The organism is Bradyrhizobium sp. CB82 (assembly GCF_029714405.1).
In the GTDB taxonomy this organism is placed as follows: Bacteria; Pseudomonadota; Alphaproteobacteria; order Rhizobiales; family Xanthobacteraceae; genus Bradyrhizobium.
This window is the reverse complement of record NZ_CP121650.1, coordinates 5,858,125-5,914,167: the sequence shown is the minus strand read 5'-3', so window position 1 is coordinate 5,914,167 and position 56,043 is coordinate 5,858,125. Positions and strand designations below refer to the sequence as shown.

General features: G+C 63.3%; 57 protein-coding genes and 2 pseudogenes (2 of these 59 cut by a window edge). 29 read left to right on the top strand and 30 right to left on the bottom strand.

What is annotated here, in order from left to right; all coding sequences use genetic code 11:
* Both QA640_RS28860 and QA640_RS28855 read right to left on the bottom strand, forming a co-directional pair.
* Positions 1–679: the 5' portion of an NADH-quinone oxidoreductase subunit NuoF gene (locus QA640_RS28860; protein ID WP_283036262.1), read on the bottom strand. Its footprint begins 878 nt before the window's first position; the window shows 679 of its 1,557 coding nt (coding positions 1–679); the start codon lies at positions 677–679; its stop codon lies beyond the left edge, outside the window.
* Positions 676–1,152, bottom strand: a complete 477-nt coding sequence (locus QA640_RS28855) for a formate dehydrogenase subunit gamma (RefSeq protein WP_283036261.1) — start codon at positions 1,150–1,152, stop codon at positions 676–678. Before QA640_RS28855 ends, QA640_RS28860 begins: the two co-directional genes overlap by 4 nt.
* Positions 1,153–1,375: 223 nt before the next feature.
* On the opposite strand from QA640_RS28855, the gene QA640_RS28850 reads away from it, so the two are divergent.
* Complete coding sequence (locus tag QA640_RS28850; RefSeq protein WP_283036260.1) at positions 1,376–2,269, top strand: LysR family transcriptional regulator; 894 nt, start codon at positions 1,376–1,378, stop codon at positions 2,267–2,269.
* Positions 2,270–2,275: 6 nt separating this feature from the next.
* On the opposite strand, the gene QA640_RS28845 is transcribed toward QA640_RS28850, so the two are convergent.
* The 12 genes from QA640_RS28845 to QA640_RS28790 form a co-directional block, all read right to left on the bottom strand.
* The gene (locus QA640_RS28845) at positions 2,276–4,603 is read right to left on the bottom strand and encodes an ATP-binding protein (protein ID WP_283036259.1); all 2,328 of its coding nucleotides are present in this window, start codon (positions 4,601–4,603) and stop codon (positions 2,276–2,278) included.
* Between the two features lie 222 nt (positions 4,604–4,825).
* Positions 4,826–6,199: a cation-efflux pump gene (locus QA640_RS28840; protein ID WP_283036258.1), complete on the bottom strand. Its 1,374-nt coding sequence runs from the start codon at positions 6,197–6,199 to the stop codon at positions 4,826–4,828.
* 100 nt (positions 6,200–6,299) lie between these two features.
* A complete protein-coding gene (locus QA640_RS28835; RefSeq protein ID WP_283036257.1) occupies positions 6,300–7,268 on the bottom strand; it encodes a zinc-binding dehydrogenase in 969 nt (322 codons plus the stop codon).
* A gap of 124 nt (positions 7,269–7,392) precedes the next feature.
* Positions 7,393–8,388 carry a nitronate monooxygenase family protein gene (locus QA640_RS28830; protein ID WP_283036256.1) on the bottom strand — a complete coding sequence of 332 codons (996 nt, stop codon included), beginning with the start codon at positions 8,386–8,388 and terminating at the stop codon, positions 7,393–7,395.
* A gap of 324 nt (positions 8,389–8,712) precedes the next feature.
* Positions 8,713–9,309: a hypothetical protein gene (locus tag QA640_RS28825; RefSeq protein WP_283036255.1), complete on the bottom strand. Its 597-nt coding sequence runs from the start codon at positions 9,307–9,309 to the stop codon at positions 8,713–8,715.
* A gap of 77 nt (positions 9,310–9,386) precedes the next feature.
* Positions 9,387–9,584: a hypothetical protein gene (locus tag QA640_RS28820; protein ID WP_283036254.1), complete on the bottom strand. Its 198-nt coding sequence runs from the start codon at positions 9,582–9,584 to the stop codon at positions 9,387–9,389.
* A 245-nt stretch (positions 9,585–9,829) separates the two neighbouring features.
* Positions 9,830–10,621, bottom strand: a complete 792-nt coding sequence (locus QA640_RS28815) for a fumarylacetoacetate hydrolase family protein (protein ID WP_283036253.1) — start codon at positions 10,619–10,621, stop codon at positions 9,830–9,832.
* Positions 10,618–11,631 carry a 2-dehydropantoate 2-reductase gene (locus QA640_RS28810; RefSeq protein ID WP_283036252.1) on the bottom strand — a complete coding sequence of 338 codons (1,014 nt, stop codon included), beginning with the start codon at positions 11,629–11,631 and terminating at the stop codon, positions 10,618–10,620. The genes QA640_RS28815 and QA640_RS28810 overlap by 4 nt, the downstream gene beginning before the upstream one ends.
* Positions 11,632–11,732: 101 nt before the next feature.
* A complete protein-coding gene (locus QA640_RS28805; RefSeq protein ID WP_283036251.1) occupies positions 11,733–12,158 on the bottom strand; it encodes a CBS domain-containing protein in 426 nt (141 codons plus the stop codon).
* A 178-nt stretch (positions 12,159–12,336) separates the two neighbouring features.
* Positions 12,337–13,653, bottom strand: a complete 1,317-nt coding sequence (gene oxlT, locus QA640_RS28800) for an oxalate/formate MFS antiporter (protein ID WP_283036250.1) — start codon at positions 13,651–13,653, stop codon at positions 12,337–12,339.
* A gap of 258 nt (positions 13,654–13,911) precedes the next feature.
* Positions 13,912–15,198: an oxalate/formate MFS antiporter gene (gene oxlT, locus QA640_RS28795; protein WP_283036249.1), complete on the bottom strand. Its 1,287-nt coding sequence runs from the start codon at positions 15,196–15,198 to the stop codon at positions 13,912–13,914.
* A gap of 238 nt (positions 15,199–15,436) precedes the next feature.
* Positions 15,437–15,574, bottom strand: a complete 138-nt coding sequence (locus QA640_RS28790) for a hypothetical protein (protein ID WP_283036248.1) — start codon at positions 15,572–15,574, stop codon at positions 15,437–15,439.
* Positions 15,575–16,056: 482 nt separating this feature from the next.
* Between QA640_RS28790 and QA640_RS28785 the strand changes: the two genes are divergently transcribed.
* The 11 genes from QA640_RS28785 (at position 16,057) to QA640_RS28735 (ending at position 22,880) form a co-directional block, all read left to right on the top strand.
* Positions 16,057–16,947, top strand: coding sequence for a DUF1259 domain-containing protein (locus QA640_RS28785; RefSeq protein WP_283036247.1), 891 nt, complete (start codon positions 16,057–16,059; stop codon positions 16,945–16,947).
* A 47-nt stretch (positions 16,948–16,994) separates the two neighbouring features.
* Positions 16,995–17,591 carry a Fe-Mn family superoxide dismutase gene (locus tag QA640_RS28780; protein WP_283036246.1) on the top strand — a complete coding sequence of 199 codons (597 nt, stop codon included), beginning with the start codon at positions 16,995–16,997 and terminating at the stop codon, positions 17,589–17,591.
* Between the two features lie 10 nt (positions 17,592–17,601).
* The gene (locus QA640_RS28775; RefSeq protein WP_283036245.1) at positions 17,602–17,838 is read left to right on the top strand and encodes a hypothetical protein; all 237 of its coding nucleotides are present in this window, start codon (positions 17,602–17,604) and stop codon (positions 17,836–17,838) included.
* A 14-nt stretch (positions 17,839–17,852) separates the two neighbouring features.
* Positions 17,853–18,029, top strand: a complete 177-nt coding sequence (locus QA640_RS28770; RefSeq protein ID WP_283036244.1) for a hypothetical protein — start codon at positions 17,853–17,855, stop codon at positions 18,027–18,029.
* A gap of 13 nt (positions 18,030–18,042) precedes the next feature.
* A complete protein-coding gene (locus QA640_RS28765) occupies positions 18,043–18,324 on the top strand; it encodes a chromate transporter (RefSeq protein WP_283036243.1) in 282 nt (93 codons plus the stop codon).
* Positions 18,325–18,341: 17 nt separating this feature from the next.
* Positions 18,342–19,340 (top strand): YncE family protein, encoded by a 999-nt coding sequence (locus tag QA640_RS28760; protein ID WP_283036242.1) that lies wholly within the window; start codon positions 18,342–18,344, stop codon positions 19,338–19,340.
* A 131-nt stretch (positions 19,341–19,471) separates the two neighbouring features.
* On the top strand, positions 19,472–20,185 hold the full coding sequence (locus QA640_RS28755; RefSeq protein WP_283036241.1) for a sulfite exporter TauE/SafE family protein: 714 nt from the start codon (positions 19,472–19,474) through the stop codon (positions 20,183–20,185).
* Positions 20,186–20,371: 186 nt separating this feature from the next.
* A complete protein-coding gene (locus QA640_RS28750; protein ID WP_283036240.1) occupies positions 20,372–21,676 on the top strand; it encodes an Hsp70 family protein in 1,305 nt (434 codons plus the stop codon).
* Between the two features lie 239 nt (positions 21,677–21,915).
* Positions 21,916–22,107, top strand: coding sequence for a hypothetical protein (locus QA640_RS28745; RefSeq protein WP_283036239.1), 192 nt, complete (start codon positions 21,916–21,918; stop codon positions 22,105–22,107).
* Between the two features lie 12 nt (positions 22,108–22,119).
* Positions 22,120–22,254 (top strand): hypothetical protein, encoded by a 135-nt coding sequence (locus tag QA640_RS28740; protein ID WP_283036238.1) that lies wholly within the window; start codon positions 22,120–22,122, stop codon positions 22,252–22,254.
* Positions 22,255–22,478: 224 nt separating this feature from the next.
* On the top strand, positions 22,479–22,880 hold the full coding sequence (locus QA640_RS28735) for an EF-hand domain-containing protein (RefSeq protein WP_283036237.1): 402 nt from the start codon (positions 22,479–22,481) through the stop codon (positions 22,878–22,880).
* A gap of 311 nt (positions 22,881–23,191) precedes the next feature.
* Here the strand turns inward: QA640_RS28735 and QA640_RS28730 are convergent, their stop codons facing one another.
* Complete coding sequence (locus QA640_RS28730) at positions 23,192–23,635, bottom strand: SRPBCC family protein (protein ID WP_283036236.1); 444 nt, start codon at positions 23,633–23,635, stop codon at positions 23,192–23,194.
* Positions 23,636–24,012: 377 nt separating this feature from the next.
* On the opposite strand from QA640_RS28730, the gene QA640_RS28725 reads away from it, so the two are divergent.
* Positions 24,013–25,608 (top strand): 4-hydroxyphenylacetate 3-hydroxylase N-terminal domain-containing protein, encoded by a 1,596-nt coding sequence (locus QA640_RS28725; protein ID WP_283036235.1) that lies wholly within the window; start codon positions 24,013–24,015, stop codon positions 25,606–25,608.
* Here QA640_RS28725 and QA640_RS28720 read toward each other — a convergent pair.
* A complete protein-coding gene (locus tag QA640_RS28720) occupies positions 25,583–26,008 on the bottom strand; it encodes a hypothetical protein (RefSeq protein WP_283036234.1) in 426 nt (141 codons plus the stop codon). The genes QA640_RS28725 and QA640_RS28720 overlap by 26 nt on opposite strands.
* 234 nt (positions 26,009–26,242) lie before the next feature.
* A complete protein-coding gene (locus tag QA640_RS28715) occupies positions 26,243–26,830 on the bottom strand; it encodes a hypothetical protein (RefSeq protein ID WP_283036233.1) in 588 nt (195 codons plus the stop codon).
* Positions 26,831–26,930: 100 nt separating this feature from the next.
* On the opposite strand from QA640_RS28715, the gene QA640_RS28710 reads away from it, so the two are divergent.
* Positions 26,931–27,155 (top strand): hypothetical protein, encoded by a 225-nt coding sequence (locus QA640_RS28710; protein ID WP_283036232.1) that lies wholly within the window; start codon positions 26,931–26,933, stop codon positions 27,153–27,155.
* A gap of 41 nt (positions 27,156–27,196) precedes the next feature.
* Here the strand turns inward: QA640_RS28710 and QA640_RS28705 are convergent, their stop codons facing one another.
* From QA640_RS28705 to QA640_RS28695, 3 genes are read right to left on the bottom strand one after another with little or no spacing between them, the layout of a single operon-like run.
* Complete coding sequence (locus QA640_RS28705) at positions 27,197–27,985, bottom strand: ABC transporter ATP-binding protein (protein ID WP_283036231.1); 789 nt, start codon at positions 27,983–27,985, stop codon at positions 27,197–27,199.
* Positions 27,979–28,998 (bottom strand): ABC transporter permease subunit, encoded by a 1,020-nt coding sequence (locus QA640_RS28700; protein WP_283036230.1) that lies wholly within the window; start codon positions 28,996–28,998, stop codon positions 27,979–27,981. The genes QA640_RS28705 and QA640_RS28700 overlap by 7 nt, the downstream gene beginning before the upstream one ends.
* Before the next feature lie 20 nt (positions 28,999–29,018).
* Positions 29,019–30,026, bottom strand: coding sequence for an ABC transporter substrate-binding protein (locus QA640_RS28695; protein WP_283042917.1), 1,008 nt, complete (start codon positions 30,024–30,026; stop codon positions 29,019–29,021).
* A 400-nt stretch (positions 30,027–30,426) separates the two neighbouring features.
* On the opposite strand from QA640_RS28695, the gene QA640_RS28690 reads away from it, so the two are divergent.
* Both QA640_RS28690 and QA640_RS28685 read left to right on the top strand, forming a co-directional pair.
* Entirely contained in the window at positions 30,427–30,975 is a 549-nt protein-coding gene (locus QA640_RS28690; RefSeq protein WP_283036229.1) for a hypothetical protein, read from the top strand.
* A 125-nt stretch (positions 30,976–31,100) separates the two neighbouring features.
* Positions 31,101–31,538 (top strand): cysteine rich repeat-containing protein, encoded by a 438-nt coding sequence (locus tag QA640_RS28685; protein ID WP_283036228.1) that lies wholly within the window; start codon positions 31,101–31,103, stop codon positions 31,536–31,538.
* 151 nt (positions 31,539–31,689) lie between these two features.
* Here QA640_RS28685 and QA640_RS28680 read toward each other — a convergent pair.
* Positions 31,690–32,378: pseudogene (locus QA640_RS28680) on the bottom strand (L-2-amino-thiazoline-4-carboxylic acid hydrolase).
* 410 nt (positions 32,379–32,788) lie between these two features.
* Between QA640_RS28680 and QA640_RS28675 the strand changes: the two are divergent.
* A complete protein-coding gene (locus tag QA640_RS28675; RefSeq protein WP_283036227.1) occupies positions 32,789–34,060 on the top strand; it encodes an MFS transporter in 1,272 nt (423 codons plus the stop codon).
* A 389-nt stretch (positions 34,061–34,449) separates the two neighbouring features.
* On the opposite strand, the gene frc is transcribed toward QA640_RS28675, so the two are convergent.
* The 3 genes from frc to QA640_RS28660 all read right to left on the bottom strand — a co-directional run bounded on the left by frc (position 34,450) and on the right by QA640_RS28660 (position 38,395).
* Positions 34,450–35,727, bottom strand: a complete 1,278-nt coding sequence (frc, locus tag QA640_RS28670) for a formyl-CoA transferase (RefSeq protein ID WP_283036226.1) — start codon at positions 35,725–35,727, stop codon at positions 34,450–34,452.
* 152 nt (positions 35,728–35,879) lie between these two features.
* Positions 35,880–37,613: an oxalyl-CoA decarboxylase gene (gene oxc / locus QA640_RS28665; RefSeq protein WP_283036225.1), complete on the bottom strand. Its 1,734-nt coding sequence runs from the start codon at positions 37,611–37,613 to the stop codon at positions 35,880–35,882.
* Positions 37,614–37,699: 86 nt separating this feature from the next.
* Entirely contained in the window at positions 37,700–38,395 is a 696-nt protein-coding gene (locus QA640_RS28660) for a GntR family transcriptional regulator (RefSeq protein ID WP_051389613.1), read from the bottom strand.
* Positions 38,396–38,736: 341 nt separating this feature from the next.
* Here QA640_RS28660 and QA640_RS28655 point away from each other — a divergent pair, with 341 nt between their 5' ends.
* From QA640_RS28655 to QA640_RS28625, 7 genes are all read left to right on the top strand, one after another.
* Positions 38,737–40,866: an acetate--CoA ligase family protein gene (locus tag QA640_RS28655; protein WP_283036224.1), complete on the top strand. Its 2,130-nt coding sequence runs from the start codon at positions 38,737–38,739 to the stop codon at positions 40,864–40,866.
* A 245-nt stretch (positions 40,867–41,111) separates the two neighbouring features.
* The gene (locus QA640_RS28650) at positions 41,112–41,963 is read left to right on the top strand and encodes an IclR family transcriptional regulator (RefSeq protein ID WP_283036223.1); all 852 of its coding nucleotides are present in this window, start codon (positions 41,112–41,114) and stop codon (positions 41,961–41,963) included.
* A gap of 117 nt (positions 41,964–42,080) precedes the next feature.
* Entirely contained in the window at positions 42,081–43,883 is a 1,803-nt protein-coding gene (locus QA640_RS28645) for an adenine deaminase C-terminal domain-containing protein (protein ID WP_283036222.1), read from the top strand.
* 152 nt (positions 43,884–44,035) lie between these two features.
* Positions 44,036–45,826, top strand: coding sequence for a glyoxylate carboligase (gcl, locus tag QA640_RS28640; protein WP_283036221.1), 1,791 nt, complete (start codon positions 44,036–44,038; stop codon positions 45,824–45,826).
* Between the two features lie 13 nt (positions 45,827–45,839).
* A complete protein-coding gene (hyi, locus tag QA640_RS28635; RefSeq protein WP_283036220.1) occupies positions 45,840–46,625 on the top strand; it encodes a hydroxypyruvate isomerase in 786 nt (261 codons plus the stop codon).
* Positions 46,626–46,844: 219 nt separating this feature from the next.
* Positions 46,845–47,732 (top strand): 2-hydroxy-3-oxopropionate reductase, encoded by an 888-nt coding sequence (locus tag QA640_RS28630; RefSeq protein WP_283036219.1) that lies wholly within the window; start codon positions 46,845–46,847, stop codon positions 47,730–47,732.
* A 118-nt stretch (positions 47,733–47,850) separates the two neighbouring features.
* The gene (locus QA640_RS28625; RefSeq protein ID WP_283036218.1) at positions 47,851–48,234 is read left to right on the top strand and encodes a DUF1236 domain-containing protein; all 384 of its coding nucleotides are present in this window, start codon (positions 47,851–47,853) and stop codon (positions 48,232–48,234) included.
* 58 nt (positions 48,235–48,292) lie between these two features.
* Here QA640_RS28625 and QA640_RS28620 read toward each other — a convergent pair whose 3' ends face one another.
* Together QA640_RS28620 and QA640_RS28615 are read right to left on the bottom strand one after the other, a co-directional pair.
* Complete coding sequence (locus tag QA640_RS28620; protein WP_283036217.1) at positions 48,293–48,889, bottom strand: thiamine pyrophosphate-dependent enzyme; 597 nt, start codon at positions 48,887–48,889, stop codon at positions 48,293–48,295.
* Between the two features lie 8 nt (positions 48,890–48,897).
* A complete protein-coding gene (locus tag QA640_RS28615) occupies positions 48,898–49,458 on the bottom strand; it encodes a thiamine pyrophosphate-binding protein (RefSeq protein ID WP_283036216.1) in 561 nt (186 codons plus the stop codon).
* 271 nt (positions 49,459–49,729) lie between these two features.
* Between QA640_RS28615 and QA640_RS28610 the strand changes: the two genes are divergently transcribed.
* Both QA640_RS28610 and QA640_RS28605 read left to right on the top strand, forming a co-directional pair.
* A complete protein-coding gene (locus QA640_RS28610; RefSeq protein ID WP_283036215.1) occupies positions 49,730–50,779 on the top strand; it encodes a hydroxyacid dehydrogenase in 1,050 nt (349 codons plus the stop codon).
* Positions 50,780–50,896: 117 nt separating this feature from the next.
* Positions 50,897–51,109 carry a hypothetical protein gene (locus QA640_RS28605; RefSeq protein ID WP_283036214.1) on the top strand — a complete coding sequence of 71 codons (213 nt, stop codon included), beginning with the start codon at positions 50,897–50,899 and terminating at the stop codon, positions 51,107–51,109.
* A 107-nt stretch (positions 51,110–51,216) separates the two neighbouring features.
* Here QA640_RS28605 and QA640_RS28600 read toward each other — a convergent pair.
* Both QA640_RS28600 and QA640_RS28595 read right to left on the bottom strand, forming a co-directional pair.
* Positions 51,217–51,369: pseudogene (locus QA640_RS28600) on the bottom strand (hypothetical protein); the annotation flags it as partial.
* A gap of 87 nt (positions 51,370–51,456) precedes the next feature.
* Positions 51,457–51,936 (bottom strand): Lrp/AsnC family transcriptional regulator, encoded by a 480-nt coding sequence (locus QA640_RS28595; protein ID WP_283036213.1) that lies wholly within the window; start codon positions 51,934–51,936, stop codon positions 51,457–51,459.
* A 144-nt stretch (positions 51,937–52,080) separates the two neighbouring features.
* Here QA640_RS28595 and ald point away from each other — a divergent pair, with 144 nt between their 5' ends.
* Positions 52,081–53,196, top strand: a complete 1,116-nt coding sequence (gene ald / locus QA640_RS28590; protein WP_283036212.1) for an alanine dehydrogenase — start codon at positions 52,081–52,083, stop codon at positions 53,194–53,196.
* A gap of 517 nt (positions 53,197–53,713) precedes the next feature.
* Here ald and QA640_RS28585 read toward each other — a convergent pair.
* Positions 53,714–53,932 carry a hypothetical protein gene (locus QA640_RS28585; RefSeq protein ID WP_283036211.1) on the bottom strand — a complete coding sequence of 73 codons (219 nt, stop codon included), beginning with the start codon at positions 53,930–53,932 and terminating at the stop codon, positions 53,714–53,716.
* A gap of 117 nt (positions 53,933–54,049) precedes the next feature.
* On the opposite strand from QA640_RS28585, the gene QA640_RS28580 reads away from it, so the two are divergent.
* Complete coding sequence (locus QA640_RS28580) at positions 54,050–54,268, top strand: hypothetical protein (protein ID WP_283036210.1); 219 nt, start codon at positions 54,050–54,052, stop codon at positions 54,266–54,268.
* Positions 54,269–54,453: 185 nt separating this feature from the next.
* Positions 54,454–55,512: a putative sulfate exporter family transporter gene (locus tag QA640_RS28575; protein ID WP_283036209.1), complete on the top strand. Its 1,059-nt coding sequence runs from the start codon at positions 54,454–54,456 to the stop codon at positions 55,510–55,512.
* Positions 55,513–55,629: 117 nt separating this feature from the next.
* On the opposite strand, the gene QA640_RS28570 is transcribed toward QA640_RS28575, so the two are convergent.
* Positions 55,630–56,043, bottom strand: partial view of a hypothetical protein gene (locus QA640_RS28570; RefSeq protein ID WP_283036208.1) — the 3' portion only. It continues 48 nt past the right edge of the window; only the last 414 of its 462 coding nucleotides appear in the window; the start codon falls outside the window, past its right edge; the stop codon is at positions 55,630–55,632.

Genomic DNA, 56,043 nt, shown 5'->3' with positions numbered 1-56,043 from the left:
GCGGATATTCGCTGCGGATGTAGATGTAACCTTTGGTGGCGCCGACCGTCATCGCCGCGATGGTCATGCCCTCGATGACCAGGAAGGGATCGCCCTCCATGATCATGCGGTCGGCGAAGGAGCCGCTGTCGCCTTCGTCGGCATTGCAGACGATGAATTTGCGGTCCGCCTTGGCCTGCGCGACCGTCTTCCACTTGATGCCGGTCGGAAAGCCCGCGCCGCCGCGGCCGCGCAGGCCGGACGCTGTGACCTCGGCGAGGATCGCCTCGGAGCCGAGCGATAGCGCGCGCTCCAGGCCCTTGTAGCCGCCATGGGTGCGGTAATCCGCGAGCGAGCGGGGATCGATCACGCCGCAGCGCGCGAAGGTGAGCCGGGTCTGGCGCTTCAGCCAGGAAATCTCGTCTGCGATTCCAAGCCGCAGGGGATGCTGTCCGTTGCTCGCCATCGAGTCGAACATGGAGGAGACATCTTCCGGGCTGACCGGTCCGTACGCGACACGACCCCCGGGGGTTGCCACCTCGACCATCGGCTCCAGCCAACACAGCCCACGTGAGCCGGTCCGGACGATCTCGACTGGAAGGCCGCGCTGCTCGGCGACCTGCTCGAGCGCTGCGGCCACATCATCGGCGCCGACGGCGACGGCGGCCGCATCGCGGGGAACGAAGATCTGCAATTTCATCGCTGCGCCTCCGCAACCAGCGCATCGAGACGCTTGTCATCGAGCCGGCCGACGAGGCGGCCATCGAGCATCGCGGACGGGGCAGTCGCGCAGAGGCCGAGGCAGTAGATCGGCTCCAGCGTGACGCGATCGTCGGCAGTCGTGTTGCCCATCGATACGCCGAGCTTCGCCTCGGCGCGCGCCGCAAGCGCATCGCCGCCGGCAGCCTGGCAGGCTTCCGCGCGGCAGAGTTTCAGGACGTGGCGGCCGGCCGGCTTGTGACGGAAATCGTGGTAGAAGGTGAACACGCCATGCACCTCGGCGCGCGACAGATTGAGCGCCTGCGCGACCATCGGAATCGCCGCCTCCGGCACATAGCCGAACGCCTCCTGGAGCGCGTGGAGGATGACCAGCGTCGCGCCCTCCTGCTGAGCGTGCTCGGCGATGATCTCTGCACCGCGCGTTTCGTCCCATGGTTCGTAGACCGCTGTCATTCTTCGTTCTCAACTCGGTGTCCGACACGCCATGAGTATTTGGAATCATTCGAAAATCAATAAAGCTGTCTCATGCTGCGATCGGGAATCCTGATCGATTGGCGCGTGCAATCGGTCGATACGGAATGGTAATGAAACTTGTATCGGCTGCCGGTTTTTGCGTGTTGGTGCAGGCCGGGCGTGCTAGCTTGCACGCCACGCGCGAACCCAAGGGGACGGACGGTTGCTCGACAAGCTTGAACTTCTGCTGGCGCTGGCCAAGGAGCGGCATTTCGGACGCGCGGCGGAGGCCTGCGGCGTCACCCAGCCGACGATGTCGACCGGGCTCAAGCAGCTCGAGGAGATTCTCGGCGTCATCCTGGTCCAGCGCGGCTCGCGCTTCCAGGGCTTCACGCCCGAAGGTGAGCGGGCGCTCGATTGGGCCCGACGCATCGTCGGCGACGCCCGCGCCATGCGCGATGAGATCAACGGGCTGAAGCACAAGCTGTCCGGCGAGATCCGCATCGCGGCAATTCCGACCGCGCTCGGCATGGTGGCCTCGCTGACGACGCCGTTCCGCGCCAAGCATCCGGAGGTGCGTTTTCGCATCCAGTCGACCACTTCGTCCGAGGTGCTGGGGCTTCTCGAAAATCTGGAGGTCGATGCCGGGCTGACCTATATCGAGAACGAGCCGATCGGCAAGGTCCGCACCATTCCGCTCTACAACGAGAGCTATCGTCTCCTGACCGCGCCGGATGCGATGTTCGGCGACCGCGAGACCGTGACCTGGGCGGAGGTCGGCAAGGTGCCGCTATGCCTGCTGACGCCGGACATGCAGAACCGCCGCATCATCGACCGCGCGCTGCGCTCGGTGAACGCCGAGGCGACGCCGACGCTGACGTCGAACTCGCTGCTGGTGCTGTTCACCCATGTGAAGACCGGACGCTGGGCCAGCGTGATGCCGGCGAAGCTTGCCGAGACGCTCGGTCTTGCCGATACGGTCCGCTCGATCCCGATCATTGATCCCGAGGTCAACTACAGCATTGGCCTCGTGATCCCGCAGCGCGACCCGATGACGCCGCTGATCGCCGCGCTCGTCAACGTCGCGCGCGAGGTGGCGCCGGCGCTGCAATCCTGATCTGGGTCAGGCGGCCGCGGGAATCCTGGCTGAGGCCTTGGCATCGCGCGGCAGCGTGACGCGCACGACGGTGCCGATGTCGATCTTCGAGCGCAACCGCATCGTGCCGCCGTGCAATTGCGCGAGCGAGCGGGCGATCGCAAGCCCCAGTCCCGAGCCGTGATAGGTCTTGGTGAGCTGGCTCTCGACCTGCTCGAAGGGCCGGCCGAGCCGCGCCAGCGAATGCGGGGCGATGCCGATGCCGGTGTCGGCGATCATCAGCACGACCTTGTCCTCGAACTGCCGGCTGCGCACCACGATGCGGCCGCCGTCGGGCGTGAACTTCACGGCGTTGGAGAGCAGGTTGACGATGATCTGCTTGGTGGCGCGGCGGTCGGCCACGACCGAGATGATGTTCTCGATGTCGGCATCGAGCGTCAGGTTCTTGTCTTCGGCACGGCCCGAGACCACCCGTAGCGATTCCGCGAGCGTGCGCGACAGGTCGAGCTCCTCCATGTCGAGCTTCATGCGGCCGGCCTCGATCTTGGACATGTCGAGGATGTCGTTGATGACCTCCAGCAGATAGTGGCCGCTGGTGAGGATGTCCTGACAGTATTCCTGGTACTTCTCGCTGCCGAGCTCGCCGAACATGCCGCTTCCCATGATCTCGGAGAAGCCGATGATCGCGTTCAGGGGGGTGCGCAGCTCGTGGCTCATATTGGCGAGGAATTTCGACTTGGTCTGGTTGGCTTCCTCGGCGCGGGTCTTTTCGCGCTGGTATTTTTCGGCGAGGTCGGCGAGCTCGTTGGTCTGGCGCTCCAGTGCCGCCTGCGAGCGCTTCAGGTCGATGACTGTGGCGCGGAGGCGCAAATCGTTGTCGACGAGCTTCTGCTCGTGCTCCTTGATGCGCGTGATGTCGGTGCCGACCGAGACGTAGCCGCCGTCCTTGGTACGGCGCTCGCTGATGTGCAGCCAGCTGCCGTCGTCGAGCTGCGCCTCGAAGGTGCGGGCGCCCGGTCCTTGATTGGCCGTCTCGTTGTGGCGGGTGCGCACCTCCGGCATGCGGCCGACCTCGAGCACGGTCTCGTACGAGGTGCCGGGGATGACGGCCGAGTCCGGCAGCCTGTGCAGGCGCTGGAAGTGCGAGTTGCAGAGCACCAGGCGGTCGCTGTTGTCCCACAGCACGAAGGCTTCCGGGATCGTCTCGATGGCGTCGCGCAGCCGCAGGTCGGCTTCCACCGTTCTTTCGGCAAGGCTCTTCTGCTCGGTGATGTCGACGGCGATGCCGATCAGATGCATGGCGGAATCGCCCGTGGCGCGCGTGCGCTCGCAGCGCACGCGGAGCCAGATCCAGTGGCCGTCGACATGCTGCATGCGGAAACTCTGGTCGATGTGGTCGATCTGGCCCGAGATCAGCTGGTCGGCGATCGCGAACAGGTCGATGTCGTCCGACTTCACCAGCGCATTGACCTCGCCGAAGGTGAGGAGTTCGTTGCGGCCGTCGAGGCCCAGCATCGAAAACATCGACTGCGACCAGAAGATTTTGCCGCGCGAAAGATCCCAGTCCCAAAGGCCGCAGCGCCCGCGGTTGAGCGCGGTGTCGATCCGGCCACGCACGGCGTCGTTGATCAGGTCGCCCTCGCGGGCGCGGGTCGACTGCCAGTGGAAGGCGAAGCCGAGAATCAGGACGACGAAGCCGGTGGTCGCCGACAGCGTCACCGAGAGCGCGGCATCCGAGCCCCAGATCGGCTCGTTGCGCTCCTGGATCACGGTGACCTGACCGGGCAGCGACTTGATCGGCCGCGAGGTCGCCACCGCGCCGTTGCCGCTGGGTAGCGTGAGATCGGAGACGTCGTTCTGTTGCGGCGGCGTCGCCACCAGCTGCGCGGTGGTGATCGCATCGAGCAGGCGGTCGTTGCCGGCCGCGTCGGTGTCCACGGGAATGCGTGCGAGGATGCGGCGGTCGGTGCCGACGGAGGCGACGATGACGTGGCGGCCCGAGGCCGTGCCCCAGGAGGGAATGAGCTCCGGCAACAGCGTCGGCAGACGCTCGATGTTCTTCTGCCGGTCCATGCGCACCGAGGCGAGGCGATCGATGCGCTCGGCGAGCAGGTCGGCGAGCGCCTGAATGTCGTGCTTGATAACCAGGCGTTTCTGCCGGGACTGGTCGACGACCTGGACGAAGGCGCCGAGACAGATGGTGATGAGGAAGGCGATGATGAGCGTAGGCACAGCGCGCCGGAGCGCCGGCTCGGCGATCAGGAGCCGGTGGTAGGCCGGTTTCGCGATCGATTGCGCCAATCCCTTGATCGAATCGGATTGGACGCACGCGTTCGCGGCGTCTGCGCGCGGCATGCCTTCGGCCCCCAGGAGATATTGCTGCACCACAATTCGGAATGAAGCCCCCGCTCGCTTCCGAATCACAGCGATTTGAATCCAGTTTTCGCGCACTGTCGAGAGTCAACGAATCGTTAACGCGAAATAATTCTTATCCCATGGAGAGTTTGGGCAGCCGGCGTCGGCAATATTACGTGCACGGTGAGTCCGAAACGGGAACGTGTGACTCTTCGCGCTTCGTCACGCGCGCGGTGGCTCGGCGTGACTGATCACGCGCTTCACGCTCGGGAAGGCACGACGCAGCGCGCGCTCGATCTCGTCGACATGCTCATGCACCCTGATCACGCTCATGGACGGCGTGGCGCGGCAGTGGAAGTTGACGATCTCGCCGGCGTCGGTGTTGCGGACGCGCACATTATGGATGTCGTGGATCTCGCCCTCGCCGGCGAACTCCGCCAGCGCGGCGGCGATGGTCTGCACTCGCTCCGGCGCGGCGTCGACGCCGAACGGCAGTTCCGGTTCCAGCGGCTCGATATGGACGTCGACCTCGACGTCCTCGCCGAACTCCTCCTGGATGTTGCGCTCCAGCGTGTTGGCGATGTCATGGGCCGCGTCGAGCCGCATCTCGGCATCGACCTCGAGATCGATGCCGACGATCAGCTTGGCGCCGAGGTCGTGCACGGTGACGTGATGGATGGCGAGGCCCGAATTGCGCGCGATCACCATGATGCGGTCCCGCACGGTCTCGTTGTCGCGCGCCACGGGGACCGCGGTGAAGGTGAGGTCGGCGTCGCCGAACGCCTTGCCGACGGCGACTTGCGCGTTGCGCTTGATCTCCTCGACGCGATCGATCGGATAGGTCCGCGGCACTTTTGCGATGGTGTCGATGAAATGGGTCGCGCCGACCATGCGCACGCGCAGGCGCTCGACGTCGAGCACGCCGGGCACGCTTTTGATCACGGCCGTGGCCTTCTCCAGCGCGCCCTCGGGCGCGCGGTCGACCAGTGTCTGGACCGTGGAGCCTGCCATGCGCAGGCCGAGAGCTGCTATCATCACGGCGACGGCGGCAGCCGCCGCGGCGTCGCCCCACCAGAAGCCGAAGGCCGCGAGAATGAGGCCGGCGATGACGGCGAACGAGCCCATCACGTCGGAGGCAAAATGCAGTGCGTCGGCCGCGAGCGCCTGGCTCCGGGTCTCCCGCGCCGCGCGATGCAGTGCACGCGCCCGCCAGAGATTGACGACGATGTCCATCACCAGCACGACGAAGGGCACGGCCGAAATGGTCGGCGGCGGGGTACCCTCGCGGAGGCGGCTATAGGCCTCGACCAGGATGCCGCCAGCCAACACGTAGAGCAGGGCGGTGACGCCGAGCGCGGAGATGCTCTCGAGCTTGCCGTGGCCGTAGTGATGCTGGTCGTCCGCAGGCTTGTCGGACACCCGCACCACCGCCCAGGTGATGATGGTCGCGACCAGGTCGATCGAGGAATGCAGGGCCTCCGAGATCAGCGCCAGCGAGCCGATTGCGATCCCGACCACGAATTTGGCCGCCGCCATGCCGCCGCTGGCGAAGATCGAAATCGCCGCGACCGATGTCTTGCTGTGCCGTGCTGTCATGGCCGGGGATTTAGCAGGCCAACGCTGAACATCAAGCGACGATCCACAGGTGTAGTCGCAAGTGAGTTGCAAGAGCGGGACGGTTGCGAGCCTGCCGCCCTCACAGCGTCACGACGATCTTGCCGAGATGCTTATTGGCTTCCATATGCGCGAAGGCCTCATCAATGTCGTCGAAGGCAAACACCTTGTCGATTGGCAGTTGCAGCTTTCGGGCTTCAACCGCACTCCAGATGTCCTTGCGAACCTCCTCAAAAATCTCGCGGATCTCCTCGATGGTGCGGGTGCGGAAGGTGACACCGACATAGTTGATGCGGCGCGCCGCGTGCAGGTCGAAATTGAAGTCGGCATGGGTGCCGCCGAGCCGGCCGACATTGACGATGCGGCCCTTGACCTTGGTGGCGGCAAGGTTCTGGCTCGCGACCTTGCCCGAGACCTGGTCGATGATGAGGTCGACGCCTTCGCCGCCGGTTGCCTTCAGCACCAGGTCGACCCAGCCGGGGTCGGAGGAGTCGATCGCGAGATCGGCGCCGTAGTCGGTGAGCCGGCTGCGGCGATGGGCATCCGTCGACGATCCGATCACGAGCTTTGCGCCCTTGAGCTTGGCGATCTGCATCGCCATCAGGCCGACGCCGGAGCTCGCGCCCTGGATCAGGACGGATTGGCCCGGCTGAATCCCTCCGACGGTGACGACGGCGTTGTGCATGGTCGCGAGCGCGACGGGCAGGGTGGCGGCTTCCGCGAAATTCATGTTCGAGGGGGCGCGGAACAGGCGGCCGTGATCGGCGAGTGTGTACTCCGCGAAGGCCGCGGCGCCGGAGCCCATGATGCGGTCGCCGACCTTCACGCCCTTCGCGTCGGGCCCGAGGGCTGCGACTTCACCGGCCCATTCCATGCCGAGCACAGTGCCGACCCCGCCGGCCGCACCATGGGCGTGGCCCTTGCGCATGCCGGTGTCGGCGCGGTTGAGCGCGCAGGCGTGGACGCGAACCAGCACCTGCGTGCCCTTGGGCGTTGGTTGAGCGATGTCGGAAATCGCTGGTCCGTTAGGGCCATAGACGTAGGCCTTCATGCGTTACCTCCCGATCGTGATGAACCTGTTGAACCGAGAGCGGTGCCATGTCGCCTCTCCCCGCGTGCGGGGGGAGGAGCGCACCTTGGGCGTGCCGACAGCCATGTTCAAGTTTTCACAGGTCCTATTCCGCAGCCTGCACCGCCAGTTGAACGATCATGCCTTCGAGCCGGTTCCTGATGATGGCTTCCGCCTCGCGCACGATGCGGGAGATGAGTTCGGCGCAGCTCGGGATGTCCTGGATCAGTCCCTGCACCTGGCCTGCCGACCAGATGCCTTCGTCCGAATTGCCGGTCGCGTAGACCATCTTGCCGCGGGCGCCCGCCACCAGCTCGCGGATGTCCTCGAACTTCGCACCTTCCTTCTCCATGGCGACGACTTTGGTGGAAATCGCGTTCCTGGCGACGCGCGAGGTGTTGCGCATGGTGCGGAAGATCAGCTCGGTCGCGCGCTCGTCATTGGCGACGATCTTTTCCTTGATGAGCTGGTGGATCGGGCTCTCCCTGGTCGCCATGAAACGGGTGCCCATGTTGATGCCGTCGGCGCCGAGCGCCAGCGCCGCCACGAGGCCTCGCGCGTCGGCAAAGCCGCCCGAGGCGATCATCGGGATCTTGACCTTGTTGGCGGCGGCCGGAATCAGGATCAGGCCGGGCGTGTCGTCCTCACCGGGATGGCCGGCGCACTCAAAGCCGTCGATCGATATGGCATCGACGCCCATCCGCTCGGCGGAGAGGGCATGGCGGACGCTGGTGCATTTGTGCACGACCTTGACGCCGTGCTTCCTGAACTCGTCGACATGCTCCTGCGGCTTGTTGCCGGCGGTCTCGACCACCTTGATGCCGGCCTCGATGATCGCAGCGCGATATTCGGCATAGGGCGGCGGCTTGATCGCAGGGAGGATGGTGAGATTGACGCCGAACGGTTTGTCGGTCAGCTCGCGGCAGCGCGCGATCTCCTTGGTGAGGTCCTCGGGCGTCGGCTGGGTCAGCGCCGTGATGAAGCCGAGCGCGCCGGCGTTCGCCACCGCCGCGACGAGCTCGGCACGCCCGACCCACTGCATGCCGCCCTGCACGATCGGATGCTCGACCCCGACGAGCTCGGTGAAACGTGTCTTCAGCATGGGGGCCCTCAGTTTCCTCGGGCGCGTGACGGCCCGTTATCGATTGATTTCGGCGGCAGGATGCCGCCGGGTCCGGCAAAAGTCTAATTCGCAGGACGTGCGGCCAGGGCAGGGCGATCATGCGCGGGGCGGGGATGATTCCGTGGAGCGGATAATTTTTGTCATACGGCAGACGCTACAACCTCCGCTGTGATGCACGCGAAGGCGCGGCATCCGGAGAGCAGGACGAGGATGAAGGACATCAGGGCTGCGACAACGTGCTTGAGGGCTGCGTGTCGTTTGTCGCGCTGTGAACCGTCCGGGTTCGAGCCCTGTGAGCGCGCGCTACTCCGGCGCGAGCTCGACCATCTGGCGGCCGGCGTTCATTTCCTTCAGCTTGTTGACGTACTCCTCGGGGCGCTGCCAGCGCATCGGGACCTTCAGTCCCATGAACTCCGCGATGTTGCCGATGAACCCCGTGCAGTTCATGGTCTCGGCGTTCCAGACCGGCGAAGTCTCCTGCAATTTTTTGATGTAGGCGAACACCCGCTTGGCGTCGGCCTCGTTCAGATAGACGCGGTAGCTCGCCGTCAGATATTCCGGATCGAGGTCGCCATAGCTCGCGCCGGTCTCCGAGGGAACCGGGATGATGTGGCCGAGGGCGTAGGTCAGCGTGTCGCCCGCGGGCGTCAGGCCTGCGACCTCGACGGCGCGCTCGCTGGTCTTGCCGTACCAGACGAAGGCGTGTCCCCAGCTCGCCGCGGTCCTTGCCCTGAAGTCCACGTAGTACGGGCCCTTCACCTGACCCGGCTTCGACCGGGCAGGCGCGTCACGGGACGCAAGCGCATTCGCGTCAGCGCTGCGCTTGCGCGCCTCATGGGCGGTAGCCGACTGGATCGTGCAAACGAGCGAGAGGACTGCGCATCCCGCAAGGAGGCGCAACCCCGATCTCTGACGTGTGATTGCCACGCTTCGCCTTTCAACCGTCGACAACAGCGGATTTGGGGATGCGTGAGGCTTCAGTAGCGCGCGGCGACGGGGCCGGGCGCCTTGCCGATCGGGGCCTTGCCAATTGGCGATTTGCCGATCGGCATCTTGCCGATCGGAGCCGGCCCCTGCGGATAGACCGGCACGGGCTGACGGCGCGGCAGATCCGCGGCGCTCGCGGCCGTCACCAGGGCAAGCGTTGCGCCCATTGCAATCACGATTTTCTTCACTGGTAGTTCCCCTTTGAGATCAGACAAAGCACGGCCGTAGCCTGCCGCGCTCCCCAAGCAAGTCGAAGATGGGTGTCGGAATGCGTCGACAGTGCGGCGAACGCGCGGCTTGTTGAGGGAATATGTTTGCTGCGCGCGTGGTGAGAGTGACGCCTGAACTTGTAGACCGGACGGAGCGCAGCGCAATCCGGGGCCGCGCGCCCCGCATTCCACTGCGCTCCATGCGGGCTACGGGACGGGCGCGGCTACAGCCGAAACTCGTTCGTCAGCTCGCCGATGCCGTCGATCGCGACGGTCACGGTGTTGATGGGCTCCTTCATCACGCCGACACCGACGGAGGTGCCCACTACAATGAGATCGCCCGGAAGCAGGGTCATGTCGTGCGAGATCTTGCTAACCAGCTCCTGCGCGCTGAAGATCATGTCGGAGATCGGATAGTTCTGCCGCTCCGCGCCGTTGAGGATGGTGCGCACGACGAGCTTGGCGGGATCGAGGCCGGTTGCGATCACCGGGCCGAACGGGCCGTAGTCGTCGATGCCCTTGGCGCGGGCCCATTGCGCGAAAGTGGGATCGCGGCTGAGGATGTCGTTGGCGGTGATGTCGTTGACGCAGGTGTAGCCGAAGATGAAGGCGTCGGCCTCGGCTTTCGAGACGCGGCTGCAGGTCTTGCCGATGACGATGCCGAGCTCGCCTTCATACGTGGTCTTGCCGTCATAGGAGGAAGGGCGCCGGATCACGGCGCCGGGCGTTGTGATGCTGGTGGTGGCCTTCAACAGATACAGCGGCTCCGCCGGCTCGGGCTGATTGAGCTTTACGGCGAGCGCGTGAAAGTTGTTCCAGAGCGCGACGATCTTGCTCGGCGCGCACGGCGCGAGCAGCTCGACCTCGCCCAGTAACAGCACCTTGCCGTTCGGCGCGTTGCGGCCGAACATCTCGCCGTCATGCACGGCGATGCCGCCTGGCGTGAGTGTTCCGAACCCCGTCGCGCCGGAATGGCGGAAGCGGAGCCATTTGTTCGGGCCGGTCACGCTCATCATGCCACCGCCTTGGTTTCGGCCGGCATGGTGACGCCGTCATAGAGGCCGGCGATCCGGGCGCGCTGGGTGACCATGGCGAGCACGGAATCGAGCGCGGGCGTCGCGACGCCGGTCATGCGGCCCATCTCCTGGACCACGGTGACGAGCGGATCGATCTCCATCGGGCGGCCGCGCTCGAGGTCCTGGAGCATCGAGGTCTTATGCGCGCCGACCTTGCGGGCGCCCTCGATGCGGCGCTCGACGTCGACGCGGAATTTCACGCCAAACGTCTCGGCAATCGCCTGCGTCTCCAGCATGACCGCGCGCGACAGTGCGCGCGTCGCAGGATCGGTGCAGATCACGTCGAGGGTTGCATGGGTGAGCGCGCTGATCGGGTTGAAGCAGACATTGCCCCAGAGCTTGAGCCAGATCTCGTCGCGGATGCGGTCGAGCACCGGCGCCTTCATGCCGGCGGCGACGAAGAGACCGGCCAAGCGCTGAACGTCGGGCGTGATCTCGCCGGAGGGCTCGCCGAGCGGAAAATTGTTGCCGTAGACGTGGCGGATCACGCCGGGCGCCTCGATCTCGGTGGCGGGATAGACGATGCAGCCGATGGCGCGCTCGGCGCCCAGCTCGCGCCACTGCCTGCCGCCGGCATCGATGCTCTCGAGCGTCGAGTTCTCGTATTGGCCGCCATGCTTGTAGAAGTACCAATAGGGGATGCCGTTCACCGCGGTAACGATGCGGGTGCGCGGCCCGAGCAGCGGCTGCATCTTCTCGATCACGCCGGTGATCGAATGCGCCTTCAGCGTGACGATTACGTAGTCCTGCACGCCGAGCTCGGCCGCGTTGTCGGTGCAGCGCGGATGCACCACGTGCTCCTCGCCATCCATGAGCAGCGTGAGGCCGCGTTCGCGCATGGCGGCGAGGTGAGGGCCGCGCGCAACGAGGCTGACGTCGGCGCCGGCGCGCTTAAGCTGCACTCCAAGATATCCGCCGATCGCGCCGGCGCCGTAGATGCAGATCTTCATGAAATCCTCGCGAGCCAAAATCCGTTTTTGAGGCACGACAATCCCTGGCCGGCTCGGATGATCCGAGCCGGATTTGGAAGTCGCAGTGGTCGTTTAAGAGGCTAGGCGGCGTGCGGCGTGGTGACCGTGGCCTCATCGAAGGCAGCCGCGAGATCGCGCATGCTGACGACGCCGAGGAGGCTGTATTCGTCGATCACGGGCAGATGCCGGATGTGATTTCGGTTCATGAGATGGCGGACATGCTCGAGCGTGTCGGTCGTCGTGCAGGAGACGAGCTGCTGCACCGAGATGAGCTGTGAGACTTTCACATTGATGCCATCCGCGCCATGCTCGGCGATCGCGCGGACCACGTCGCGTTCCGTGAACATGCCGACCGCGGTGTTGCCTTCGGAGCGGACGACGTCCTTGACCACCAGCGCGCTGATGTTGTTGGCCCGCATCAGCTTTGCGGCAATACCCACCGTTTCGTTCATACGCACCGTGACGACCCGTGACGTCTTTTTGCGCAGAATGTCTCCGACCAGCATTGCAACCTCCCTGGGTGAGTGATCTGAGAATAATCTGGTATACATTATGCCAATCGTCAAGCGCTCGATTTGGCGCGGCCGAAAAATCTTGCGGCAGCAATGCTGACGTTAGTCCTCAGACACAAAGAAGGGGGCGCACTGCTGCGCCCCCTTGATATATGCGACCGTTGTGCGCGCGCTATGCCGTCTTTGCGTTGGCCGTCGCCGCCTCGGTCGTGGCGACTTCCTTGCCGAGGATGAAGGAGCGGCGCAGCGGCTTGATCACGAACACCGCCGTCAGTGCCGCCGTCGCGTTCAGTGCGACGGCAACGACGAACACCGCCTTCCAGCCATAGGTCGCCGAGATCACGCTTGCGAGCGGCACCAGCAACGAGGCGGTGCCCTTCGCGGTGTAGAGCATGCCGTTGTTGGTGGTTGCGAACTTCGAACCGAAGGTGTCGCCGGAGGTCGCGGGGAACAGCGAGTAGATCTCTCCGAACACGCCGAAGTAAACGGCCGTTGCCAGCACGAACACGATCGGCACGTGGCCATAGGCCGACAGCGTCAGCAGCATCAGGGCGGCCGTGCCGAAGGCGATGAACATGGTGTGCTCGCGGCCGATATTGTCGGAGACCCAGCCGAAGAACGGACGGCCGAAACCGTCGAAGATGCGGTCGAGCGAGATCGCGAAGGTCAGCGCCGCCATCTGAAAGCCGGCAAGCGTGACCGGCGTGTTGGCGATCCCGAAGTCATGCGCGATCGGCGCGATCTGGGCCGCGGTCATCAGGCCGCCGGAGGCAACCATCACGAAGACCGCGTACATCACCCAGAAAATCGGGCTGCGCAGCACTTGCGGAGGGGTGAAGTCGATCTTGGTCTGCGGCAGGTTGAGCTTCTTCTTCTTCGGCGGCACGAAGATCGAAGGCGGCTGGATGAAGAAGGCGAGCACGAAGACGATCAGCCCCTGGCCGATGCCGAAGGTGAAGAATGCGCTCTGGTAGCCGGACGATGCGATCATGCTGGCGATCGGCACCACGGTGATCGCAGCGCCTGCACCGAAGCCTGCGGCAGTCGCGCCGGCAGCAAGGCCGCGACGGTCAGGGAACCATTTCAACGCATTGCCGACGCAGGTACCGTACACCGCGCCCGCGCCCATGCCGCCGACGACGGCAGCGGCGTAGAGGAAGGTGAGCGAGTCGGCGTAGGAGTTGAGCACCCAGGACAGCGCGATCATCACGCCGCCGAACATGATCACGATGCGCGGGCCGTATTTGTCGACGAACCAGGCCTCGATCGGCACGAGCCAGGTTTCGGTCACCACGAAGATCGTGAAGGCGAGCTGGATCGCGGCGCGACCCCAGTGATGCTTGGCGTCGATCGGATCGACGAACAGCGTCCAGCCATATTGCAGGTTCGCGATCATCGCCATGCAGACGATGCCCATCACGAGCTGGAGCCAACGGAAACCACTTCGAAGAGGCGCGGCCGTGACGGCGCCGTCCGTGCTGGAAATCATCAACAACCTCCCAACGCGCTGCCTGTTGTTATCCGGCGTCGGCAAGACGACGGAGTGTCGCAAATCTTGTGGCGTATGGTCGCAAGCGCGGCGCGGAGCTTGGTATACCATATCCCAGAATGCAAGCCCTATCTTGCAGTGCGTTGCAACAAAATGCACCGGTTCCTTCGGATTATGCGCAGTTCGAACTTCTCTCTAAAAACGAAGCGCCCGACCCCAAGGGCCGGGCGCAGCGCGCGAGATTGACGAGGTGAGGACCTATGCGGATGCCTGCGCGACCACCACCTTGCGCCAGGGTTTCAGCACCAGGATCGCAAGCAGCGAGGCCAGGATGTTGGCGCCGGCCGCGATGATGAACACGTTGTCCCAATGGCCCGAGGTCTGCTGCACATAGTTGGCCAATGGAACAAGGAGTGCGGCCGTGCCCTTCGCGGTGTAGAGCAGGCCCGCATTCGTGGTCGCGAATCTTGCGCCGAACGTGTCGGTGCAGGTCGAGGGGAACAGCGAGTAGATCTCCCCCCAGGCGAAGAACACGAAACCCGACAGCAGCACGAACCAGACGGGATCATGGCCCCAGAGGTAGAGCATCCAGATGCCGATGCCTTCCATGCCGAAGGCGATGAACATCGTGTTCTCGCGGCCGATCATGTCGGAGATCCAGCCGAAGAACGGACGCGTCAGGCCATTGAGCACGCGGTCGATCGTGGCTGCGAACGTCACCGCTGTCATGGTCATGCCGACGAGCGTGACCGGAATGGCGTCGACCTTCCAGTCGACCGCGATGGGCTTCAGGTTCGCCGTCACCATCAAGCCGCCGGCGCCGACGATCACGAACATGAAGTACATCAGCCAGAAGATCGGCTGCCGCAAGACTTCGGTTGGCTGGAAGTTGCGGCGGCTCTGCATGAGCGCGGCATTCTGCACCACATTCGGCACCTGGCCCGGCTTCGGCGCGAGCAGGAAGAAGGCGAGAATGCAGATGATGATGCCTTGGCCGAGGCCGAAATAGAGGAAGGTGGACTGGAAGCCACTGTCCTTGATCATCGCCTGAATCGGGGCGACCGTGAGCGCGGAGCCGGCGCCGAAGCCGGCCGCCGTGAGGCCGGCGGCTAGTCCCCGCTTGTCCGGAAACCATTTCAGCGCGTTGCCGACGCAGGTGCCATAGACGGCGCCGGCGCCGATGCCCGCGATGATCATGCCGAGATAGTAACCGTTCAGCGTGGTCGCCTTGGCGTTGATCATCCAGCCGATCGCGCAGAGCACGCCGCCGACGAGCACGACGATGCGCGGACCATATTTGTCGACGAACCATCCCTCGACCGGCACGAGCCAGGTCTCGAACAGCACGAACAACGTAAAGGCCCACTGGATCGAAGCGCGGTCCCAGCCGAATGTTTTCTGGATGTCGGGGACGAAGAACGTCCAGCCGTATTGGTAGTTCGCGATCATCACCATCGCGGCGACGCCGATCGCGAGTTGAGCCCAGCGATAGGTGTCGCTGACGCGTGCCGCCGTGGGCGCCGCTGCTTGAACCATGTCCGTCATGAATCCTCCAGATGCGCTTCTCTTTTATTGCGAGCGCTGTAGAGGCATTCTTGTATTCATTATGCCAAGCTTCAAGCGCCCGACGGCTCGCCGTGCGCTTTTGCCGCAACCAGCTTGAATCGAGGTCACGTCACGAGCCGCGGGTGCAAATAGAAATGGCCCCGCCGAGAGGGGCCATTCATCGAAGGTCGCAATTCGGAAGATTCAGATCTGGCGCGACAATTCGACGCGCGAGGCTTCAAAGGCCGAAGCGGGGCTGGTCGCCGTTGCGGATGGAGATCTCGGCGCTCGCCATCAGCAGGCGGTCGATCGCGGCCATGAAGCGGCCGATCAGAGAGCTGGAGGGCTCGAGCACGACAGCGGCGGACTTGGACATCGGAAGTTCCTTTCCCAAGACGGTCAATATTGCTGTCCCGTCTTGGGAGTTTTATGTATACCAGATGCCAGTGGCAACCAATTTGTTTGCATAGCAGCATTTGATATACTGCATTGCAGCATAATCGCCTCCTAAAGGCGGCCATTCCGGGCATAAAACCGCCAAAACGGGAGCCAAGACCGGGCCGTTTCGGGCCATCGCCATCTCAGGGCTCGCTCGGCATCACCCAGATTGACGCCGGCGGCGACAGGGTCTTTATTGATGTTGCGGGGGTGTGCGATCTCCCCGTGAGGCGACATGCCCAAGCATCGCGTCCTGGTCACCAAGGGCGCAGCATGTCGGCAATCAACCCGATTTCATCTGATCGATTGCGTGGGCTAACGGCGAGCGCGCCGGCGCTTGCCGATGCGCGCCGACCCTTCGGACGAACGCAGCTTCACGTTCAGTATCACCTGGGGCAGGTCACAACCAGGAGAACGATCATGCGGAAACACATCATCTCTTGCGCGGCCCTGCTGGTCGTGAGCGGTCTTTCACCGGTGCGGGCGCAGGACGTCGATTGGCAAAAAGTCGATAGCACGCTCGGCCGAAAGCCGGCCGTTGCCGACGACGTGCATCGTTACGGCTTTCCGCGCAGCGATCTTGCCGTGACGCTCGACGGCGTGACGATCAAGCCGGCGCTCGCGCTCGGCGGCTGGGTCGCCTTCAAGCCCGCCCATGGCGGCGCGATGATCATGGGCGATCTGGTGCTGCTCGAGTCCGAGATCAATCCGGTGATGGCGAAGATGATCGCGAGCGGGCTGCAGATCACCGCCGTGCACAATCATCTGCTGCGCGCGAGCCCGGCGACGTTCTACATGCATGTCGCCGGACATGGCGATCCAACGAGACTCGCCGCGGCCATCCATGACGGGCTCGCCGAGAGCAAGACGCCGCTCACGGTCGCCGCGCCGTCCGGCCCGCCGCCCGCGGTCGATCTCGACACGGCGCAGCTCGATCAGATCATCGGCGTCAAGGGACAGGCCAATGGCGGCGTCTACGCGTTCACCGTGCCGCGTCGCGATCCCATCAGCGAAGGCGGCATGCCGCTCAATCCGGTCGGACCGCTGGGAGTTGCGACCGGCATCAACTTCCAGCCGACCGGCGGCGGCAAGGCAGCCATCACCGGCGATTTCGTCCTGACGGGCGAGGAGGTGAATCCGGTGATCGCGGCGCTCAAGGCGAACGGCATCGAGGTGACGGCGCTGCACAGCCACATGCTGGACGAGCAGCCGCGGCTGTTCTTCATGCATTTCTGGGCCAACGACGACGCGGTCAAGCTCGCCAAGGGCCTGCGCGCCGCGCTCGACAAGACCGCAAGCACGAAGAGCTGAGGCAAGGGTCGCAGCTCCGGTGACGGGAGCGATAAAGGAGTCGAGGCATGTCTTACCAAGCCAAGCCGATGCCGTTCGATCCAAAGTCGATCAGCGGCATCTCTGAAAAAATACTCGTGAGCCACTATGAGAACAACTACGTCGGCGCGGTGAAACGGCTCAACGCGATTGGCACGCAGCTCACCGAGCTCGACTTTGCCAAGGCGCCGAACTTCGTCATCAACGGCCTGAAGCGCGAAGAGCTGATCGCGTCGAACTCGATGATTCTGCACGAGGTCTATTTCGACGGCCTCGGTGGTGGGGGCGGACCGAGCGGCGCGCTCGCCGACGCGATTGCGCGTGACTTCGGCAGCGTGGAGCGCTGGCGGACGGAATTCGCGGCGATGGGCAAGGCGGAAGGCGGTGGCTCGGGTTGGGTGATACTTTCCTATTCACCCCGCGACAAGCGGCTCATCAACCAATGGGCCGCCGATCACACGACAACGCTTGCCGGTGGTCGCCCGGTGCTGGTGCTCGACATGTACGAGCACGCCTATCACATGGACTTCGGTGCTGCGGCGGCCCGCTATGTCGACGTCTACATGGAGGCCATTCGCTGGGATAACGCCGCCAAACTGTACGAACGATACGCGAGGGAAACCTGAGGAGGGGCGCATGAACGAACAAAGAGACCCCGATCGCAAAATCGAGGTGGCATGCGCCGGCGAGCTTGCCTCCTTGGCCGATTTGCCGGTCTTCGATGAAGCGCGGGAAGTGATGAAGCCGCGTGACGTCATCGTCTTCTGCGGCGACGCGGAGCAGGTCAGAGCGGGCTTCGCGCTCGCGCTCCACGCCATGCAGGCCCGAGACGATCTGCTGATGACCTGCAACAAGAAACGAGAGTTGAAGTGAAGGAGGAAACGCGAATGAGAAGCTTTGCTATTGCAATGTCGGTGCTGGCTGCGCTGCTCGCGAGCGAACACGCGGTCCAGGCTCAAACCTGCAAGGTCTGCGCCGAGCAGCGCGCCGCATGCATGAAGAACTATGCCGGACCGGCATGCAAGACCGAGTACCAGATGTGTCTCAAATCCTGCAAGAAATGACGGCGACGAGCTCGTGCTGATCGCAGCACCTCTGCTTGCGCGCCATCGCGGCAATGCAAATGTGCAGGGTTTCGTTAAAGGCGCCTATGCCGCGGCGATTGGGACGATTCTGGGTGCGTGCATCCTGCTCGGGCGCATCGCGATCGGGGATTGGCTGACGACGCTGGTCGGAATTGGCTCGCTCGCGATTCTGTTCCGCTGGAAGGTGAGCAATCCGCTCCTGATTGCGGCAACCGCAGTCGTCGGCTTGACCGCCTATCCGATCCTGCAACCAGGGTGGGTGATGGTGCACTAATTGAACGCGAGGGCGCAATGATGTGCCATTGGTTCCGGACGTTGGCGGTGGCCGGCATCGTGCTGGGCGGTGCCGTGATGTCTGCCCGGGCAGAAGAGGGCAGCCCCTTGCAACTCGAGGCCAAGATTCTGCTCGGCCACGTCCGGGGTCGGATCGATCACATGGCGGTCGATTTGAAGCGACAACGGTTGTTCGTAGCCGAGCTCGGCAACGACAGCCTTGGTGTCATCGATCTCGCCAAACGCAACCTGGTGCGGACGATATCCCGGTTGAGCGAGCCGCAAGGCGTTGGTTATGAGCCGTCGACCGACACGCTCTTCGTCGCCAATGCTCGGGACGGTTCGGTCAAGCTGTTCGATGGCAACGACTACGAGGCGAGGGGACAAATCGAGCTTGGAAGCGATGCCGATAATATCCGCATCGATGCCGCTGCCCGACGGGTCATCGTCGGCTACGGCGACGGCGCTCTGGCATACCTCGATGCCGCGACTCGCAACAAGGTCCAGAACACGCCGCTGAAGGCGCACCCGGAGAGCTTCCAGCTCGATCCCGACACGAATCGAATCTTCGTCAACCTTCCCAATGCTCGCGCAGTCGCCGTGGTGGACGGAAAATCCGCAAAGCAGCTTGCCAGCTGGCCGGTGGATAGGGGCGGAAACTACGCGATGGCGATCGACCGCGAGCGAAATCGGCTTCTCGTGGCGTTCCGTAGTCCACCCGGGCTCGGCGTCTTGGAGCTTGCCGACGGCAAGGCCATCGGGATCGTCGACACCTGTGGAGACGTCGACGATCTCTTCGTCGATGCCAGGCGCAAGCGTGTCTATGTCAGCTGTGGCCAGGGTTATGTCGACGTGCTCGAGGCGAATGGCATGGCGTATCAAAGAATCTCACGTATTCCGACCGTAGCCGGTGCACGAACGTCGCTGTTCATTCCCGAGATTGATCGGCTGCTCGTGGCCGTCCGAGAGAGTTTCGCGGGGCCGGCGGCGATCTGGATGTTCAGGCCGGTACCTTGAAGAAGCAGACAGCCGGGAGTTCGGCATGGCATCTGCCGCAATAGCTTGACGACCTCGGGGACATGCTGGCCTCCCCATCAGATGGACCTCCATCCAAGTGCTCGCAACCCTCGTTCGGGGGGAGTGACCCTATGGATGGATTTGTCTTCGCGCTGTTTGCGCTTGCCGCGCTCCTCGGCGGCTTCGTCAGTGGTTTCTCCGGCTTCGCCATGGGGCTCGTCGTATCCGGCGTGTGGCTGCACATCATCACGCCGATGCAGACCGCCACGCTGATCGCAGGCTATGGCCTGCTCACGCAGGGCTACGGAATCTTCAAGCTGCGGCATGTGCTCGACCTGCAGAAAGCCTGGCCGCTCGCGCTCGGCACCGTCATCGGCATCCCGATCGGCGTCAGCATTCTCGCCTATCTCAACCCGGCCCACCTGCGCTTCGGCGTCGGCATTTTGCTGATGCTCTATGCGATCTACGGGCTGACCCGGCCCGTGTTCGCTCCGATGAAGATCGGCACCGGGGCCGACATCGCGATCGGCATCTCCAACGGCCTGCTCGGCGGCCTGACCGGGCTCGGCGGCATCATCTCGACGATCTCCTGCCAATGGCGCGGTTGGCCCAAGGACGTGCAGCGCGCCGTGTTTCAGCCGGTGCTGTTCGTGGCCTTCGTGGTCATCTCGCTGTCTCAGGCCGCCGCCGGCACCATCACCAGGGATACGCTGGTGCTGTACGCGCTGGGCGTGCCGTTCCTGGTCGCCGGCCTTTGGTCGGGCTTCAGGCTGTTTGGAAAAATCAACGACGAGACATTCCGCAAGACGGTGCTGGTGCTGCTGCTGTTCGCGGATTGTCGCTGATCGTCTCGGTGCTGCCGTTTGCCTTTCGCTGATTTCACGAGGTCACCATGTCACTCAAAACTCTTAGCGCCGCGGCGCCGCCATGGGTGCGAATTCCGACCGGGCCACGATGGACCCGGGGTCTTGTCAGGGCCATGCAAAGCCGCTAGTGGTCTGTCCCCTTCCGATCATCTGTCAGAGTGGTTCATGTCGAGCGCCTCGCCCGCCGTCTCGATCGGCATCGATTTTGGGACAAGCAATACGGTCGTCGCGCTCGCGTCGGACGACCGCCGGGTCGAGGCCATCCGCTTCGATCATGGCGGACAACGCCACAGCGTCTTCGTGTCGGCGCTGTGCTTCTGGGAGGACCGGCCGGGCAGCGGAGCTCAGGCTGAAGGTGGCCCGTGGGCGATCGAGCAGTTTCTCGAAGGACGCCACATCTACCGCTTCCTCCAGTCGTTCAAGACCTTCGCAGCCAGCAGCAGCTTCAATTCCACCCAGGTGTTCCGTCAGCGCTACCGCTTCGAGGATATTTTGGCGGCGTTCCTGCGGACACTGACGCGCCATGGCGGAGACAGGTTCGGCTTCGAGACGGCCAACATCACGGTCGGCCGCCCCGTGCGCTTTGCAGGTGGCAATCCCGACGAAGCGCTGGCGATGCAGCGCTATCGCGCCGCGTTCGAACGCCTGGGCGCTGGCCACGCGCGCTATGTCTACGAGCCCGTGGGAGCAGCGTTCTCCTTCGCCCGCCGGCTCGAGCGCGATGCCACCGTACTGGTTGCGGATTTCGGCGGCGGCACCAGCGATTTCTCCGTGATGCGTTTTTCGCGCGCGGGCGGCAGCTTGCGTGCTGAGCCGCTCGGCCATGCCGGCATAGGCATCGCGGGCGACACGTTCGATTACCGCATCGTTGATCACGTCGTCTCGCCGCGGCTGGGCAAAGGCTCCAGCTTCCGCTCGTTCGACAAGGTGCTCCCGATCCCGAACAGCTACTACACCAATCTCGCGCGCTGGCATCAGCTCGCGATGATGAAGAGCAGCGGCGAGTTGCGCGAGCTGCGGGAGCTTTCGCGCACCGCGCTGGAGCCGGCGCCGCTTCAGGATTTCATCACCATCGTCGAGCTCGACCTCGGATTTTCGCTGTACCGTGCGGTGTCCGACGCCAAGGTCGCGCTGTCGGGCCAGGATCAGGTGGACTTCCGCTTCAATGGCGGCGGCGTCGACATTGGCTCGACCATCACACGGAAAAACTTCGAGGCCTGGATTGCCGACGATATCGCCCGGTTAGGAGCCACCATCGACAAGGTGCTGGGCGAGGCCGGCATCACCGCGCGCGAGGTGGAAAAGGTGTTCTTGACCGGCGGGACCTCCTTCGTGCCCGCCGTGCGGCGGCTGTTCGCCGAGCGGTTCGGCAACGAACGGCTGATGTCGGGGGACCAGTTCGAGTCGATCGCCTACGGCCTCGCTTTGATCGGACACAGTCCCGACCCCGACCGTTGGGCCGCCGCCTAAGGCATGATCCGGAAAAGTGCGAAGCGGTTTTCCCTCGCGACAAACACGGAACGCTTTTGCGCGGAGATCATGCGCAAACAACAACCTAAAGCGCGATGATGATTCATCCGAATCTCGTCGCGCTTTAGGGTTCCGCTCATGCACGCCAGCGACGGTTCCGAGAAACCGCCGTCCGGCTCGAACGTTTAACGAATATCGCCGCGTTGTTCTTGGTGCCTCCAACGAAGAGGAGCAACGCCATGTTCAAGCGGGACCGTTTGAAGCGCTTCAAGGAACGCCTGGCCGCATTCGCGAAAGACATGCGGGAAAAGGCCTCAGGGCTGCTGCCGGGCATCGAACAGGAGAACCTATTGCGAAAGGCGCGTCAGGCCGACGTCGCAGCTCGTTTGGATGAATGGGCGGCTTCGCGCGGGTTGCGGCCTCCGAAGTGAGGAGTTCGGCCTATGCTGGAAAAAGTCAGCACCATATTGATTGTCACGTCATTGATCTTGCTGTCCGTGGCGGCGGACTGGATGATTCAGACCGGCATCCGCAACGACGTATCCGCATTGAGAGCCAACGTCATTGCGGTGCGCTAATCGTTGACCGACCGGCCGACCATCGTGAATCGTCTTGGCCCTGGTTCCGGCGATCAGTCAGCCTCAAGGCAAGGTCTCCTGTCGCATGCGCGACGCCAACCAACGCACACACAGCAAGGAATGAAAGGCACAACGCTCGGAAACTCATATCGTCGGCTTCTACTTGGGCGCGCTGTCGATACGACCGCGCCACGAATGAACAATCCCATTGCAGGAGATTTCAAATGTACAGTCGCATTCTGGGACTCACGACATCTGCCCTCATTCTGGCGTACGGCACTGTCGGCGCCTTCGCACAGACCCAGATGACACCCCAACCAGATCAGCAACAGATGCAATCGCATTCCATGGGACAGGAAGGCGCGGGCACGATGGGGCACGGAGGCATGATGGGCGGCGGCATGATGGGACATGTCATGGGGCGCGGCATGGTGGGTGGAGGCGCGATGGGACCACCTTTCATGATGCGCATGATGTTCGCACTGATGGACGCCGACGGCGATGGGACCATCTCACTGCAGGAGTTTCAGGCAGCTCACGAACGGATCTTCAAGGCAATGGATACCAATAAAGACGGCAAGCTTACGCTGGAGGAGATGCAAGCATTCATCCACGGTACCAGGTGATCGGCGTTCCGCGCGGGGGCACCGCTAGCTGGTGTGTGCCCGCTCGCCCGGACGAATGACTCGCATTGGCTCATCACCAGCGAATGTTCGGCGGCTTGCGTCGGCAGGCATGCCCCAGTTGTGATGAAGCGGTCCACCTTCCATGTCGCCCATTGGTCGCCAGGGAGCGCACCTTCTTCGGATGCGTTTCTTACCAAAAGGGCCGCCTCAATGGGCGGCCCTTTCGTCTGACGTCGAAACGGTTCGGCTCACTCCGCGGCCTGCCTGCGCGACGCGTCGAGCCGCTCGCCGCAAAACGCTTCGGCGACGCGCTACTGATTGATCTCGGGCTCGACGAGCCTCGCCAGGTTCCGCAGCGACTCCTGCCAGCCGAGATAGCACGCCTCGGGCGGAATGACGTCCGGTATGCCGGCCTGCGTGATATCCAGCTCGGTGCCGACGGATACTTTCTTCAGGACCACGGTCACCTGGATCTCGCCCGGCAGGTTGGGATCGTCGAACGTGTCGGTGTAGCGAAGGCGTTCGCCCGGAACGAGCTCGACATATTCACCGCCGAACGCGTGGCTGTTGCCGGTCGTGAAGTTCCGGAAGGACATTCTGAATGTGCCTCCGACCTTCGGCTCCAAATGATGCACGGTGCAGGCAAAGCCATTGGGCGGAAGCCATTTCGCCAGCGCATCCGCCTCGAGGAAGGCGCGATAGACTTTCGCGGGGCTGGTCGCCAAGATGCGGTGCAGACGTACGGTGCTAGGCATAATTGTCATCCTCATGAATCGATGGGTCCGAACGGACGTCCGTAGCCCATTCATGCCCCGAGGACGAACGAGACGTGGCCGGCCCGACATGGCGTCGCGGATTTTTTGCTGGGCTGTCATCCCCGACTGCGTTCCTCGTCCGCTTTGAACGCGCACGGCTTCGCCTGGACGCGATGCAAGCGCAACGCTTGCACTTCTTCCGAAAAAGGTAAGCTACCGTTCGGAGGATTTGCCGGTAACCCGTCCCAGGCGTTGCCGTCGCCGTCGTTGGGAAACAGGCCGCCGACGGATTTGCCAACCGGCCGGCACAGCCGTATCGTCAGGTCAAGTTCGGAATACGGACAGGCGTTCGATTATCGAACATATCCGGAGGGAGCATGGCAAACAAGGCGCAGGGCAACGCAGCGGTGACTATCCCGCCGGAGCACACCGGCAACGTTAAAGTCACGCGTCCGCAAACGGGCGCGGAATATCTGGACTCGCTGCGCGATGATCGCGCCGTCTACATCTATGGCGAGCGGGTGAAGGACGTCACCGAGCACCCGGCCTTCCGCAATACCGCGCGCATGACCGCCCGGCTCTACGACGCGCTCCACGACGACAAGCGCAAGGACAAGCTCCTTGTGCCGACCGATACCGGCAATGGCGGCATGACGCACGCCTTCTTCAAGGCGCCAAAAACCCTGGACGATCTGATCGCCGGCCGCAGCGCCATCGCCGAATGGGCGAAGATCACCTATGGCTGGATGGGACGCGCGCCGGACTACAAGGCGGCGTTCCTCGCCACGCTCGGTGCCAATGCCGACTTCTACGAGCCGTATCAGGACAATGCCAAGCGCTGGTACAAGTTCAGCCAGGAGCGCGTGCCGTTCGTCAATCACGCCATCATCCATCCGCCGATCGATCGCGGCCGTCCGGCCAATGAGGTCGGCGACGTCTGCGTTCACGTTGAAACGGAAACCGATGCGGGCATCATCGTGTCCGGCGCCAAGGTGGTCGCGACCGGATCTGTGCTTACCAACTACACGTTCGTGGCGCACCACGGCCAGCTGCCGCTGCAGGACAGGAAATTCGCCGTTGTCTTCATACTCCCGACCAACGCGAAGGGCGTGAAGTTTCTTTGCCGCACTTCGTACGAGATGACATCGACCGTCATGGGCAGTCCGTTCGATTACCCGCTGTCAAGCCGCATCGACGAGAACGACGCTGTGTTCATCCTCGACAAGGTGCTCGTCCCCTGGGAGAACGTCTTCGTCTACGCCGACATCGAAAAGGCCAACAACTTCTTCCCGCGCACCGGGTTTTTGTCGCGTTTTGTCGTGCACGGCTGCACGCGCCTCGCCGTGAAACTCGACTTCATCACCGGCCTGCTGCTCAAAGCCGTAGAGGCCATGGGCAGCAAGGATTTTCGCGGCGTGCAGGTGAACATCGGCGAGATCATCGCCTGGCGCAATCTGTTTTGGGGGCTGAGCGACGCCATGGTGCGCGATCCCAAGCCTTGGATCGGCGACTACATCCAGCCCAACGCTGATCCCGGTAACGCCTACCAAGTGCTCTCGACCATTGCCTATACCAAGATCAAGTATCTGATCGAGCAGATCGTTGCCTCCGGCCTGATCTATCTCAACAGTCACGCCCGTGACTTCAAGAACCCCGAGATCAGGCCCTACATCGATCAGTACATGCGCGGCTCCAACGGCTACAAGGCCGAAGAGCGCGTCAAGCTGATGAAACTGTTGTGGGACACCCTTGGCACGGAGTTTGGCGGTCGCCACGAACTTTATGAGATCAACTATGGCGGCGCCACCGAGCAGATCCGGCTGTTCAACTATTGGGGGGCACTGGCGTCCGGCAATGCCGACCGCTTCAAGGGCTTTGCCGAGGACTGCATGGCCGAGTACGACCTCGACGGTTGGAAGGTGCCCGATCTCACCGATCCCGGCGAGCTCAGCTATCACATGCTGCGTAAGTGAGATCGATGTTGAGCGGCACCGCCATCGATTCCAGACGCTTCCGGTCGGTGATGTCTACGTTCCCGACCGGCGTCGCCGTCATCGCGACCGAATGGTCGGCGAGCTGTTCGGCGCGACGATCAATTCGCTGACGTCGGTGTCGCGCGATCCCTGCATGCTGCTGTTCTGCACGAACGAGGGCAGTTCGACTGGAATGGCGATCCGCCAGCGCGGCCTGTTCTCGGTGAATATTCCGGGCCAGCATCAATCGGACCTGTCCCATCGCTTCACAGGGCAGTTGAAGAGCCGGTTCGAAGATCTGGCCCTGGCATTCAGCGCCGACGGGCTGCCGCTGCTGCAGGGCGCCGCAACCCGGCTCTGCTGCCGCATCGCCACCACAAGGGAGGGGACCCGACGTCATCCTCGGCGAGGTGCTGTCGGGCGAGGAGTCGGCGTGCAGCCCGCTCGTCTTTCACAAGGGCAGCTACGGAAGCCTTCAGCGCTCTTGAGGTTCGCCGCCTTCACGAAAAGGCCGCGCCTTACGCGGGAACCCGCACGACGCGCGACTGGTTGATCTCGGGCTCGACGCGTCTTGGCAGGTTCTCCTGCCAGCCGGGATGGCAGGCCTCAGGCGGAATGGCGGCGTTCACTCACGTCACCGCGCGCTGCCTGTGGTGAGCTCTTGCGAGTGCACCGGGATCATGAGGTGCTCGTTGGGCTTGCCGGGGAACATGACGAAGGGCTGCGTCGCGTCTTTGACATCCAGATCGCGCGGATAGGGACCGAGCATCTCGTGTGCTGCGCCGCCGACGATCATCACGTGCGGCCCGGTCTGGACCCAATGCTGGTGCGTGTGCCGTTCGGTGAAATCGTGATTGCTCGTGCCAGTGTCACCGGCAAGCATGAAAATCAGGCCAATCTTATTCGGCGGGGCCTGATTGGCCTGCAGAGCTTTGCGCCATTCCATGGCGTTCTGGTCATCGCATTCGGGCGTTCCGTACTTGTCGATAAAACACGTGAAACCGTTCGATCCGGTTTGGACGGTCTTAGAGGACCCATCCGGCTGCGGCATGGTGATCGTCGCGTTGTTCACAACCGACGGCGGCGCGGCGGTCTTCACCTTGGCGATATACTCTGGTTCGGTCTTCGGTACTTCCTCCGTCGGAAGAGCCGATGCCGATGTGATCAGGGCTGCCGAAGCTACGCAGAACCCGACCGAGGCGAGAGCATAGAGCTTGTTCATGGCTTACCTCCTTTAATGGGCTGCCTCCATAGTAGATGTAAAATGTCCAGCGGGATGCATCGAGCGACGAGATGAGCGAACCTCAATGCAATCTCGATGAATGTTTGTCTTCATCGATCTGATGTTGGTTCAGGCTTTGCAAGTGACAGCAACTCTGCCCTATGCCGGCGGATGGGTTCGCGTCGTCATCGCAGCGTTGTGGGCGTTGAATTCCGAGGTCATCGAGGCGCTCTCCGAATTCTCAAGACATCGACGGGGTGGCTACCAGGCCGCTGAGGCAATCGCGTTGCAATCGCGGCGAGCACGCCGTGCGGCTGCTCCATGATGCGTATGAGAAGATTTGTTCCGGCGAGCTCCCTTTGACGGCTACCATGCCTCATCGAGGCCGAGATGCTCGAACACCTCGCGACGGAGCTCAACGAAGTGCGGATCGCCTCGGTGGCGGGGATAAGGCTGGCTGTTGATGACTTCGGCCTTGATCCGTGCAGGTCGGTCGCTCAGCACGATGACGCGGCCGGCGAGCAGGAGCGCCTCCTCGACATCGTGCGTGACCAGCAGCGCCGTGAAGCTCGAGCGCTGCCAAAGTGATACAAGTTCCGCCTGCATCGCGATGCGAGTCAACGAGTCGAGCTGGCCCAAGGGTTCGTCGAGAATGAGCAGCTTCGGGTCGTTGACAAGCGCACGCGCCAGAGCCGCGCGCTGCGCCATGCCGCCGGAAAGCTGGTGAGGATAGGCATTGGCGAATCCTGTGAGCCCCACCAGGCGCAACGCGTCTTCAATACGTCCGCGATGGGTGCGTAGCAAGCCGCGTGCTTCCAGACCAAGCGCAACGTTGCTCCACACCGTGCGCCATGGATAAAGCGTGGGGTCTTGAAAAACGACGACGCGCGACGGGTCGGGTGCTTCGATCTCCCTTCCCTCCGTTAGCAGGGAGCCAGTTGTCGGAGTGTCGAGCCCCGCGACCAGCCGCAGCAAGGTCGATTTTCCGCACCCACTCGGCCCCAGGAGAGCGACGAACTCGCCACGGCCGACCTGCAGGCTGATGCGGTCCAATACCGGCAGGGGCTGCCCTTCGAAATTGAAGCGATGGCTCACTTCGCGGAGCGTCAGCGTCGATCCACGGACCGCGTGATCGCTTGCGATCGCCGCTACCATCGCACCAAACCTTTCTGCCAGGATAGCAGGCGGTCACGCAAGCGGAACAGCAGCGTGATCAGCCCGGAGCACAAGAGCGCCATGACAAGCAGCGCCGCGTACATATTGGCATAGGCCGCCCAACCCTGCGCCCATTGCAGATACCAGCCGAGCCCCGCCTTCACGCCCAGCATTTCGGCTACGACAAGAACCGCAAACGAGTTGCCTAGTCCCATGAACAGGCCAACAAAGACATGCGGCATTGCCGCCGGAATGGCAACCTTGAGCACGAGGAAGCGCTGGGTTGCGCCCAAGGTCCGCGCAATATCGTAATAGGCGCTCTTCACGCAGGCGACGCCCGACCAGGTGAGCACGGTGACCGGAAACCCAGTGGCGAGCGCAATCAGGAAAATGCTGGCGCTGAAGCTCGAGGGGAAAACGAAAAATGCGAGCGGCAGCCAAGCCGTCGCGGGCAGCGGCCCGATGAACCGCAAAACCGGGTGAATCCAATACCCGGCGAGCCGCGACCAGCCGATCGCCACGCCGGTCACGAACCCCACCGCCGCACCGAGAAAATAACCGGTCGCCAGCAGACGAGCTGAGGCGAAGATGCCTTCAGCCAGGCGCCCCCAATCGTCGATCGCGACTTCGAGGATGGCCTGCGGCGGAGGAAAGAAAGGTAACGGCAGCAATCCGAGCTTTGCTGTGACGGCCTCCCAGGCAGCAAAAAACAGCGCGAGCGCAAACAGCCACGGAGAAAGCCGCTGGAGACGCTGAAAAGCAACAAAGCGAACGCCGGCGAAAGCCGCCAGGGCGAGGGCAACGGCCAATGCGCCGCAGGCAATGGCGAAGCCGTTCGTGTAGGTCCAATCGCTTTCGGGCTTATCCGGCCAGAACGCAGTGAGCGCGGCGACCATAGACCATGCGGCGGCCACAGACAGTCCGCCGATCAACGACCGAGTGCTTGAACTCTCAAAAAAGCCGAAACCCGATTTCTCTGATGGCCTCGGCACTTCATCGATGACCGAGCTCACTGCGGATCTTCCCAATCGGCTCAGCTTAGAACGTCAAGATAAATCCGGTCGGCGAACTTGACCGGGTCAGTGCTTCGCTTCATGACGTTCACTGCCTTGAGTTCGTCGGTGTAGAGTAGAAGTTGCTTCTTGAGCGTCGCCCCGACCGGATGATTGTGGTGAGCATGGCTGCGATACATGGTGGCGAGGTCCTCTACGGATCCTCTCCCGCCGTAGCCCGAATAGATTGCCGCGGCATCGGCGGGATCGCTGGCAACTCGGTCTGCCCCCTCCAGTATCGATCGGGTCAGAGCGGCCGCCACCGGCATTTCGCTTCGGGTGAGGCTGCCACGTATTGCGAGAACGCAGCAGGTGCGGTCGGCGAATTCACCCGTCAAGTTCGTCGCGATCTCGTTGAGTTTGCCTTCCTTGAGCCAGAGGTAGGGCAGCGGATCTATCTCGGCCAGCGCCTGCACTTCGCCCTTGTCGACGGCAAGCGCGAGCAGATTGGCTGGGTACTGGCGCCACTCTACCTCTTGGGCGGGATCGATGCCCTTTTTTGCGAGGTAGATCGAAAAGAAGTTCTTCGCTGGGCTCGCTTGATCGCTAATTGCGATAACCTTGCCGCGCAGGGATTCCAGGCTGTCAATACTCGCAGCCTTGGAGCCGAGGAGCCGGATGCAGCCGCCGTGCACACCCGCGGTGATCCGAACGTCGAAACCTTGCTCCAGCGGTTTGAGCCAGCGCAGGGCCAATCCCAAACCGGCATCCGCCTTGCCAGTTGCGATCGCCTCCAGCAATTGGTCGGTCGAACCGCCGAAATTGACGAATTCGACATCGAGGTTGTGCTTGGCGAAGATGCCCCGTTCCTTTGCGACTGCCGCAGCGACCGTGCACGCCGCGTTCGCGTTCCATGCGAGCTTGAGCTGGCGGGGCGGGCCCTGCAGCTCTTCACTGCTGGCCGCGGCGCGGCAAATAAAAGGTTCGCCAGGAATATATGACAGCGATCCAGTCCCGGATGCCGTCAGCGCGCGAGCCGCTCCAAACATTCCAAACGGCGCCGTGGCGCCGAGGGTGCAAACCAACGTCAGCACCGAGCGGCGGGAGAAGGCGCCCCGCTTCGCTTCGGACTGACCTTTCGTCAAGCTGTTGCCAATTTCGCGCTTTTCCATGTGTCGCTCCCAAACTTGCGTGTGAATGGAATAGAACTGGGTGGCGCTTTGCGAGGCCCTAGCGCGCCTCTCTCTGGGCATCATCCGAGCCCGTTTGCTGCACATGTATGAAGAGGTTCACATTAACGCAAAACATTGGATGGAGATAGCTGCCGCAGCGATTACCAGCTCTTGTCAATCGTGTTGACCTACTCGTGGCAGCGTCTGTCTCACTATCGCGATCGGCGCGGGTAGATGATCGGCATTTCGGTCGTTCGCACGCACCAGCATGGAGCCTATGTTGCGCGATTTGAGCGACGCCTATACCAAAGATCATGCAGGAAAAGGCGGAACTTCTAACGCCAAGTCCAGCATGCTCGGAATGGTCGGGTTGTCGCAGCAGATCGAAAGCTACTGGTCAGGCTTTGCACCTTTGATCCGTGTCGGCTTTCCACTTCGCTTGTTTGGTCGGGTGAAAGCCATCATGTTGCGCAGGGCATCCTTACAAGGAGGTCGCATGATTACCGCCATTGTCCGATACAAACTGCCGCCGCAGATCGACTATGCCGCGTGTCGCGAGCACTTTCACAAGATCGCACCCAACTTCCGCGAGGTGACGGGGCTGATCAGCAAGCACTTCATCTGGTCCGAAAGCGGCTGGGCGGGCGGCGTGTACCAGTGGGAGCGCATCGAGGACGCCAAGGCGTTCTACACCGGGCCGTGGCTCGATGGTATCATCCAGCGCTACGGCATGAAGCCGCAGATCGATTTATTCGAGGTCTTTGCGGTGACCGACAACACGCGCGGCATGGTTGAGCTGTTCAAGGAGACCGTTGCATCCAAATGATGCCGAGCAGGTCTTGCTCATCTGCTGCGCCAGTGCGGTGAGGGGCGGTCGGGCGACGAGTCCGCGTGCTGTCCGTTGGTGTTCCGCAAGGGCAGATGTGGGAGCTTTCTGCGGGCTTGAGTGGAATGGCGATCGCCGTAAGATATGATCCTATCCGGTCTGAGGGCATCAAAATGGCAGGAATTCGATCCGGGCTCGTCATTGTGATAGCGCTGTTGCTGTCAGATTCCATCGCACTAGCGCAGCAGGCGGGCCCGCCCTGCGCTGGCGACATCAAGACGCTGTGCGCCGGCATTCGACCCGGCGAGGGCAAGATCAAGGCTTGCATAAAGTCTCATCTGAACGACGTGTCGGATGCCTGCCGGGACCGCCTGCTCACGGTGGCGGTGACCGGAAAGATCTGCAAAGCCGACGTCGCGAAACTGTGTGCCGGTATTGCGCCTGGCACCGGCCGCATCAGGGAGTGCATCAAATCGCACGTTGCAGAGCTGAGCGAGCCTTGCAGGGATGCGATGTCCGGAGCGGCCGCGGGCAGGAAGCTCCTGGGAGGCGGGGACCTCTAGCGATCATGGTTCGCTGGAACGCGCATGGCGGGTTTGCGCGGCTGGCCGAGCCGCTCAGGATGACGGCACCGCCGGGGAGTATGACGATCACACCGTAGGTTCGTTGCGTATCGCGGGAGCGCGACGCCAGGAGCGCCTTGTGACCATCGTCCTAGTCCGACCGGAGCCGCGAGAAGCGGAAATTGCAATGGCTGGCACCGCCGGCCAGCGTTTGCGTCCTGTCCAGATGGATGCCTCGCGTGGCATAGGCGTCGAAATCAAGCCCGCAAATGTTCGGCAGGACGTCCTTGTCGCCATGGCGAGCCGCGAATTTGCAGAATCCGCAAGCTCTGTAGTTGATGCCAAATTCAAAGCTGTCACCCGGGCCGGGTTCGACGAAATCGTAGACGAAATCCTCCGGAAACTCGTCTGATGGTCGTCAGTCGTGCTCTTTGCAGCCTGCTCGCGCAGCAAGGTCTGGTTCTCGGCCGACATGAATTGACGCCCCGCGGCGAGACGTTCCGCTTCGGGCACAGTGAGCAATTGCGCCTTGTAGGTCTCCCGCTCGATCTCGCCGATCACGGACAGCGACACGCCGTGTCGCCGCAGCACGCGGCTGATGGCCATGAAGCCCATGAGGCGCATGAAGAAATCGCTCATGCGGCTTGCCGCGCCGCCGACATAGGGCATCTGGGTGAGCACGATCTCGAATTCGTCCATCACCTGCCGCCTGATCCCGTCGATGTCGGAGAGATTTGCGCGTTCGCGTAACATCGCATCGGCAAGGTCGAGGCGATGGCGCATGGCGGCCTCCATTGCACCGCGATGCTGCTCGTAAAAGGGATGGACGATCTCAGCCATTGGACACCTGACTATTGCAAATTCGGCGAAGCTGGTTTCATTGCGCGGCGATCGCCTCGAGCTCCAGCGGGCTGACTGTATCCGGCGACATCGCCGCGGCGCAAAGCATTGTTACTGCGGCTCAGCGCAAGAAAATCTATTGCAAGGCCGCCGTCCATCAGTGTCAAACTGCAGTGCCATGATCTACACCCTTCCGCCATCAACGCGCTCCGCGCCTTCGAAGCTGCCGCGCGGCATCCCAGCTTCAAGCTGGCTGCGCAGCGAGCCTGGCGGACTGATCCGGCGCTCCGCGCATCGAGCAGGCATCAAAACTGCTTGTCAAGCCATCGAAATAGCGCTGGAAGCAGAATAGATAGGAATCGAGGGCCGGCATCACACGTCCTCACTTTTCTGCCTTCCGAATGAATGTCATGACTGAACAAACCCTGACGGAGCCGGTCGATCAGCGGCAAGAGCTCTCCCGCAGCTTTTCGCGCTACCAGTCGATCCTTGTCGCGCTGCTGGCGCTGGTCCAGTTCACGATCATCATCGATTTCATGATCATGTCGCCACTTGGCGCCATCATCATGCCGGCGCTCGATATTTCGGCCGCACAATTCGGGGTGGCGGTCTCGGCCTACGCATTCAGCGCCGGAATCTCCGGCATCCTGGCGGCCGGCTTTGCCGATCGGTTCGATCGCAAATGGCTGCTTTTGTTTTTCTATGCCGGCTTTACCCTTGGAACGGCGCTTTGCGCGATCGCTCCCAGCTATCATGTCCTGCTGCTGGGGCGGATCGTGACAGGCCTGTTCGGCGGTGTGATCGGCTCCGTTGTGCTCGCCATCGTGACCGATCTCTTTGCGCTGCAATTGCGCGGCCGCGTCATGGGCTTCGTGCAAACCGCGTTCGCCGCAAGCCAGGTGCTTGGCATCCCGGCCGGTCTTTTTCTCTCCAACCATTGGAACTGGCACATCGCGTTCGGCGCATTGGTCGGCCTGTCGATGGCCGGTATGCTTGCCGTGCTGTTCTTGATGAAACCGGTGAACGGCCATCTTTTGCTGAAGCAGGACAAGAACCCGTTCCGGCATCTGATGGCAACGGTCGCACATCCCCGCTATTGGATGGCATTCGCGGTGACGACGCTGCTGGCGACCGGCGGCTACATGCTGATGCCGTTCGGCAGCGCCTACACCGTGCACAACCTCGGCATCGATATCATTCATCTGCCGACGATCTATCTCGTCTCCGGCCTGTTCAGCATCGCCATCGGGCCGCTGGTGGGACGCGCGAGCGACGCTTTCGGAAAATACCCCACCTTTGCTTTCGGCAGCGCCATGTCCATCGTCATGGTGCTGATCTACACGCACCTCGGTCAGGTGAGTCTGGCGGTCGCGATCCTGGTCAACGTCTTGATTTTTGTCGGCATCTTTTCACGCATGATCCCGTCGCAGGCATTGATATCCGCAATCCCCGAGCCCGCACAACGCGGCTCCTTCAGCGCGATCGGCGCTTCCCTGCAACAACTGTCCGGCGGGCTCGGCTCCGTGCTCGCCGCCGTGCTCATCGCACAGGATGCCGACGGTTCGCTCAGGCATTTCGACCGGCTGGGGTACGTCGTCGTGACAACGGCGGTGATTTCCTTGATCGTGATGTATTTTGTGCAGAGGCCGATCGCGGCCCAGGCTGGCAAACGCGTCGTTTAAGGCGTCAGTTCCGACGCTGGATAGATACCAATCGGGGCGACCGTGCGCTCAAACACGTTCGCTTCGGATCTTCAACCGGGATGTCCTGCCGGCCGATGTGTAAGGCCCGCGAGCGGCCAGACGATATCGGCGCTTGCGCGGATGTCGGGACGATAGCCGGTATCGGGCGGGGACTCGGCGACGGCGATGATCGACTTTTACCCCTGATTTGCCCGACGCGTCAAGCGATTTCGTAAAATCCGCATCTCCTGTTCCGACGATCATCGGCTCCTTTGCATGGGGTTGTTTTTCGAATTTTGATGGGCACCCGCGGGCGGGAGAGGCGGCACACACACACAAAAGGGCCACCTCAGAGGGCGGCCCTTTCGATTCGGTTCAAAGCTGTTCGATTACTCCGCGGCCTGCTTCTGCGGCGGATCGAGCGCGCCGGACTTGTGGATGTCGGCGACCTGGTGATCGCTGAAGCCCAGCACCTGGCGCAGGATCTCGTCGGTGTGCTCGCCGAGCAGCGGCGAGCGCTGCACGTCGCTCGGTGAATCCGACAGCTTGATCGGATTGCCGACCGAGATGTACTTGCCGCGGGTGGGGTGGTCGACCTCGACCACGGTGCCCGTCGCGCGCAGCGACTGGTCTTCGGCGATCTCCTTCATCGACAGGATCGGGCCGCAGGGGATGTCGTCCTTGTTGAGGATCTCCATCGCCTCGAACTTGGTCTTGGTCATCGTCCACTGCTCGATGCGGGCGAAGATCTCGTTGAGCCGCGGCAGGCGCGCTGCGGGCTTGGCGTAGTTTGGATCGGTCTTCCAGGTCGGTTCGCCGATCACGTCGCAGATCTTCTCCCAGACCGGCGCCTGGGTGATGAAGTAGATGTAGGCGTTGGGATCGGTCTCCCAACCCTTGCACTTCAGGATGCGGCCGGGCTGGCCGCCGCCGGAGTCGTTGCCGGCGCGCGGCACGGCATCGCCGAACGGAATGCCTTCGCCGAACTGGCTGTATTCCTTGAGCGGACCGTGGGCGAGGCGCTGCTGGTCGCGCAGCTTGACGCGGCAGAGGTTGAGCACGCCGTCCTGCATCGCGGCGGTGACGCGCTGGCCCTTGCCCGAATGCGTGCGCTGATAGAGCGCGGTGACGATGCCGAGCGCCAGATGCAGGCCGGTGCCGCTGTCGCCGATCTGCGCGCCGGTGACGAGTGGCAGGCCGTCGCGGAAGCCGGTGGTGGAGGCCGAGCCGCCGGTGCACTGCGCGACGTTCTCATAGACCTTGCAGTCTTCGTACGGTCCGGGACCGAAGCCCTTGATCGAGGCGACGATCATCTTCGGGTTGATCGCCTGGATCTTCTCCCAGGGGAAGCCCATGCGGTCAAGCACGCCCGGGCCGAAGTTCTCGACCAGCACGTCGCACTTCTTGATCAGCTCGGTGAGAACCTCCTTGCCCTTGGGGTTCTTGGTGTCGAGCGTGATCGAGCGCTTGTTGTGGTTCAGCATGGTGAAATACAGGCTGTCCACGTTCGGGATGTCCTGCAGCTGACCGCGGGTGATGTCACCGACACCGGGACGCTCCACCTTGATCACGTCGGCGCCGAACCATGCCAGCAATTGCGTGCAGGTCGGCCCCGACTGGACGTGGGTGAAATCAAGAATGCGAACGCCCGTGAGCGCCTTGGTCATCGTGTTTGCTCCTGTTACCTGTTCTGTTTCCGTCATGCCCGCGAAGGCGGGCATCCAGTATTCGCCGTCTATTCAGTTGGGCTCAGTGCTCGCCATCAACGATGGTGCGGCGATTACTGGATTCCCGCCTGCGCGGGGAATGACCCGAGTGTTCACTTCTTCTTCTGCAGAACGCTCTGCGGATTGAGGTTGCCAATGCGGCCGCTCTCCGAGCCCGCGGCCGGATCGATCACCGCATTGATCAGCGTTGGCTTGCCAGACTTGATCGCCTCGTTGACGGCGCGCTTCAATTCGTCTGGCGAGGTGGCGTTCACGCCGACGCCACCGAAGGCTTCCATCATCTTGTCGTAGCGCGCACCCTTGACGAACACGGTGGTCGCCGGATCCGAGTTGGCGCTGTTGACGTCGGTGCCGCGATAGATGCCGTCATTGTTGAAGATGACGACGCAGACGGGCAAATTGTAACGGCAGATGGTCTCGACCTCCATGCCGGAGAAGCCGAAGGCGCTGTCGCCTTCCACCGCGAGCACGGGGTTGCCGGTCTCGAGCGCAGCCGCGATTGCCTGGCCCATGCCGATGCCCATCACGCCCCAGGTGCCGACGTCGAGACGCTTGCGCGGCTTGTACATGTCGATCACGCCGCGAGCGAGATCGAGCGTGTTGGCGCCCTCGTTGACCAGGATCGCGTCGGGATGCTCCTTGATGATGGTCTTCAGCACGCCGAGCGCGCCGTGATAATCCATCGGCGACTTGTTGTTCATGAGCTTCGGCGCCATCTTGGCGACGTTCTCTTCACGCTTGGTCGAAACGGCCTTGGTCCATTCGGCCGGTGGCGCGGTCCAGCCCGCAGCCATCGCCTGGTTGAAGGCGGAGACGACGGAGCCGATGTCGCCGACGACGGGCGCGACGATCTCGACGTTGGAGTCCATCTCCCTCGGCTCGATGTCGATCTGGATGAACTTCTTGGGCGCTTCGCCCCAGCTCTTGCCCTTGCCGTGCGAGAGCAGCCAGTTGAGCCGCGCGCCGATCAAAAGGACGACGTCCGACTCTTTCAGCACCGTCGAGCGGGCAGCGCCGGCGCACTGCGGATGGGTGTCGGGCAGGAGGCCCTTGGCCATGCTCATCGGCAGGAACGGCACGCCGCTCTTCTCGACGAAGCTCTTGATCTCCTCGTCGGCCTGCGCATAGGCCGCGCCTTTGCCGAGGATGATGAGGGGACGTTTTGCGCTCTTCAAAACCTCGAGGGCGCGCTTCACCGACGCGGGCGAGGGGATCTGCGCGGGCGCGGCATCGATCACCTTGACCAGCGACTTCTCGCCGGCGTCTGCGTTCATCACCTGGCCGAACAGCTTTGCCGGCAGGTCGAGATAGACGCCGCCGGGACGGCCCGAGACCGCGGCGCGGATCGCGCGGGCCAGACCAATGCCGATGTCCTGGGCGTGCAGCACGCGATAGGCCGCCTTGCACAGCGGCTTTGCGATCGCGAGCTGGTCCATCTCCTCATAGTCGCCCTGCTGGAGGTCGACGATCTCGCGCTCGGAGGAGCCCGAGATCAGGATCATCGGGTAGCAGTTGGTGGTGGCGTGGGCCAGCGCAGTGAGGCCGTTGAGGAAGCCGGGCGCCGACACGGTGAGACAGACGCCGGGCTTCTTGGTGAGGAAGCCGGCGATGCCTGCCGCGTAGCCTGCGTTCTGCTCGTGGCGGAACGAGATCACGCGGATCCCCGCGGCCTGCGCCATGCGGCCCAAATCCGTGATCGGGATGCCCGGCACATTATAAATGGTGTTGATGCCGTTCAGCTTGAGCGCGTCGATGACGAGATGAAAACCATCCGTCAATTCCTGCTCGGTGCCCGGTGCTTCGGACTTGGTCGCGGTATTCAGCATGGGCCTTGTCTCCCTGGTCTCAAGGTACCGTTTTCGGTATTCGGGGCGAATGGCTCGCCCTTCTGGTGAAGTTGCTGGCTCAACAGCTACGTGAAGAGCTCCTGGCCATGCGCTTCGACGTAAGCCGCAAGGCCAAGGGTATGATCGCGGGCGCGCTTCTCGGCGAGTTCGGTATCGCGCGCTTCGAGCGCTTCGATGATGCCGAGATGCTCGGGCAGCGAGGTCGCGGTGCGATCCTTCCGTCCGATCGTCAGCTGCCGGTAGCCGCGCACGTGCAGGAGCAGATCGTTGGTGAGGTCGACGAGGATCGGCGATTCCGACAGCGAGATCAGCGCCTGGTGGAAGGCGATGTTGGCGCGCGAATATTCCTCGATGTGATCCTCGGGCAGGCGATCCTTGCCGAAATCCTTGAAATAGTCGCGCAGCGCCGAAATGTCCTTCTTGCGCGCGGTGGTGGTGATCAGGCGCGCCGCCATGCTCTCGAGCGCGGCCCAGGCACGGATCATGTCGACGATCTCGCTCTTGGTCCTGCGCACCACCATGATGCCCCGGCGCGGCACGGTCTTCACGAAGCCGTCCTGCTCGAGCATCGCGATCGCTTCGCGGATCGGCGTGCGGCTGACGCCCAGGCGTTCGGACAACGCGCGCTCGTCCAGCATCACCGGCTCGGGCGTCGAATAGATGTCCATCTTGAGGATCGCTTCCTTCAAGGCGTCATACGCCTTGTTCTTGAAGCTGCTCTCCGGGGCAATGCGGACGATTGCCAGATCTGCCTCGGCCATGTTGGGCGACGCCTTGATTTGTTTCACGACGATTCTCCTCCTCAGGGGGAGTCGTCTTTTACAGGAATATTTGCCGAAATGTTTTTGGCATACCACATGCCAGAATGTCAAGTCGGCTAATTTTTTGCGGGGCTTTGGCCCCATCACCCGGCTTGACAAGTCGGCTTCTGGCATACCAAATGCCATTGCCAGCCATTTTTGATCCAAGCCGGGCGGGGTAAACTCGGGCTCTCGGCCCTCCGTTCCGTCGCATGGAACCAGGCGCGGCAAATGGCAAGCATCACGGGCAGCCGCATACGCGCGCCTTGCAAAGCAAGATCTGAGGTCAAGGGAGAAACCACATGTCGAATTCCAAAGAGGCCGTCCGCAGGGTGCTTGACCAGGTCAAGGCCGACAACCGGACCAGCCTGACGGCCCCCGAAGGCAAGCTCGTCTGCGATGCCTATGGCATTCCGGTGCCAAAGGAGGGGGTGGCGAAGTCGGCGGGCGAGGCCGGCAAGATGGCTTCCTCCATGGGCTTCCCGGTCGTGATGAAGATCGTCTCGCCCGACATTCTCCACAAGACCGAAGCCGGCGGCGTCATCGTCGGCGTCAAAACGGCGCAGGACGCCGAGAAAGCCTACGAGACCATTCTTTCCAACGCCAAGAAGTACAAGGCTGATGCCAAGATCGAGGGCATCCAGGTCCAGCAGATGCTGGCCGGCGGCACCGAGGTCATCGTCGGCTCGATCACCGACGGTTCCTTCGGCAAGCTGGTTGCCTTCGGCCTCGGCGGCGTGCTGGTCGAGGTGTTGAAGGACATCACTTTCCGCCTCGCACCCGCAACCGAGGAGGATGCGCTGTCGATGCTCGACGGCATCCAGGCGCGTGAGATCCTGAAGGGCGTTCGCGGCGGCGAGCCGGTGAACCGCACGGCGCTTGCCGACGTCATCGTCAAGGTCTCGCGGCTCGTCACGGACTTCCCGGAGATTGTCGAGCTCGATCTCAACCCGGTGTTCGCGACCCCAAAGGATGCGACCGCTGCTGACGTACGCATCGTCGTCGACTTCGCCTACAAGCCCAAGCCGAAGCCGCGTCCGACGGAGGAGATCGTCGCGGCGATGAACCGCATCATGCAGCCGAAGGCGGTCGCGGTGATCGGTGCCTCGGCCGAAGACGGCAAGATCGGCAACTCCGTGATGAAGAATCTCATCAACGGCGGCTACAAGGGTGAGATCATTCCAATCCATCCCAAGGCCGCCGAGATCCTCGGCTACAAGGCCTATAAGAGTGTCAAGGACGTGCCGGGCGTGGTCGACGTCGCGGTGTTCGCGATCCCTGCAAAGTTCGTTGCCGGCGCGCTGACCGAATGCGGCGAGAAGAAGATCCCGGGTGCCGTTCTGATTCCGTCAGGGTTCGCGGAAGCGGGGGCGCCGGAGCTCCAGGCGGAGATCGTCGAGGTCGGCAAGAAGTACGACATCCGCCTGATGGGGCCGAACATCTACGGCTTCTACTATACGCCCGCAAATCTCTGCGCGACCTTCTGCACGGCCTATGACGTGAAGGGCCACGCGGCGCTGTCGTCGCAGTCGGGCGGCATCGGCATGGCCATCATCGGCTTCTCGCGCTCGGCGAAGATGGGCGTCTCCGCGATCGTCGGCCTCGGCAACAAGTCTGATATCGACGAGGACGATCTGCTCGCCTTCTTCGAGCAGGATCCGAACACCAACCTGATCGCGCAGCACTGCGAGGACCTCAAGGACGGTCGCGCCTTTGCGGAAGCCGCCAAGCGCGTCTCCAAGATGAAACCGGTCGTCGTGCTCAAGGCCGGCCGCACCTCGGCTGGCGCCAAGGCGGCATCCTCGCACACCGGCGCGCTGGCCGGCAACGACAGGATCTATGAGGACGTGTTCAAGCAGTCCGGCGTGATCCGCGCGCGCTCCCTGCGTCAGCTGCTCGAATTCGCCCGCGGCGTGCCGGTGCTGCCGACGCCGAAGGGCGAGAACGTGCTGATCATCACCGGTGCCGGCGGCTCGGGCGTGCTGCTGTCGGACTCCTGTGTCGACAACGGCCTGTCGCTGATGTCGATGCCGCCGGATCTCGATGCGGCCTTCCGCAAGTTCATCCCGCCGTTCGGCGCGGCCGGAAATCCTGTGGATATCACCGGCGGCGAGCCGCCGATCACCTACGTCAACACGGTGAAGCTCGGTCTCTCCGACGATCGCATCCACGCGCTGATTCTCGGTTACTGGCACACGATCGTCACCCCGCCGATGGTGTTCGCGCGCAACATGGTTGAGGTGAAGAAGGAGATGGAGGCCAAGGGCTTCGTGAAGCCCATGGTCGCCTCGCTCGCCGGCGACGTCGAGGTCGAAGAGGCCGCCGAATATCTCTACCAACACGGCATCCCGGCCTACGCCTATTCGACCGAGCTGCCGGTCGAGGTTCTCGGCGCCAAGTACAAGTGGGCGCGCGGGGCAGGGCTGCTCTGAGCTGGCGAAGAAGAGATGCCGCTTCGGAAGTCTCCGGAGCGGTATTGTGCTCCCATCGGGCAAAGCGCACTTGAATTGCCGCCACGTCGGAGGTGCTGAACCTCTCCCATAGGTGAGGTCGGCGCGGAGCGCCGGGTGAGGGGCTCCGCGCCATCCGTGGACCTGAGACCCCTCACCCGATTTGCTGCGCAAATCGACCTCTCGCCGATGGGGAGAGGTAAGATCGCGGGCAGAGGCAGGTCGCGATGAGCAAGAACGTGATCCGGCGCAAGTCACTCGAACCTCGATCGCCTGCGGAGGCTGATCCCGAGGCGCGCGACGGCGGCGTGCAGTCGGTCGACCGCGCGCTGTCGATCATCGAGACGCTGGCCGAGGACGACGAAGGCTATCGCCTGAGCGATCTCGCCGTGCGCACCGGGCTGTCGGCATCGACCGTTCATCGCCTGCTGGCGACTCTGGAAAGCCGCCGCTTCGTGCAGTTCGATCGCGCCGAATCAAAATGGCACGTCGGCGTACGCAGTTTTACCGTCGGCGCCAGCTTCGCGCGGCGGCGCAATTTCACGGCGCAGGCCATTCCCTACCTTCGCAAGCTGCGCGATCTCACCCGCGAGACCGCCAACCTCGCCGTCGTCGACGACGAGTTCATCATCGTGCTGACGCGCATGGAGAGCCGCGAGATCATGCGCTCGCTGACCAAGGTCGGTGGCCGTGTCGCGATGGTGACCTCCGGCGTCGGCAAGGCCGTGCTGGCGACCTATTCGGACGAGGATGTCGGCGCGGTTATCCGGCATCACGGCATGCCGAGGCTCACGGAGAAGTCGATCGTGCGGCCGAGTGACCTGTTCAGGGAGCTCGCGACGATCCGCAAGCAGGGTTTTGCGGTGGACGATGAGGAGGCGCAGATCGGCCTTCGCTGCGTCGCGGCCGTGGTCTACAACCCCAGCGCCGAGCCGCTCGCCGCGATCTCCGTCTCCGGCATGACGAGCCGCATCACGGACGCGCGGTTACCGGAAATTGGGCGGATGGTGCGCGAGGTGGCGGCAGAACTGACGGCGGCGCTGGGCGGCGCGGTGCCCCAGGCCGCCGACAGGGGTTGAAGACGGGGCATCTGTCCCGTTTGCCCAATGCGTAAGCAGCGGTGCCGTTTTATTTGAGTTGCCCCTGCACACGGAGGGCGCAACCATCGCGGGCCAATCACGCCCTGCGAGAGTCTGATGACCCGACTGACCCGCTTTGCCGTCGCGCCGCTGTATGACATGACCCGCCGCCTTGCCGATGTTGCGTCCGGGCGCGTCGCGCCTGACCTCGTCATCACGGGGGCGCGGGTGCTGTCGACCTATTCGGAGCGCGTCCATCCGAACCGCGAGGTCTGGATCACGGGCGGCCGGATCGCAGCGGTGAAGCCGGCGGGCACGGCCAAAAAGGCCTGGAGCGGCGTGGCGGTTTATGACGCTGCCGGCGGCATCATCGCGCCGGGGCTCGTCGATCCGCATATCCACATCGAATCCTCGATGGTGACGGCCTGTGCCTATGCCGAGGCCGCGCTGCTGAACGGCACGACCACCATCTTCTGCGACAGCCACGAGATCGGCAACGTCATGGACGTCGCCGGTGTCGAGGCGATGCTTCTGGACGCGCGCGAGGCGCCGCTGTCGATCTTTCTGACGGTGCCGTCGACGGTGCCTGCGACCTCGCGTGAGCTGGAGACTGCCGGCGGCGACCTCACGCCCGACAAGATCGCCGGCCTGTTCGATCGCTGGCCGGAGGCGGTCGCGCTCGGTGAGAAGATGGATTTCGTGCCGGTGACTATGGGCGATGAGCGCAGCCATGCGATCCTTGCCGCTGCGCTCAAGCGCGGGCGTCCGGTGTCGGGTCATGTCTATGGCCGCGAATTCGTCGCAGCCTATGCGGCAAGCGGCGTCACCGACACGCACGAGGCGATCGATCGCGATATCGCCGATGACCTGCTCGATGCGGGTGTCTGGGTCTTCCTGCGCGGCGGGCCGCCGACGACGCCCTGGCACTCGCTGCCGCAGGCGATCCGCACCATCACCGAGCTCGGTGCCTCGCACAAGCGCATGGCGGTGTGCACCGACGACCGCGATGCCGACGATCTCTTCCTGTTTGGCCTGGACTGGGTGGTGCGCGAGGCGGTGAAGGCGGGGATGTCGCCGGAGCAGGCTTGGTCGATGGGCTCGCTGCATGGCGCGACGCGCTTCAACATGGAGGGCGAGATCGGCGGCCTCGGCGGCGGCCGGCGCGCCGATCTCGTGCTGATGGATGACAATCTGAAGCCGCAATGCACCTGGTATGGCGGCGAACTGGTCGTCGAGAAGGGCAGGATCACAGAGCTCCTCGATCAGGCGCTGTCGCAGCGCTATCAATATCCGAAGGCGGCCTATGCGACCGTCAAGCTGCCGGAACAGCTCAAGCTGACGCCGGAGCTGCCGGCGAAGGCTTGCACTGTCAACGCGATCAAGACCGCGCTTCCCGGCATCACGCTGATCCACGAGAAGGTCAGAATAGAGCCGGCGAAGGATTGGGCGACGCTGTTTGCGCGGCACGGCCTGTGCTTCGTGACGGTGGTCGAGCGCCACGGCAAATCGGCCGGCAACGTCGCCTATGGCCTGCTGAAGGACTTTGGCCTCAAGCGCGGCGCGGTGGCCTCCAGTGTCGGGCACGACAGCCACAACATCATCGTCGCCGGAACCAACGAAGCCGACATGCAGGTGGCGATATCAGCCATCAAGGAGCGTCAGGGCGGCGTCTGCGTCGTCGCTGATAGCAAGGTGAGGGCGCTGGTGCCGCTGCCGATCGCAGGGCTGCTCTCGGACAAGCGCGTCACCGAGGTCGCCGAGGAGGTGCGAGCGCTGAAGACGGAATGGGCGGAAGCCGGCTGCACCATCCCCTACATGGGCTTCAATCTGATCCCCCTATCGGTCATTCCGGAAATTCGCATCACTGACAAGGGGCTCGTACTGGTGCCGCAGATGGAGCTCGCGCCGCTGTTCGAGTAGCCGCTTTCACGCGTATCTCGATCTAACCGATTGAGACAGCCGCAATTTTTCTGCGGCTGCCGCATCGTGGAAAATAAAATCGATCTCGTTGAGCGCAGCCTGCGCGCGCCTGATGATCACGCTCGAAGTGAGGCAACCGAGCGAGGTCCGATATGGCGAAGATGCGAGCCGTCGATGCAGCCGTGCGAATTCTGGAGAAGGAAGGCATCTCGACCGCCTTCGGCGTTCCCGGGGCCGCGATCAATCCGCTCTACTCCGCGCTGAAGAAACGCGGCTCGATCCGCCACATCCTGGCGCGCCATGTCGAGGGCGCCTCCCACATGGCGGAGGGCTATACGCGGGCGAAGGCCGGCAATATCGGCGTCTGCATCGGTACGTCAGGGCCAGCCGGTACCGACATGATCACCGGGCTCTATTCGGCGATTGCCGATTCCATTCCGATCCTCTGCATCACCGGCCAGGCGCCGCGCGCGCGGCTCTACAAGGAGGACTTTCAGGCGGTCGATATCGAATCCATCGCAACGCCCGTGACCAAATGGGCAGTCACCGTGCGCGAACCCGCGCTGGTGCCGCGCGTGTTCAGCCAGGCCTTTCACGTGATGCGCTCGGGGCGCCCCGGCCCGGTGCTGATCGACATGCCGCTCGACGTGCAGCTCGCCGAGATCGAGTTCGACGACGAGACCTATGAGCCGCTGCCTGTCTACAAACCGACCGCGACGCGCAAGCAGGTCGAGAAGGCGCTGGAGATGCTGAACGCCGCCGAACGGCCGCTGATCGTGGCGGGTGGCGGTATCATCAACGCCGATGCCTCCGACCTGCTCGTCGAATTCGCCGAGACCGTGAACGTGCCTGTTGTCCCGACGCTGATGGGGTGGGGCGCGATCCCCGACGATCACGTTCTGATGGCCGGCATGGTCGGGCTGCAGACCAGTCACCGCTACGGCAATGCCACCATGCTCGAATCCGATTTCGTTCTCGGCATCGGCAATCGCTGGGCCAACCGGCACACCGGCTCAATCGAGACCTACACCAAGGGCCGCAAATTCGTGCATGTCGACATCGAGCCGACGCAGATCGGGCGCGTCTTCAATCCCGATCTCGGCATCGTCTCGGATGCGAGGGCAGCTCTGGAGTTGTTCGTTACCGTCGCCAGGGAGTGGCGGCGGACAGGCAGGTTGCGCGAGCGCCAGGCGTGGCCCGCGGCCTGCCGAGATCGCAAGCGTTCGATGCTGCGCAAGAGCCATTTCGATAATGTCCCAATCAAGCCACAGCGCGTCTATGAGGAGATGACAAAGGCGTTCGGACGCGACACCACCTATGTCACCGTGATTGGTCTTTCGCAGATCGCCGGCGCGCAGTTTTTGGGCGTCTACAAGCCGCGCAACTGGATCAACGCCGGACAGGCCGGCCCGCTTGGCTGGACGCTGCCTGCGGCCCTCGGCGTGCGCGCAGCGTGTCCGGATCGCGACATCGTGGCATTGTCGGGCGATTACGACTTCCAGTTCCTGATCGAGGAGCTCGCGGTCGGCGCGCAGTTCAATCTGCCCTACATCCACGTTGTCGTGAACAACTCCTATCTCGGCCTGATCCGCCAGGCGCAGCGCGGCTTCGATATGGACTATCATGTCCAGCTTTCCTTCGAGAACATCAACGCGCCCGAGCTCGGCGTCTACGGCGTCGACCACGTTGCGGTCGCCGAAGGCCTTGGCTGCAAGGCGATCCGCGTCACCGATCCCAAGGACGCGCACGCCGCGTTCGCGACAGCGCGTGAGTTGATGGCGAAACACCGCGTGCCGGTGGTGGTCGAGTTCATCCTCGAACGCGTCACCAACATCGCGATGGGAACGGAGATCGACAACATCGTCGAGTTCGAGGAAGTGCTCGATCTGCCGCTCGATGAGGTCGAGGGCACGCGCCCGGGCGTGTTGCAGCCGGCGGAATAGGGAGAACAGCATCGTGCCGAAATTTGCCGCCAACCTCACCATGCTCTTCAACGAGATGCCGTTTGTCGACCGCTTTGCCGCGGCGAAGGCCGCAGGCTTCAACGGGGTTGAATATCTCTTTCCCTACGATTTCGAAAAGGGGCTGCTACGCGAACAGCTCGAGGCTCACGGGCTCACGCAGGTGTTGCACAATCTTCCAGCCGGCAACTGGGCGGGCGGCGAGCGTGGCATCGCGATCCTTCCCGATCGCGTCGCCGAATTCCGCGACGGCGTGTTCCGCACCATCGACTATGCCAAGGCGCTCGATTGCGACCAAGTCAACTGCCTCGTCGGCATTGCGCCGGCCGATGCCGATCCGCGCGAGCTGAACGAAACGCTGGTCGGAAACCTGCGCTTCGCCGCCACGACGTTGGCGCGCGAGAATATCAAGCTGCTGATCGAGCCGATCAACACGCTCGATATTCCCGGCTTCTTCCTCAATGGCACCGAGCAGGCGGTGCAGCTCATCACCGAGGTGCGCTCGAGCAACCTCTTTATCCAGTACGACATCTATCACATGCAGATCATGGAGGGCGACCTCGCCCGCACCATGCAGGAATATCTCGACCGCATTGCGCACATCCAGCTCGCCGACAATCCCGGCCGCCACGAGCCGGGCACGGGCGAAATCAACTATCCCTTCCTGTTCCGCCATCTCGACGCGATCGGCTATCGCGGTTGGGTCGGCTGCGAATACAAGCCGCGCACCACGACGCTGGAAGGCCTGTCCTGGCACGCGGCGCAGACTTTCGAGACTTGAGCGGGACCTTAGAATGTAACCACGGCGACAGTGCGCTCCCTCTCCCGCTTGCGGGAGAGGGTTGGGGTGAGGGTGCCCCGCGGTGGGATTGCTGAGTAGACCGCTAAAATCCCTGAGTGGATAAAACCCTCACCCGGCGTTTCGCGCCGACCTCTCCCGCAAGCGGGAGAGATGCACCGAGCCGTGGATCGACTGAACCCAAATCTAGAGGAACTCATCATGATCGATATCGGATTCATTGGACTTGGCACCATGGGACGGCCGATGGCCAGCCATCTCCTGGCGGCGGGCTATCGTCTCTTCCTGCACGACGTCGCACCGGTTGCGCCCGAGCTGATCGCGGCCGGCGGCGTCGCCTGCAAATCGGCGAAGGAGGTCGCGGAGGAGGCGGATGCCGTCATCATCATGGTGCCGGATACGCCGCATGTGGAGGCCGTACTGTTCGGCAAGGACGGCGTCGCGAGCGGCATCTCCAAGGGCAAGATTGTCGTCGACATGAGTTCGATCTCGCCGCTGGCGACGAAGGAGTTTGCCAAGAGAATCGAGGCGCTCGGAGCCGATTATCTCGACGCACCGGTGTCGGGCGGCGAGGTCGGCGCCAAGGCGGCGAGCCTCACCATCATGATCGGCGGCCCGGAGCGCGCCTTCAACACGATGAAGGGCGTTTTCGACAAGATGGGCAAGAACGTCACCCGTGTCGGCGCCAATGGCGACGGCCAGACCACGAAGGTCGCGAACCAGATCATCGTCGCGTTGACGATCGAGGCGGTGAGCGAGGCGTTGCTGTTCGCCTCGAAGGCAGGTGCGGACCCCGCGTTGGTGCGGCAGGCGCTGATGGGCGGCTTTGCTTCGTCGCGAATCCTCGAAGTCCATGGCGAGCGCATGGTGAAGCGCAATTTCGATCCGGGCTTCCGTATCGAGCTGCACCAGAAGGATCTCAACCTCGCGCTTGAGGGCGCACGAGCGCTCGGGCTCTCTCTGCCAAGCACGGCGGTCGCGCAGCAATTGTTCTCGGCCTGCACCGCGCATGGCGGCAAGGCGTGGGATCATTCGGCGATGGTGCGCGCGCTCGAACTGATGGCGGGTCACGAGATCGCTGCGGCGTAAAACCGTTACGCAGTAACACTCTCTGGATCGGGGCTCGTCGCGGCCGCTTGGGAACCCGGAACTATCACGGGGGTCCCGCGGTTGACCGCGCACGAGCAAACAATCCGGAGAGAGGGACATGAAGACCCGTCTTGCGATTTCGTTGGCTGGCGTTTTGCTGCTGGCGTCAAGCGCAGCCTTTGCCCAGTCGACCACCGCCGAGGGCGCTGCGAACGGTGCGCGGGCCGGCGGCGAGATTGGTGGTCCGGTCGGCGCGATGGTGGGCGGCACGGTCGGCGCGGCCGTTGGCGCCGGTCTCGAAATTCCGAATGCAGTGCTGGGCGGCATTCCACGGGACAACTCGGTCGTGGTCCACGAGCACGTCGTGGTCGGCGAGCCACTGCCGCCGACCGTCGTGTTGCACCCGGTGCCGAATTACAGGGAATATGACTATGCGGTCGTGAACGACCGCCGCGTCATCGTCGAGCCACGCACGCGCAAGGTCATCAGGATCATCGACTGATGGTCGTGGATGGGAAGCGAGGCCCCGCGGAGGATATTCCCGCGGGGCCTTCGCGTGTTCAAAGCGGTTGCCGCACGCCGAGGCCGTGCATGAATCGCTCGCGGATCTGTACGGGATCGCGGCGCGTGGTGCCGACACCCGGCTTGTCGTCGATGCGCACGGCAATGAGACTCGGTCCCGAGGCCGTCAGCGAGCTCTCGACCAGCCGCTCGAAATCGTCTTCATCCGCGGCCCAGGCGCTGTTGGCGAGACCCGAGCCCGCCGCAATCGCCACGACATCGGCCACGCCAGCGGCCGGCGTCGGCTGCGCACCGGTGATCTGGTAAATGCCGTTGTCCATCACAATCATGGTGAGGTTCTTCGGCTTCAACGTCGCGATCGTCGACAGCGTGCCGAGCTGCATCAACAGCGAGCCGTCGCCTTCGAGCGCAATGACCCGGCGCTCAGGCTGCGCCAGCGCGACCCCGAGCGCGATCGGGAAAGCGAGCCCCATGCTGCCAAGCATGTAAAAATTCTGCGGGCGGTGGCCGGCGGCCCAGAGGTCAAAATTGGTATTGCCGATGCCTCCGATCACGGCTTCCTCATTGTTCAGCTTCGCGATGAGGCGAGAGGTGACGTCAAAGCGGTTCATCACCTTGGTGTTGCGGGCGTTCATGGTTGATCTCACTTGTCAAAAACCTTCCCGCCGGTGAGCAGCGGGTTGAGGATCAGCGCCACCGGCGCCTGGGTAGTGACGGCCTGCCTGATCGAGCGGTCGACGATGAATTCGAGCTCGTCCAGCCGGGTGATGGTGTGGTGCTCGATCGCCAGCGAATCCAGCACCGGGCGCATGGTGCGGCAGACCAGCGCCTGGCCATAGTTGAACTCGCCGAGCGTGCCGCGCTCGGACACGAACATGATCAGCGGGATCTGATAGGGCACCGCGAGCGAGGCCAGCACGTTGGCGAGCGTCGCAAAGCCCGAGGTCTGCATGAGCACCGCGCCCCGCCGTCCGCCCATCCAGGCACCCGAGACGATGCCGACGGCTTCCTCCTCGCGCGCGGTCGCAAAGCTCGTGAAGAAGGGATCGGCGTGCAGGGCCTTGATCAGCGGCGTCAGCACACGATCGGGCACGTAGGGCACGAGGCTGACCTCGTTCCGCTTCAGGGTTTGCAGGATGATGCCGTGCCAGCTTCGTTCGGTGGGAGACATCTGGGACGGGGTCTGCTGCTCCGCGATCGTCATCTCGTCCTCCCTTCCGCGACATCATTATTGGTCTATCTTTTTGGTCTATGCGCGGTGCCGCTTCATAGGCGCCTTGGTCCCGAACTTGACGCGGCGTGCGGGATTGTCAACATGTCCGAACCGGCACGGTGGTCTGCGCTCCCTGGGCTGCCATGGCCGGCGCTGTCGTGTCATAAGCAACCGCAACGAGAGCAACGGGAGGACGGCCTGGAAGGGGCGCAATTCGCGCCGCTCCCGCGATGCCTCCTTGTGAGGAGCCGGAAGCCTTTCGATGCCCGTCAACACCAAGCGCGTCTTCTACGTCAAATATCTGGCACATCCGATCTATGTCGACATCCTCAAGGCGCGGAGCGACGTCCGGCTCGATCGCATCGAAAATGAAAGCCCCGAAGATTTCTTTGCGCCGATCCTGGAGGCGTCGCACGTCTATCAGATTGGCGCCGCGCGCGACGAGCTCGCGCCGCATTTCCATGCCCAGGCCGAGCTGTTGAAGCGCGCGCCGAACCTGCTGATCGTCTCCTCCAACGGTGCCGGCTTCGATCCGGTCGATGTCGAGGCGTGCACGGCGGCCGGCGTGCTCGTCGTCAACCAGTCCGGCGGTAACGCCCATTCGGTTGCCGAGCATGCGCTCGCGATGATGCTCACGCTATCGAAGCGCATCATCCAGTCGGACCGCCGTCTGCGGCGCGAGCGCGATGTCAACCGCAACGATCTCATCGGCAACGAGGTCGGAGGCAAGACCGTCGGGATCGTCGGGCTCGGCAATGTCGGCCGCCGCATCGCCGCGCTCTGCAACACCATCTTGGGCATGAAGGTCCTGGCTTACGATCCCTACCTCTCGGCAGACGTGATGGCCGGGCGGGGCGGCGAGAAGGTCGAGCTCGACGAACTCCTGCGCCGGTCCGACTTCGTCTCCATCTCCTGTCCGCTGACCAAAGAGAGTCGGGGCATGATCGGCGTGCGCGAGTTTTCGCTGATGCAGCCGCACGCCTATTTCGTCACCACCGCGCGCGGCTTCATCCACGACGAGGACGCGCTGCTGCAGGCCCTGCGCGACAAGCGCATCGCGGGCGCCGGCCTCGACGTCTGGTCCAAGGAGCCGCCGCCGCCCGAGCATCCGCTCCTTCAGTTCGACAACGTGCTGGCGAGCCCGCACACCGCGGGCGTGACCCGGGAGGCCCGCCAGAACATGGGACGGATCGCCGCCGAGCAGGTCCTGGATGCGCTCGATGGCAAGCGGCCGCCACGCATCATCAACCCCGATGTCTGGCCGCATTACGCCGAGCGCTTCCGGAAGACGTTTGGGGTCACGCCAGGATAGGGTCGGGCGCTTGACGGAACGGGATGGGAATGGCGCTTGATTTGATCCCCGTCAAAATCTCCTTCCCTCCGTGGGGCTAAATGGGATTAGAGTTCTGCCGGGGCAGCAGGAGGTCCTATGTCACGCTATGTCGTCAGGTTCATGAAGGACGTGCTCGGCGAGTACGGCCGGCAGAGTGAGGTCTGCCAGGGAACCCTGGAAATCGACGCTTCCTGTGAAAGCGAGGCGACCGAGCAGGCCAAGCTGAAATTCTGCAAGGACCAGGCGTTGCACCACTGGTCCCTGCATGCGGATCGCATCCATGTGAAAGCGGCCGATTTTCCGTCCTGAGGCGGAGATCCGGCGTGCTCAGCGGCCGAGGATGGACGCCGGCGGCGGTGCGGTCGCGCCGGCCCCGAGCGATCGGCCGCTCCCTGCGCAGGCGTCGCGATCGCCAGGTTGCGGATCGCCTCGCGTAGCGCCTTTTCGTCGAGCGCTTCCCAGCGCATCGGTCCGATCAGACCCCACGCGTTGCGGATGGTCGGGATGTAAACCGGGATGCCGCCATTGATCATCAGCGCGCCGTGATGGGCAGCCTTGTGGGAAGTTGAAGCGTTTGAAATAGTCCATGGTGGGTCCCGAACATGGCGAAGCCAACAGCTCTCGGCACATTCGATGACAGTGAGATGACAGAGGCCCTAGCGCTTCATCTCGGCGAACACCACCATCGGCACGGCGCGGTTGACGACCTCGCGCAACGCGAAGCTTGATTGCACCCGCGCGACGCGAGGCAGGCGCGACAACTCGGTACGGTGGATACGCTCGAAATCCTGGATGTCGCGCGCGAGCACGATCAGGATGTAATCGTCGGTGCCCGACATCAGGAAGCAGCGCACGACGGAGGGGCACTTCACCACCTCCGCCTCGAAGGCCTTCAGCGCCTCCTCGCTCTGGCTCTCCAGCGCGATCCGCACCAGCACCGTCGTGGTGAGGCCGAATTGACCGAGATCGAGCGCGGCCTGGTAGCCGTGGATATAGCCGTCGTCCTCCAGCGCCTTCTGTCGCCGCGCCAGCGCCGTGCTCGACAGGCCGACCTTGTTGGCGAGTTCGGTGTGACTGGCTCGCGCATTGGTGGTGAGTTCCGCGAGGATCGCGAGATCTTTTCGGTCGAGGGCCAAGGTTTCGTTTCCAGCGTGGAAGGGGCAATCGGCGCCGGAAACCGGCGTCAGGGTACCGAAACTAGCCGATATTTGCACGAAACCAAACCAGCGCGGCCGTTAACATGAAAAGGAGAATCAAGACCTTAAGGCAAGGAGCTCGCTATGCGCGTTGGTGTTCCCAAGGAGATCAAGGTGCACGAATATCGGGTCGGGCTCACTCCGGGGGCGGTTCGTGAATATGCCGCGGCCGGGCATGAAGTCTTGGTCGAGACCGGTGCCGGCGAGGGCATCGGCGCTCCCGACGAGATCTACCGCAAGGCTGGCGCCGCGATTGCGGGCAACGCGCGCGAGGTCTTTGCCAACTCCGAGATGATCGTGAAGGTGAAGGAACCGCAGCAGAGCGAGTGGACGCAGCTTCGCGAGAACCAGATCCTCTTCACCTATCTTCACCTCGCGCCGGATCCTGCGCAGACCAAGGGGCTGCTCGCCTCCGGCTGCACGGCCATTGCCTATGAAACCGTCACTGACGCGGACGGCCACCTCCCTCTGCTCGCGCCAATGAGCGAAGTCGCCGGCCGTCTCGCGATCGAGGCGGCCGGTGCCGCGCTCAAGCGTTCGGCAGGGGGACGCGGCGTGCTGCTCGGCGGCGTGCCCGGCGTGCAGCCGGCGCGTGTCGTCGTGCTCGGCGGCGGGGTCGTGGGAACCCAGGCGGCACGCATGGCGGCGGGCCTTGGCGCCGAGGTCACCGTCATCGATCGTTCCATCCCGCGCCTGCGTGAACTGGACGACATGTTCCTTGGGCGCGTGCGCACGCGGTTCTCCACGATCGAGTCCGTCGAGGACGAGGTGTTTTCCGCCGATGTCGTGATCGGCGCGGTACTGGTGCCCGGTGCGAGCGCTCCGAAATTAATTACGCGCGCGATGCTCAAGTCGATGCGGCCGGGTGCCGTGCTGGTCGACGTTGCGATCGATCAGGGCGGCTGTTTCGAGACCTCGCGTCCGACGACCCATGCCGAGCCGACCTACGAGGTCGATGGCGTCGTGCATTACTGTGTCGCGAACATGCCGGGCGCGGTGCCCGTGACATCGAGCCAGGCGCTGAACAATGCCACGCTGCCCTTCGGGCTGATGCTCGCGGGCAAGGGCTTTGCCGCCGTGCTCGAGAATCCGCATTTGCGCAACGGCCTCAACGTCTATCGCGGCCGCATTACCAACAAGGCGGTAGCGGAGAGCCTCGGTCTGCCGTTCTCGCCGGTCGAGAGCAGCCTGGCGGCGTGAGTGCCGTCGCATCGGGCTTGATGATCATGCACTAGGCAAGAAGCGTCATCGCTCGTAAGTTGAAACGCGTTCTTTTCGCATCTCGCGCAAAAGTTCCTAGGCGCGAGCAAACATGCGATCACGGATCATCTTACGTCGTCTCTAATTTTCCTCGAAATGGCCACATCGAGGTTAGGCTGCTGGCATTGATAGGCACGATCCGACTCATCGTACGAATAGTTCGAATGCTTGGCGCTCTCATCCTCGTCCTGGTCGCCGCGACCTCGTTCGCGGCGGGGTATGTCACGCGCGATCGCATTTCGCGAAAGCGCCGCGCCAGATATCTGAAATGGGAGCCGTACGTTCGATCGCCCAAACGACCGGCGCAGCCGCCGGCCTTTCTCGTTCGCACACCGAGGACTTAGGCGCCACGCGTCAGCGCGGTCGATGGCGCCGGTTCGGCGCCGTCCCCTGCGCAACCGCCCGTCTCGCAGGCGCCCGTCGCCCAGCCGCTGGCCGACGCCGCGCGCCGTCAGCTTCACGCCTTCGTCAGGCGGTAGTCGCCGAGATCGGGATCGTGCGTCATCCGCCAGTAGTCCACGAACCGCCACGGCATCGCTGAGAACACCCGGCCGCTTGCGTTGCGGTAGTAGGTGGTCATGCCCGGATGGGTCCAGATCATCGCCTCGTGCTCGGCGCCGACGATCAGCACGCAGGATGCTTGGGCGGAGACGCCGAAGAAGAAAGCTATCGCCACAGTCTATCCCAGCGGAAGAAATTTCCCGCGCGAGGCCGAAAAAAGCCAATCAGTTTCATTGCGGGCAGAGGCGGAAACGACGACATTCCGTTCAGAAATTAGTGGATTGGCCTCGCGATGGAACGCGCAAATTTCGAGCCTTTTGGCGAACGACTGGCCCCGGGAAGGGACGACCGGCCGGTGTCGCGCGCCTCCAAATATCTGCTATGGACCGGCACCGGGTTGTTCTGGTCTCTGGTCGGGGCCATCGTGCTCGCCCGCGCCGCCTTCTTCGAGCCCGGCGTTTTCGACGGCTTTAGCCGCGTCGCCTCCCTCACCAAGGGCCTGATCTTCTAGGCCATCCGAGCAGACGCTCCGCTTTGCCTGCAATGTGCGCGAACGCCCTCCTTTGGACGCGGCCCGTCTGTGCGCGCTGGAGAATTGTCCATAAGAGCATTGCTTGCTTCCGTCAGCCCGAATTGAAAATATATTGCCCTCTTGCGCGCTCTCGCGCATAAAATCTTCTCCTTTGGGAGATTTGAGTGGCCCAGAACGAAGCATCCTCTTCAGCCGGCGCAAGACCGGCGACCACCGCCGGCCGCCTTACGGCGCTGATTCCAGGCGTTCTCCTCTGCATCGGAATTGCCGGCATCTCGGCTGCTCTCGAAGCCACGGAACGGCACGCCTTCGCACATCCCTATGTGGAGGCGCTGGTGATGGCGATCCTGCTGGGCATGGCCGTGCGCAGCTTCTGGAAACCGTCCGAACGCTGGCAGGCCGGCGTCGCCTTCAGCGCCAAGCAGCTCCTCGAAATCGCGGTGATGCTGCTCGGGGCCTCCATCAGCTTTGCCGCGATCGCCGCGTCCGGCGTGACTCTGCTCGCGGCGATCGCCGCGGTGGTCGTGGTCGCGCTCTGCGTCTCGTTTGGCTTAAGCCGCATGCTCGGCCTGTCAACACGGCTGTCGATCCTGATCGCCTGCGGCAATTCCATCTGTGGCAACTCGGCGATCGCCGCCGTGGCGCCGATCATCGGGGCCAGCAATGACGAGATCGCATCCTCGATCTCCTTCACCGCTATCCTTGGCGTGATGATGGTGCTGGGCCTGCCGCTGCTGATCCCGCTCCTGCAACTGACGGCGACGCAATATGGCATCCTCGCAGGGCTGACGGTCTACGCCGTGCCGCAGGTGCTCGCCGCCACCGTGCCGGCGGGGCTGGTCAGCACGCAGATCGGAACACTCGTGAAGCTGATGCGCGTGTTGATGCTGGGGCCGGTCGTCGTCGGCCTCTCGCTCATTGCCTCGCGCCGGCAGGGCGGCACGAAGAAGACCAGCGTCGGCTTCTTCCGGCTCGTGCCCTGGTTCATCCTCGGCTTCCTCGCGCTCGCCACCTTGCGCTCGCTGGAGATCGTGCCGGTGACGGTGGTGGGACCAGTGACGAAGATCACGAGCTTCCTCACGGTGGTGTCGATGGCCGCGCTCGGCCTCGGCGTCGACGTGCGCGTGCTCGCCAATGTCGGGGGACGGGTGACGGCGGCGGTTACGCTGTCGCTGATGTTGCTGCTCGGGATCAGCATCGGACTGGTGCACTGGTTCAGGTGAGGGCGGAGCGTGAGCTCTGATGCGAGAGCTGGTCCCTAGGTCACACCCAATCAACCATCGCTCGCCCGGCCACCAAGCCGGTGGCTGAGCGCTCGCCGAAATCCAGATCCCCTTATGTCAATAGCCGTAGGGGCCTACATAGAAGTGGCGCCGGTACGGATAGGGAGGGGGATAAGCGGGTGGATAGCCGTATCCTCCCCCGTAAACCGGGTCGCCATAACTATAATAATCTGCGTAGCCGTATGAATAATAAGGATCGTAGTAGCCGCCATAGTAGGGAGCTCCATAGTAGGGAGCTCCATAGTAGGGAGCTGCAATGGCGCCCGCGATCAATCCGCCCGCAAGAAGTCCTGCACCCAGACCCAGACCCCAGCCTCCTCCACGCCAGCCGCCTCCGTGCCAGCCGCCTCCGTGCCAGCCACCGCCGTGCCAACCACCGCCCCAGCGTACCTGCACCGCACTATCAGCCGGTTTTGCCGATGCGGAGAGGGATGATAGCGGCGCAGCAGATGCGGCGCTGCCGGCCACCGA

Excerpts from the sequence above, each read along its gene's own strand:
- QA640_RS28785 (WP_283036247.1), top strand. The coding sequence starts at position 16,057 with ATGCGGAAACACATCATCTCTTGCGCGGCCCTGCTGGTCGTGAGCGGT.
- QA640_RS28780 (WP_283036246.1), top strand. The coding sequence starts at position 16,995 with ATGTCTTACCAAGCCAAGCCGATGCCGTTCGATCCAAAGTCGATCAGC.
- QA640_RS28645 (WP_283036222.1), top strand. The coding sequence starts at position 42,081 with ATGACCCGACTGACCCGCTTTGCCGTCGCGCCGCTGTATGACATGACC.
- QA640_RS28685 (WP_283036228.1), top strand. The coding sequence starts at position 31,101 with ATGGCGATCGCCGTAAGATATGATCCTATCCGGTCTGAGGGCATCAAA.
- QA640_RS28775 (WP_283036245.1), top strand. The coding sequence starts at position 17,602 with ATGAACGAACAAAGAGACCCCGATCGCAAAATCGAGGTGGCATGCGCC.
- QA640_RS28835 (WP_283036257.1), bottom strand. The coding sequence starts at position 7,268 with ATGAAGGCCTACGTCTATGGCCCTAACGGACCAGCGATTTCCGACATC.
- oxlT (WP_283036249.1), bottom strand. The coding sequence starts at position 15,198 with ATGACGGACATGGTTCAAGCAGCGGCGCCCACGGCGGCACGCGTCAGC.
- oxc (WP_283036225.1), bottom strand. The coding sequence starts at position 37,613 with ATGCTGAATACCGCGACCAAGTCCGAAGCACCGGGCACCGAGCAGGAA.
- QA640_RS28750 (WP_283036240.1), top strand. The coding sequence starts at position 20,372 with ATGTCGAGCGCCTCGCCCGCCGTCTCGATCGGCATCGATTTTGGGACA.
- QA640_RS28755 (WP_283036241.1), top strand. The coding sequence starts at position 19,472 with ATGGATGGATTTGTCTTCGCGCTGTTTGCGCTTGCCGCGCTCCTCGGC.
- QA640_RS28855 (WP_283036261.1), bottom strand. The coding sequence starts at position 1,152 with ATGACAGCGGTCTACGAACCATGGGACGAAACGCGCGGTGCAGAGATC.
- QA640_RS28810 (WP_283036252.1), bottom strand. The coding sequence starts at position 11,631 with ATGAAGATCTGCATCTACGGCGCCGGCGCGATCGGCGGATATCTTGGA.
- QA640_RS28830 (WP_283036256.1), bottom strand. The coding sequence starts at position 8,388 with ATGCTGAAGACACGTTTCACCGAGCTCGTCGGGGTCGAGCATCCGATC.
- QA640_RS28840 (WP_283036258.1), bottom strand. The coding sequence starts at position 6,199 with ATGACAGCACGGCACAGCAAGACATCGGTCGCGGCGATTTCGATCTTC.
- QA640_RS28715 (WP_283036233.1), bottom strand. The coding sequence starts at position 26,830 with ATGAACAAGCTCTATGCTCTCGCCTCGGTCGGGTTCTGCGTAGCTTCG.
- QA640_RS28710 (WP_283036232.1), top strand. The coding sequence starts at position 26,931 with ATGTTTGTCTTCATCGATCTGATGTTGGTTCAGGCTTTGCAAGTGACA.
- QA640_RS28605 (WP_283036214.1), top strand. The coding sequence starts at position 50,897 with ATGTCACGCTATGTCGTCAGGTTCATGAAGGACGTGCTCGGCGAGTAC.
- QA640_RS28660 (WP_051389613.1), bottom strand. The coding sequence starts at position 38,395 with ATGGCCGAGGCAGATCTGGCAATCGTCCGCATTGCCCCGGAGAGCAGC.
- QA640_RS28625 (WP_283036218.1), top strand. The coding sequence starts at position 47,851 with ATGAAGACCCGTCTTGCGATTTCGTTGGCTGGCGTTTTGCTGCTGGCG.
- QA640_RS28845 (WP_283036259.1), bottom strand. The coding sequence starts at position 4,603 with ATGCCGCGCGCAGACGCCGCGAACGCGTGCGTCCAATCCGATTCGATC.
- QA640_RS28745 (WP_283036239.1), top strand. The coding sequence starts at position 21,916 with ATGTTCAAGCGGGACCGTTTGAAGCGCTTCAAGGAACGCCTGGCCGCA.
- ald (WP_283036212.1), top strand. The coding sequence starts at position 52,081 with ATGCGCGTTGGTGTTCCCAAGGAGATCAAGGTGCACGAATATCGGGTC.
- QA640_RS28580 (WP_283036210.1), top strand. The coding sequence starts at position 54,050 with ATGGAACGCGCAAATTTCGAGCCTTTTGGCGAACGACTGGCCCCGGGA.
- QA640_RS28740 (WP_283036238.1), top strand. The coding sequence starts at position 22,120 with ATGCTGGAAAAAGTCAGCACCATATTGATTGTCACGTCATTGATCTTG.
- oxlT (WP_283036250.1), bottom strand. The coding sequence starts at position 13,653 with ATGATTTCCAGCACGGACGGCGCCGTCACGGCCGCGCCTCTTCGAAGT.
- QA640_RS28725 (WP_283036235.1), top strand. The coding sequence starts at position 24,013 with ATGGCAAACAAGGCGCAGGGCAACGCAGCGGTGACTATCCCGCCGGAG.
- QA640_RS28655 (WP_283036224.1), top strand. The coding sequence starts at position 38,737 with ATGTCGAATTCCAAAGAGGCCGTCCGCAGGGTGCTTGACCAGGTCAAG.
- QA640_RS28790 (WP_283036248.1), bottom strand. The coding sequence starts at position 15,574 with ATGTCCAAGTCCGCCGCTGTCGTGCTCGAGCCCTCCAGCTCTCTGATC.
- QA640_RS28760 (WP_283036242.1), top strand. The coding sequence starts at position 18,342 with ATGATGTGCCATTGGTTCCGGACGTTGGCGGTGGCCGGCATCGTGCTG.
- QA640_RS28735 (WP_283036237.1), top strand. The coding sequence starts at position 22,479 with ATGTACAGTCGCATTCTGGGACTCACGACATCTGCCCTCATTCTGGCG.
- QA640_RS28730 (WP_283036236.1), bottom strand. The coding sequence starts at position 23,635 with ATGCCTAGCACCGTACGTCTGCACCGCATCTTGGCGACCAGCCCCGCG.
- QA640_RS28615 (WP_283036216.1), bottom strand. The coding sequence starts at position 49,458 with ATGACGATCGCGGAGCAGCAGACCCCGTCCCAGATGTCTCCCACCGAA.
- gcl (WP_283036221.1), top strand. The coding sequence starts at position 44,036 with ATGGCGAAGATGCGAGCCGTCGATGCAGCCGTGCGAATTCTGGAGAAG.
- QA640_RS28805 (WP_283036251.1), bottom strand. The coding sequence starts at position 12,158 with ATGCTGGTCGGAGACATTCTGCGCAAAAAGACGTCACGGGTCGTCACG.
- QA640_RS28650 (WP_283036223.1), top strand. The coding sequence starts at position 41,112 with ATGAGCAAGAACGTGATCCGGCGCAAGTCACTCGAACCTCGATCGCCT.
- QA640_RS28675 (WP_283036227.1), top strand. The coding sequence starts at position 32,789 with ATGACTGAACAAACCCTGACGGAGCCGGTCGATCAGCGGCAAGAGCTC.
- QA640_RS28815 (WP_283036253.1), bottom strand. The coding sequence starts at position 10,621 with ATGATGAGCGTGACCGGCCCGAACAAATGGCTCCGCTTCCGCCATTCC.
- frc (WP_283036226.1), bottom strand. The coding sequence starts at position 35,727 with ATGACCAAGGCGCTCACGGGCGTTCGCATTCTTGATTTCACCCACGTC.
- QA640_RS28695 (WP_283042917.1), bottom strand. The coding sequence starts at position 30,026 with ATGTTTGGAGCGGCTCGCGCGCTGACGGCATCCGGGACTGGATCGCTG.
- QA640_RS28610 (WP_283036215.1), top strand. The coding sequence starts at position 49,730 with ATGCCCGTCAACACCAAGCGCGTCTTCTACGTCAAATATCTGGCACAT.
- QA640_RS28705 (WP_283036231.1), bottom strand. The coding sequence starts at position 27,985 with ATGGTAGCGGCGATCGCAAGCGATCACGCGGTCCGTGGATCGACGCTG.
- QA640_RS28620 (WP_283036217.1), bottom strand. The coding sequence starts at position 48,889 with ATGAACGCCCGCAACACCAAGGTGATGAACCGCTTTGACGTCACCTCT.
- QA640_RS28630 (WP_283036219.1), top strand. The coding sequence starts at position 46,845 with ATGATCGATATCGGATTCATTGGACTTGGCACCATGGGACGGCCGATG.
- QA640_RS28690 (WP_283036229.1), top strand. The coding sequence starts at position 30,427 with ATGTTGCGCGATTTGAGCGACGCCTATACCAAAGATCATGCAGGAAAA.
- QA640_RS28720 (WP_283036234.1), bottom strand. The coding sequence starts at position 26,008 with ATGACGTCGGGTCCCCTCCCTTGTGGTGGCGATGCGGCAGCAGAGCCG.
- QA640_RS28770 (WP_283036244.1), top strand. The coding sequence starts at position 17,853 with ATGAGAAGCTTTGCTATTGCAATGTCGGTGCTGGCTGCGCTGCTCGCG.